General features: G+C 50.2%; 50 protein-coding genes and 1 riboswitch (2 of these 51 cut by a window edge). Of the genes, 30 read left to right on the plus strand and 20 right to left on the minus strand.

Going from position 1 to position 57,671, the window contains the following annotated elements; all coding sequences use genetic code 11:
- Nucleotides 1-173: the 3' portion of an STAS-like domain-containing protein gene (locus tag LQZ19_RS03760; RefSeq protein WP_411046314.1), read on the plus strand. 100 nt of this gene lie to the left of the window's left edge; 173 of the gene's 273 nt are visible here — the last part of the coding sequence; its start codon lies beyond the left edge, outside the window; it ends in the stop codon at nt 171-173.
- Nucleotides 174-205: 32 nt separating this feature from the next.
- Here the strand turns inward: LQZ19_RS03760 and LQZ19_RS03765 are convergent, their stop codons facing one another.
- Entirely contained in the window at nt 206-2,287 is a 2,082-nt protein-coding gene (locus tag LQZ19_RS03765) for a hypothetical protein (RefSeq protein ID WP_411046315.1), read from the minus strand.
- A 2-nt stretch (nt 2,288-2,289) separates the two neighbouring features.
- Complete coding sequence (locus LQZ19_RS03770; protein WP_411046316.1) at nt 2,290-3,354, minus strand: DUF2804 domain-containing protein; 1,065 nt, start codon at nt 3,352-3,354, stop codon at nt 2,290-2,292.
- A gap of 185 nt (nt 3,355-3,539) precedes the next feature.
- Between LQZ19_RS03770 and LQZ19_RS03775 the strand changes: the two genes are divergently transcribed.
- The 9 genes from LQZ19_RS03775 to LQZ19_RS03815 are packed head-to-tail and all read left to right on the plus strand — an operon-like array spanning nt 3,540 to nt 11,849.
- The gene (locus LQZ19_RS03775; RefSeq protein ID WP_411046317.1) at nt 3,540-5,867 is read left to right on the plus strand and encodes an anaerobic ribonucleoside triphosphate reductase; all 2,328 of its coding nucleotides are present in this window, start codon (nt 3,540-3,542) and stop codon (nt 5,865-5,867) included.
- The gene (locus LQZ19_RS03780; RefSeq protein WP_411046318.1) at nt 5,842-6,399 is read left to right on the plus strand and encodes a 4Fe-4S single cluster domain-containing protein; all 558 of its coding nucleotides are present in this window, start codon (nt 5,842-5,844) and stop codon (nt 6,397-6,399) included. Before LQZ19_RS03775 ends, LQZ19_RS03780 begins: the two co-directional genes overlap by 26 nt.
- Before the next feature lie 7 nt (nt 6,400-6,406).
- Complete coding sequence (locus tag LQZ19_RS03785) at nt 6,407-7,549, plus strand: class I mannose-6-phosphate isomerase (RefSeq protein WP_411046319.1); 1,143 nt, start codon at nt 6,407-6,409, stop codon at nt 7,547-7,549.
- Nucleotides 7,550-7,588: 39 nt separating this feature from the next.
- On the plus strand, nt 7,589-8,227 hold the full coding sequence (hxlA, locus tag LQZ19_RS03790) for a 3-hexulose-6-phosphate synthase (protein ID WP_411046320.1): 639 nt from the start codon (nt 7,589-7,591) through the stop codon (nt 8,225-8,227).
- 11 nt (nt 8,228-8,238) lie between these two features.
- The gene (gene hxlB, locus LQZ19_RS03795) at nt 8,239-8,799 is read left to right on the plus strand and encodes a 6-phospho-3-hexuloisomerase (protein WP_411046321.1); all 561 of its coding nucleotides are present in this window, start codon (nt 8,239-8,241) and stop codon (nt 8,797-8,799) included.
- A gap of 9 nt (nt 8,800-8,808) precedes the next feature.
- Nucleotides 8,809-9,744: a carbohydrate kinase family protein gene (locus tag LQZ19_RS03800; RefSeq protein WP_411046322.1), complete on the plus strand. Its 936-nt coding sequence runs from the start codon at nt 8,809-8,811 to the stop codon at nt 9,742-9,744.
- Nucleotides 9,745-9,754: 10 nt separating this feature from the next.
- A complete protein-coding gene (locus LQZ19_RS03805; RefSeq protein ID WP_411046323.1) occupies nt 9,755-10,441 on the plus strand; it encodes a D-lyxose/D-mannose family sugar isomerase in 687 nt (228 codons plus the stop codon).
- A gap of 29 nt (nt 10,442-10,470) precedes the next feature.
- A complete protein-coding gene (locus LQZ19_RS03810) occupies nt 10,471-11,022 on the plus strand; it encodes an epoxyqueuosine reductase QueH (RefSeq protein ID WP_411046324.1) in 552 nt (183 codons plus the stop codon).
- On the plus strand, nt 11,019-11,849 hold the full coding sequence (locus tag LQZ19_RS03815) for a Sir2 family NAD-dependent protein deacetylase (RefSeq protein ID WP_411046325.1): 831 nt from the start codon (nt 11,019-11,021) through the stop codon (nt 11,847-11,849). The genes LQZ19_RS03810 and LQZ19_RS03815 overlap by 4 nt, the downstream gene beginning before the upstream one ends.
- Here the strand turns inward: LQZ19_RS03815 and LQZ19_RS03820 are convergent.
- From LQZ19_RS03820 to LQZ19_RS03830, 3 genes are all read right to left on the minus strand, one after another.
- A complete protein-coding gene (locus tag LQZ19_RS03820; protein ID WP_411046326.1) occupies nt 11,839-12,096 on the minus strand; it encodes a type II toxin-antitoxin system VapC family toxin in 258 nt (85 codons plus the stop codon). The two genes, LQZ19_RS03815 and LQZ19_RS03820, sit on opposite strands and share 11 nt — an antisense overlap.
- Nucleotides 12,093-12,326, minus strand: a complete 234-nt coding sequence (locus tag LQZ19_RS03825; RefSeq protein ID WP_411046327.1) for a type II toxin-antitoxin system Phd/YefM family antitoxin — start codon at nt 12,324-12,326, stop codon at nt 12,093-12,095. The genes LQZ19_RS03820 and LQZ19_RS03825 overlap by 4 nt, the downstream gene beginning before the upstream one ends.
- Nucleotides 12,327-12,388: 62 nt before the next feature.
- Nucleotides 12,389-14,008 carry an ATP-binding protein gene (locus LQZ19_RS03830; RefSeq protein ID WP_411046328.1) on the minus strand — a complete coding sequence of 540 codons (1,620 nt, stop codon included), beginning with the start codon at nt 14,006-14,008 and terminating at the stop codon, nt 12,389-12,391.
- 71 nt (nt 14,009-14,079) lie between these two features.
- Nucleotides 14,080-14,276, plus strand: a riboswitch (cobalamin riboswitch).
- A 139-nt stretch (nt 14,277-14,415) separates the two neighbouring features.
- Between LQZ19_RS03830 and LQZ19_RS03835 the strand changes: the two genes are divergently transcribed.
- From LQZ19_RS03835 to LQZ19_RS03910, 16 genes are all read left to right on the plus strand, one after another.
- Entirely contained in the window at nt 14,416-16,188 is a 1,773-nt protein-coding gene (locus LQZ19_RS03835) for a fibronectin type III domain-containing protein (RefSeq protein WP_411046329.1), read from the plus strand.
- Between the two features lie 31 nt (nt 16,189-16,219).
- Nucleotides 16,220-17,767, plus strand: coding sequence for an SUMF1/EgtB/PvdO family nonheme iron enzyme (locus LQZ19_RS03840; RefSeq protein ID WP_411046330.1), 1,548 nt, complete (start codon nt 16,220-16,222; stop codon nt 17,765-17,767).
- Nucleotides 17,764-18,291, plus strand: a complete 528-nt coding sequence (locus LQZ19_RS03845; RefSeq protein ID WP_411046331.1) for a hypothetical protein — start codon at nt 17,764-17,766, stop codon at nt 18,289-18,291. Before LQZ19_RS03840 ends, LQZ19_RS03845 begins: the two co-directional genes overlap by 4 nt.
- A complete protein-coding gene (locus LQZ19_RS03850) occupies nt 18,278-20,275 on the plus strand; it encodes a TonB-dependent receptor plug domain-containing protein (RefSeq protein WP_411046332.1) in 1,998 nt (665 codons plus the stop codon). The genes LQZ19_RS03845 and LQZ19_RS03850 overlap by 14 nt, the downstream gene beginning before the upstream one ends.
- Complete coding sequence (locus tag LQZ19_RS03855; protein ID WP_411046333.1) at nt 20,268-21,173, plus strand: ABC transporter substrate-binding protein; 906 nt, start codon at nt 20,268-20,270, stop codon at nt 21,171-21,173. Before LQZ19_RS03850 ends, LQZ19_RS03855 begins: the two co-directional genes overlap by 8 nt.
- On the plus strand, nt 21,160-22,173 hold the full coding sequence (locus LQZ19_RS03860) for a FecCD family ABC transporter permease (RefSeq protein WP_411046334.1): 1,014 nt from the start codon (nt 21,160-21,162) through the stop codon (nt 22,171-22,173). The genes LQZ19_RS03855 and LQZ19_RS03860 overlap by 14 nt, the downstream gene beginning before the upstream one ends.
- Nucleotides 22,174-22,182: 9 nt before the next feature.
- The gene (locus LQZ19_RS03865) at nt 22,183-22,959 is read left to right on the plus strand and encodes an ABC transporter ATP-binding protein (RefSeq protein ID WP_411046335.1); all 777 of its coding nucleotides are present in this window, start codon (nt 22,183-22,185) and stop codon (nt 22,957-22,959) included.
- On the plus strand, nt 22,956-23,462 hold the full coding sequence (locus LQZ19_RS03870; RefSeq protein WP_411046336.1) for a bifunctional adenosylcobinamide kinase/adenosylcobinamide-phosphate guanylyltransferase: 507 nt from the start codon (nt 22,956-22,958) through the stop codon (nt 23,460-23,462). The genes LQZ19_RS03865 and LQZ19_RS03870 overlap by 4 nt, the downstream gene beginning before the upstream one ends.
- The gene (gene cbiR / locus LQZ19_RS03875) at nt 23,459-24,223 is read left to right on the plus strand and encodes a cobamide remodeling phosphodiesterase CbiR (protein ID WP_411046337.1); all 765 of its coding nucleotides are present in this window, start codon (nt 23,459-23,461) and stop codon (nt 24,221-24,223) included. The genes LQZ19_RS03870 and cbiR overlap by 4 nt, the downstream gene beginning before the upstream one ends.
- Nucleotides 24,210-25,256 carry a nicotinate-nucleotide--dimethylbenzimidazole phosphoribosyltransferase gene (gene cobT, locus LQZ19_RS03880; protein WP_411046338.1) on the plus strand — a complete coding sequence of 349 codons (1,047 nt, stop codon included), beginning with the start codon at nt 24,210-24,212 and terminating at the stop codon, nt 25,254-25,256. The genes cbiR and cobT overlap by 14 nt, the downstream gene beginning before the upstream one ends.
- Entirely contained in the window at nt 25,256-26,071 is an 816-nt protein-coding gene (locus LQZ19_RS03885) for an adenosylcobinamide-GDP ribazoletransferase (protein WP_411046339.1), read from the plus strand. Before cobT ends, LQZ19_RS03885 begins: the two co-directional genes overlap by 1 nt.
- A 73-nt stretch (nt 26,072-26,144) precedes the next feature.
- On the plus strand, nt 26,145-27,236 hold the full coding sequence (locus LQZ19_RS03890; protein WP_411046340.1) for a hypothetical protein: 1,092 nt from the start codon (nt 26,145-26,147) through the stop codon (nt 27,234-27,236).
- A 215-nt stretch (nt 27,237-27,451) separates the two neighbouring features.
- Nucleotides 27,452-28,141, plus strand: a complete 690-nt coding sequence (locus LQZ19_RS03895; protein WP_411046341.1) for a TetR/AcrR family transcriptional regulator — start codon at nt 27,452-27,454, stop codon at nt 28,139-28,141.
- A 3-nt stretch (nt 28,142-28,144) separates the two neighbouring features.
- Nucleotides 28,145-30,808 (plus strand): efflux RND transporter permease subunit, encoded by a 2,664-nt coding sequence (locus LQZ19_RS03900; protein ID WP_411046342.1) that lies wholly within the window; start codon nt 28,145-28,147, stop codon nt 30,806-30,808.
- Nucleotides 30,809-30,832: 24 nt separating this feature from the next.
- A complete protein-coding gene (locus LQZ19_RS03905) occupies nt 30,833-31,627 on the plus strand; it encodes an outer membrane lipoprotein-sorting protein (RefSeq protein WP_411046343.1) in 795 nt (264 codons plus the stop codon).
- Entirely contained in the window at nt 31,627-33,105 is a 1,479-nt protein-coding gene (locus tag LQZ19_RS03910) for a hypothetical protein (RefSeq protein ID WP_411046344.1), read from the plus strand. Before LQZ19_RS03905 ends, LQZ19_RS03910 begins: the two co-directional genes overlap by 1 nt.
- Nucleotides 33,106-33,109: 4 nt before the next feature.
- Here the strand turns inward: LQZ19_RS03910 and LQZ19_RS03915 are convergent, their stop codons facing one another.
- The 15 genes from LQZ19_RS03915 to groL all read right to left on the minus strand — a co-directional run bounded on the left by LQZ19_RS03915 (nt 33,110) and on the right by groL (nt 52,675).
- Nucleotides 33,110-34,240 carry a DUF362 domain-containing protein gene (locus LQZ19_RS03915; RefSeq protein ID WP_411046345.1) on the minus strand — a complete coding sequence of 377 codons (1,131 nt, stop codon included), beginning with the start codon at nt 34,238-34,240 and terminating at the stop codon, nt 33,110-33,112.
- 104 nt (nt 34,241-34,344) lie between these two features.
- On the minus strand, nt 34,345-35,130 hold the full coding sequence (locus LQZ19_RS03920) for an alpha/beta hydrolase (protein WP_411046346.1): 786 nt from the start codon (nt 35,128-35,130) through the stop codon (nt 34,345-34,347).
- Nucleotides 35,131-35,139: 9 nt separating this feature from the next.
- Nucleotides 35,140-36,861: a glutamine--tRNA ligase/YqeY domain fusion protein gene (locus tag LQZ19_RS03925; RefSeq protein ID WP_411046347.1), complete on the minus strand. Its 1,722-nt coding sequence runs from the start codon at nt 36,859-36,861 to the stop codon at nt 35,140-35,142.
- Between the two features lie 73 nt (nt 36,862-36,934).
- The gene (locus tag LQZ19_RS03930; RefSeq protein WP_411046348.1) at nt 36,935-37,552 is read right to left on the minus strand and encodes a hypothetical protein; all 618 of its coding nucleotides are present in this window, start codon (nt 37,550-37,552) and stop codon (nt 36,935-36,937) included.
- A gap of 33 nt (nt 37,553-37,585) precedes the next feature.
- Nucleotides 37,586-38,773 (minus strand): D-alanine--D-alanine ligase family protein, encoded by a 1,188-nt coding sequence (locus LQZ19_RS03935; RefSeq protein WP_411046349.1) that lies wholly within the window; start codon nt 38,771-38,773, stop codon nt 37,586-37,588.
- A 17-nt stretch (nt 38,774-38,790) separates the two neighbouring features.
- Nucleotides 38,791-40,269, minus strand: coding sequence for a Mur ligase family protein (locus LQZ19_RS03940; protein WP_411046350.1), 1,479 nt, complete (start codon nt 40,267-40,269; stop codon nt 38,791-38,793).
- Between the two features lie 74 nt (nt 40,270-40,343).
- Nucleotides 40,344-41,117, minus strand: a complete 774-nt coding sequence (locus LQZ19_RS03945; RefSeq protein ID WP_411046351.1) for an alpha/beta fold hydrolase — start codon at nt 41,115-41,117, stop codon at nt 40,344-40,346.
- A gap of 56 nt (nt 41,118-41,173) precedes the next feature.
- Nucleotides 41,174-42,520 (minus strand): APC family permease, encoded by a 1,347-nt coding sequence (locus LQZ19_RS03950; RefSeq protein WP_411046352.1) that lies wholly within the window; start codon nt 42,518-42,520, stop codon nt 41,174-41,176.
- A 51-nt stretch (nt 42,521-42,571) separates the two neighbouring features.
- On the minus strand, nt 42,572-44,539 hold the full coding sequence (locus LQZ19_RS03955; RefSeq protein ID WP_411046353.1) for an oxidoreductase: 1,968 nt from the start codon (nt 44,537-44,539) through the stop codon (nt 42,572-42,574).
- Nucleotides 44,540-44,715: 176 nt separating this feature from the next.
- Nucleotides 44,716-45,906: an amidohydrolase gene (locus tag LQZ19_RS03960; protein WP_411046354.1), complete on the minus strand. Its 1,191-nt coding sequence runs from the start codon at nt 45,904-45,906 to the stop codon at nt 44,716-44,718.
- Nucleotides 45,907-46,078: 172 nt separating this feature from the next.
- Nucleotides 46,079-47,302 carry an NAD(P)/FAD-dependent oxidoreductase gene (locus tag LQZ19_RS03965; protein ID WP_411046355.1) on the minus strand — a complete coding sequence of 408 codons (1,224 nt, stop codon included), beginning with the start codon at nt 47,300-47,302 and terminating at the stop codon, nt 46,079-46,081.
- Nucleotides 47,299-47,751 (minus strand): 4Fe-4S dicluster domain-containing protein, encoded by a 453-nt coding sequence (locus LQZ19_RS03970; RefSeq protein WP_411046356.1) that lies wholly within the window; start codon nt 47,749-47,751, stop codon nt 47,299-47,301. The genes LQZ19_RS03965 and LQZ19_RS03970 overlap by 4 nt, the downstream gene beginning before the upstream one ends.
- An 11-nt stretch (nt 47,752-47,762) precedes the next feature.
- The gene (cooS, locus tag LQZ19_RS03975; protein ID WP_411046357.1) at nt 47,763-49,649 is read right to left on the minus strand and encodes an anaerobic carbon-monoxide dehydrogenase catalytic subunit; all 1,887 of its coding nucleotides are present in this window, start codon (nt 49,647-49,649) and stop codon (nt 47,763-47,765) included.
- A 271-nt stretch (nt 49,650-49,920) separates the two neighbouring features.
- The gene (locus LQZ19_RS03980) at nt 49,921-50,877 is read right to left on the minus strand and encodes a Fic family protein (RefSeq protein ID WP_411046358.1); all 957 of its coding nucleotides are present in this window, start codon (nt 50,875-50,877) and stop codon (nt 49,921-49,923) included.
- 154 nt (nt 50,878-51,031) lie between these two features.
- Nucleotides 51,032-52,675, minus strand: a complete 1,644-nt coding sequence (gene groL / locus LQZ19_RS03985; protein WP_411046359.1) for a chaperonin GroEL — start codon at nt 52,673-52,675, stop codon at nt 51,032-51,034.
- A 305-nt stretch (nt 52,676-52,980) separates the two neighbouring features.
- Here groL and LQZ19_RS03990 point away from each other — a divergent pair, with 305 nt between their 5' ends.
- The 4 genes from LQZ19_RS03990 to LQZ19_RS04005 all read left to right on the plus strand — a co-directional run.
- The gene (locus LQZ19_RS03990) at nt 52,981-54,018 is read left to right on the plus strand and encodes an NAD(P)-dependent alcohol dehydrogenase (RefSeq protein WP_411046360.1); all 1,038 of its coding nucleotides are present in this window, start codon (nt 52,981-52,983) and stop codon (nt 54,016-54,018) included.
- A gap of 80 nt (nt 54,019-54,098) precedes the next feature.
- The gene (locus tag LQZ19_RS03995) at nt 54,099-55,763 is read left to right on the plus strand and encodes a ribulokinase (RefSeq protein ID WP_411046361.1); all 1,665 of its coding nucleotides are present in this window, start codon (nt 54,099-54,101) and stop codon (nt 55,761-55,763) included.
- A 103-nt stretch (nt 55,764-55,866) separates the two neighbouring features.
- Nucleotides 55,867-56,787, plus strand: a complete 921-nt coding sequence (locus LQZ19_RS04000; RefSeq protein ID WP_411046362.1) for a MurR/RpiR family transcriptional regulator — start codon at nt 55,867-55,869, stop codon at nt 56,785-56,787.
- A gap of 164 nt (nt 56,788-56,951) precedes the next feature.
- Nucleotides 56,952-57,671: the 5' portion of a sugar ABC transporter substrate-binding protein gene (locus LQZ19_RS04005; protein ID WP_411046363.1), read on the plus strand. 243 nt of this gene lie beyond the right edge of the window; 720 of the gene's 963 nt are visible here — the first part of the coding sequence; it begins with the start codon at nt 56,952-56,954; its stop codon lies off the right edge, out of view.

Below are 57,671 nucleotides of genomic sequence, written 5' to 3' on the forward strand. Positions count from 1 at the left end.
CATCCAAGGATGATATTATTCTTGATTTTAGCGAAATAAAAGTATTAACCCCTTCATGGGTAGATGAATTTATTTCCGGTATTAAATCAGAATATAAAAATTCAATACAATATATAAATACAGAAAATCCATCTGTAAAGGCGTCACTAAAAACTGTTTTATCAGAGCAATAAAGAAGGGCGACTACCGCGGGTCCCCCCTCAACTCAATCTTCCCCGCCTTGTTTAAGGGACTGCTTAAATAGGGTCTCCGTATCTATTTTCTCGTCAATCCCAAAAACCGGGATAATTCCGTTGTCGTTCACGCTGCGAAACAGAGCCCCGATCTGTTCACCGGTGTAAGCCCAGCTGCTGTCATTGTTTACCAGATTATCCAACACCACGGTTACCGCCAAAGTATAGAACAGTAAACTGGCGTTGGTTTTTTTCTTACCCAGCAGGGTGTCCAGCCGGATGGATACCGGATTGGGAACCTGGAAAACATAGGGCTCCCAGGGATTTTCAATCCCATCACAATGGGTGTTATCCGTAAGACCTGCCTTAATACCCTGTTCTATCCCCGCCGCTACACCGGTAAGGTGCTTCCGAAGACGCCGGATTTCCGGGTAGAGGGCGATAACTTCCTTTTTTTGGAAAGGCGGAGGGGCGCTTGCTTCAAACCGGTAATAGGGAAGGAAATAGAGCCGCTTGGTCCAGTGGAGTTCATTGAGCAGTCGTTTTGCGTAGGGGGATGTCTTTGACTCAGCGGGGCTGTCCAGGATACGGCAGTATTCCGCCAGCCGGGGGAGGTACTCTTTCCCAAAGGCTTCATCAATATAGAAGTGCCAGTCGGTCATAATAGTAGTCATGGTTTCCCTGATATCTTCTACAGAACCATCGGAATTAGTAATCGTACTGAAGTTTACATACCGGAGTCCAAAGAGAAGTTCCTCCAGGATACGGGTCAGGATCACAACCTGCTGGAGGGGGTCCGATGGAGGGATAAGGACGTAGTTCTTTTTTAGGTCGAAGATATCCGAAAAGTAGGGGAAGAAATCGGGGAACTCGGACATTTTCTCCCAGCCTGCCTTGGGAAACAAGGTTTCCAGGGTGTCCATGCCCCGATCCAGGGCCTTCCGTTCAGCTTCCCGGATAACCCGCTTTTCCTTTTCCTCTTCGGTGATCTTCGTGTCGTCCTTTTCCTCATCTTCCTTTTCGCTGTCCCCCTCGTTCTCCTTTAACCCGGTGACCATCTCTTCGGTAATCGTCTCTTCCTTAATGATGTCCTGGGGAGTAAGACGGTTCTCTTCGGTTACTTCAAGGAAGGCCATAAACCGGTTACGCCGTTCGGTAAAGAAGGCATTGTAGGTTAAAAATTTATTTGACAGCAGTTTGAGGAGCAGGGGGTACAGAAGAAACCGTATATCCCGCCGTATCATGTCGAATGCAGCCAGGGCGGAACGGATTTGCTCCTGTTGCTTATTTTGTGCCTCCGTGGGGTTTTCAATAAAGAGTATTTTGTATAGCAGCCGATAAGCTTCTTTGATATGGCTATCCAGATCCAGCTGTTCCGTAAGAAAGAGGGGCTTATATATGATCTTGAGGATCCCTATAAAATCCGCAACCCGGGCGCCACGGGGATTGGCCTGGAGCCTGGCCAGATCTCCGGCGATTTTTTCAATATTCCATTGGCGGAAAATATCAACGATTCCATAGGCAGAGGTGGATATCCGTTTGAACCGCTCGTTCCGCAGGATATTATTCCGGGGCAGCAAGGTCCGGGTAACGGTTACCAGAAGCTCAATGTGCTTGTAGTATTCGTTCATCCGTTTGTTTACAAAGGCGGCGCTTACCCCATCCGGCGGTCTGCTGAAGAGACTCAGCATAGACTGAAGAACCTGTATGGGATTTTTTATATCGAATTCCGCTGAACCGCAGAGGCGATCCATTTTTACCCGCTCCCAGTAGCTTTGTCTGATCGGTATGGTGGGATCGTCCGCAGGATTTGGCTTCCTTGGAGTTTTTTGCTTGGCCTCATCTCCGATATCCGTATCCCCCGGAAGGGGCGCTTCTGGTCTCCGTCTGGGCTGATTCCTGCCGGTTCCACTACCGGGCTTGCCCTTTACATGAACGTCTACGGTTTCATGCCTAGTCTTGGGGGGCGGCGGCGGGGTTGGTGACTTTTCAACCCCCACCTCTCCTCCCAGAAGCCCAACTAGTCGTTTGGCCTCCGCCGGATCGAAGGAACCTAAATTACCCCGTACCCGGTCTAATTCACCGGGTTCATAGATTGCCTTTTGTTTTGCCATGTTTATACCCGAAGATAGAGTTTTTCGCCCGAACCCCAAAGATTACGGACCGGGATTTGTTCACCCGCTGCATTAACCAGCATACCATTATAATATCCCAAAGGGGTATGATATTCCCATTTTGTAAGAAATAAATTGAAGGAACTGCGTATTTGTTCCTGGGGGGTAAAGGTAAGATCCACCATCCCCTCCACATCCTGGATTACCCAATCGGATCCAACTCCCTTGGGCATGGTTATCCGTACCGGCGGCAGGGGAGTCATCCGTCCCGTCTCCTCGAAGGCGCCTTCTTGCCAAAGAACATTCTCATTATTCTTAAAGGTCTCCCTGGTTTGATTTTCGGCGATACTGAAGCCAAATCGGAGTTTTTCCGTATCCCCAAAGGCGTTACACCAGGTTGAGTGCATCCTGTAGGGAAAATAACCCTTATAATCCCGGAAAACCCCCATCGTTTTTTCCGGATCCAGGGAAATATGCCGTCCCCCAAAAACCATATCTCCCCGGACCGCCGCGAATGTCTTGTAGGCGTACATACAGCGCTGGTCTGAAAAAGGCAGGTTCACCACCAGGGGAGATGCCTTCAGGGAATTCAGGCAGTATTCCAGATGAGCCGTAAGGGAGGGCCGCTTGCGGGTTGCCTCAATATCCAGATCTATCTTGATGGTATTGGCATCAAGCCAACTATGCATACGGAAGAAAAACCCGTAAGAACCGCTGTAAACCGAAGAATTCGAAAGACTCCGGGGAAGATGCCATCCGCTGAAGGGAATAACCTTATTAAACCGCAGCCGCTCCCCGCTTTCCTTATCGTAGAGGACCACCTGGGCAACACGGTAATACTTTATATTTGCCAGAAAGGCTTCCAAATATATATGATCATCCTGGACGGCGAAGGATTCCCATTCCTTTACCCGCAAATCCCGTAATCCCCGGGGCAGGGGAAACGAAAAGGGACGCCGGATTTCCAGCAGATCCACTTCATTGAAGGCCTCTTTCCAGGTCCCCAGAATGGGTGCGCCGTTTTCAATTGGAGTCCCCCGGGAGGCAAGAATTTCCCTTGTATACATTTCCTTCTAATATACGGTATTTTTCCAATAATATGTAGATTTACTTGATTTTTCTTTATATCCCCGTTGACGCACTACAGATAGAGTAATATCATACGAAATAACGCTATATACTGTGTATGTTTCAGTCGAAATATTATATAATATAAAATAAAAAGATTTGGGGATTTTTTGAGGGAGGAGTAATGCCTACGAGGATTTTAAAACGGGACGGAAGGGAGGCCCCGTTTAATATTGAAAAAATAACGAATGCTATTTACAAGGCAGGGATGGCTACCGGTACTATGGAATGGGAAGATGCCATGGCGCTTTCTGAACGGGCCGTTAGTCGGCTTGAAGCGGCCTATAAAGGCAGGATCCCCGCGGTGGAGGAGATCCAGGATACGGTTGAACAGGTGATGATCGAGAGCGGCCTGGGTACGGCGGCTAAGAAATTCATCCTTTATCGGGCGGAACGGACCCGGATCCGGGAAATGAACACCCGGCTGATGCGCACCTACGAGGAATTGACTGTTAAGGATGCGAAGGACAACGATTTAAAGCGGGAAAATGCCAACATTGATGGCGATACCGCCATGGGGCACATGCTCAAATACGGTTCCGAGGGAGCTAAGCAGTTCAACGAGCTGTTTATCCTCAATCCCCTCCACGCCAAGGCCCACCATGAAGGGGATATCCACATCCACGACCTGGATTTTCTTACCCTTACCACCACCTGCTGCCAGATTGATATCAATAAGCTTTTTACCGGCGGTTTTGGGACAGGCCATGGGGCCATCCGGGAACCAAACGATATACGCAGCTACTCGGCACTGGCCTGTATCGCCATCCAGTCCAACCAAAACGACCAGCACGGGGGACAGAGTATCCCCAACTTTGACCGGGGACTTGCCCCGGGGGTGGCAAAGACCTACGTTAAAATGTATCGCCAGAACCTGCTTAAGGCCCTGGAGCTCCTGGCCTTTGCCCATGTGGAGGAACTGGAAGCGGTACTGAAGGCGGAACTTTTTGGCGGTTCCCTGCGGCCTAAGCTGAGCGGTTCCGAAGAGTACTGTAAGGCGGAGGCGCTTATCCTGGCCCGGCGCCTGGATGCCGACACCATCAAACGGGCCCAAGACTTTGCCCTGTCATCGGCCCTGAAAGAAACTGAGCGTAACACCTACCAGGCGATGGAAGCCTTTATCCACAATCTCAACACCATGCACAGCCGGGCGGGAGCCCAGATACCTTTTTCTTCTATCAATTACGGAACCGATATTTCCCCCGAAGGCCGGATGATCGTCCGGAACATACTCCTGGCCACCGAAGCCGGGTTGGGGGATGGGGAAACCCCGATTTTTCCGATCCAGATTTTTCGGGTTAAGGAGGGGATCAACTACAATAAGGGTGATCCTAACTACGACCTCTTTAAGCTTGCCTGTAAGGTCAGCTCCAAGCGGCTTTTCCCCAACTTTTCTTTCCAGGACGCTCCCTACAATCTCCAGTACTACCACCCGGAACGGCCGGAGACGGAGATTGCCTACATGGGCTGCCGTACCAGGGTGATGGGGAATATCTACGATCCCGATCAGGAAGTAACCTACGGCCGGGGCAACCTGAGCTTTACCTCGATAAACCTACCCCGGCTTGCCCTGCGGGCTAACGGCAACCTTGATCTATTCTTTGACGAACTGGATAAAAAAACCGATCTGGTGATAGCTCAGCTCATAGAGCGTTTTGAGATCCAGGCCCGGAAGAGGGTGAAGAATTTCCCCTTCCTCATGGGCCAGGGGATATGGCTCGATTCGGATAAGCTGGACTGGGAGGATGAAATCCGGGAGGTTCTCAAACACGGGACCCTAACCCTGGGCTTTATCGGCCTGGCGGAATGCCTTAAGGCGCTGATTGGGAAACACCACGGGGAATCGGCGGAAGCCCAAGCCCTGGGTTTGCGGATCATCAGCAAACTTCGCAGCCGTATGGACGAAGCATCTCTGGAAAAGAAGCTCAATTTTTCTCTCATCGCCACCCCGGCGGAGGGCCTTTCCGGCCGCTTCGTCAAACTGGACCGGCAGATCTTCGGCGTCATTCCGGGGGTCACCGATAAGGACTACTACACCAACAGTTTCCATGTGCCGGTGTACTACCCCATTGCTGCCCTAAAGAAGATAGACATTGAAGCCCCCTACCATGCCCTGACCAATGCGGGACACATCAGCTACATCGAACTGGACGGGGACGCCTCCAAGAACCCCGAGGCTTTTGAGAAGATAGTCCGGGCCATGAAAGAGGCGGGCATCGGTTACGGCAGCCTGAACCACCCCCTGGACCGGGACCCGGTCTGCGGTTTCCGGGGCATCATAGGCGAGACCTGCCCCAAGTGCGGCCGTACCGAGGGGGATGTGCCCTTTGAGCGGATCAGGCGTATCACCGGTTATCTGGTGGGAACCCTGGACCGGTTTAACAACGCTAAGCGGGCGGAAGAAAAGGACAGGGTAAAGCATTTCCATGTTAACCATAACGCAGCCTCGTAACGAGGTTTTAGACCAAATCGCCGTCCGGGAAGAGACCCTTACCATAGGCGGCATGGAAACCGAGTCCATCGTAGATGGTCCGGGCTTCCGTTATACAGTGTTCGTCCAGGGCTGCAATTTCCGCTGCCCCGGCTGCCATAATGCCTATCTGCAAACTTTTGCCGGCGGCTGCAGTATTACTGTGGGGGAGATTTTGGACGCTGTCCGGGACAATCCCCTCCTGGACGGCCTTACCCTTTCCGGCGGTGACCCCTTTACCCAAGCCCGGGTCTGCGCTGTCCTGGCGGAGGAAGTCCATGCCCTGGGCCTTTCGGTGATGACCTATACGGGCTATACCTTCGAGGACCTGTGGTTCGCTGACAACCCTGACTGGCGGCGGCTCATTATGACCACCGACATTCTGGTGGATGGTCCCTTTATCCGGGAACAGCGCAATATCGATCTCCGCTTCCGGGGTTCCTCCAACCAGCGGCTCATTGATGTGCGGCGGACCTTCGCTGCGGGGAAGATCATTGTGCTGGGGGAGGAGTGAGACTGTTATGACTGAAATTTTCAACCAGCCTTGGAAGCTGATCCCCAATAAAATCCGCGGCGCGGGGGGTAGGGAAATTGATAAACTGCGGGGGGTGAATCCTCCTGTGGATACGCTGGATGGCTCAGAGGCCTGGATTGGTTCGGTTACCCGAGCTGCGGAAGCCCCCGCGGAAGATCCCCACCATGGATGTTCAGAGGTAGTACTGCCCGATGGCCGGAGGATGTTTCTTTTTGAAGCCATTGCCATTAATCCAGAAGCCACCCTTGGCAAAAAACATTTTTCCAGGCATGGAACTAATCTGGGAATGCTGATTAAGTATCTGGACGCACAGGAACAGTATATGCTCCAGGCCCATCCTACTCGGGAATTCGCAAAAAAAATGTGGAACAGCGATTTTGGTAAAGAGGAAAGCTGGTACATGATCGGTGGACGGGAAGACACCAAGGAGCCGCCCTATATCCTGTTGGGATTCAAAAAAGGAATTACCCGGGCAAAATGGGAAGAACTGTACAACAAAGAGGATCTGAATGGGCTGGAGCAGCTCTGTCATAAAATCCCTGTTAAAGCAGGGGAAACCTATTTTGTCGGGGGAGGTACTCCCCATGCTCTGGGAGAGGGTTGTTTTTGCATTGAGGTGCAGGAACCCAGTGATATTACCGTAATGCCCATTCACCAGCAAGAATTAAAACGAATCTTTACTGCTAAACTGCCCGATGGCGCCGATATATCATCCAGCCTTATTGCTCCATTTTTGGTTGACAGTAAAGCGGTCTATGACGAAAAAACCTTAGGTGCTTTTGTTTATGAAGGCTATAGTTATGAAGAGAATCTCCGGCGCCGGCGTATTCTGCCTAAAATAATCCGCGAAGGCCCCTGGGGTAAGGAATATTTCCTTATTGGGCCGGAACAGACGGATTATTTTTCTTTTACCCAGGCGGATGTGCAGGGCAAAGTGGGTGTCCGTATTACCGGTTTTCCCCAGGTAGGAATCGTGCTGGCAGGTGAAGGGGCGATCCTCTTTGATGGCGGTAAAATGTCGGTGAAGAAGGGGGATGAAGTTTTTCTTCCCTATAACATTCCCGGAGCTGCCATAGATGGAAACCTATCGCTTGTATTCTGTCATCCCGAAGGCGTATCCGAAAAATAATCCGGAACCTGTGTTTAAAAAAGCATAACATTGGAGGAAATGATGGAATTGTTATTAGCATTGGATTTTATCACATTGCCGGATGCCAAACGTTTGCTCCATAGGGTGATCGATTGTATCAACATTGTTGAAATAGGAACACCTTTTATCGTACAGGACGGCGTTCATGCGGTTCGGGAAATTCGTAACGAATTTCCTAATATAAAAATATTTGCAGATATTAAAATCATGGACGCCGGTAGTGAAGAGACCGAAATGGCTATCAAGGCAGGGGCGGATATAGTATCCGTTCTGGGCGCCGCAGATGATGCCACAATAAAGGGTGCAGTTACTACCGCACATAAATATGGCAAAAAAATCCTTGTGGATATGATCGCTTGTTCTGATATCGCTTGCCGCGCAACGCACATTGATACGATAGGGGTGGACTATATCTGCGTACATACCGCATTTGATATACAAAATACCGGTATTAATCCGCTGAAAGAACTTATCATCGTAAACGGTGTTGTTAAAAACGCCCAAACCGCAGTTGCCGGCGGTGTAAACATTGCGACCCTGCCGGAAATTATACAGGCTCATCCCGCCATCATAATTGTTGGCGGCGCCATTACAACAGCTGCGGACAAATATTTTGCTGCAAAGCAGATGTACGATTTAGTACACAAAAACGAATAAGGAAAGGCACGATGAACAATACCGAATATGCGGTTGCGATAGCTAAAGAATTAGAGCGAACTGTTTTACAAATTGATGCTGAAAGCGGAGAAAGATTGACCGACGTGATTTTATCCTCAAAAAGGATTTTTGCCGCCGGAGCGGGACGAAGCGGGTTTATGGTCAAAGCTTTTGTTATGCGGCTTATGCACATGGGTTTTGAATCCTATATGGTTGGTGAAACTATAACGCCTAATATAGGGGTAGGCGATATTTTGGTTATTGGTTCCGGTTCGGGAGAAACAGGAAGTCTGGTATCCATGGCACAAAAGGCAAAAAAGATAGGCAGTACCATCGCGTTAGTGAGCATTTTTGCTGAATCCACTATCGGTAAACTTGCAGATGTGATTGTAAAAATACCGGCGCCGACACCAAAGATAAATACTGATACGGGGTTTAAATCAATTCAGCCTATGGGTTCTTTGTTTGAACAAAGCCTTTTACTTACACTTGATGCGGTTATTCTGCGGCTTATGGAAAAACGCGGGGGAGATTCAGATACCATGTTTAGCCGGCATGCCAATCTGGAATAGGTAAAAGGTATGGATTTATTCAGTATTGGAGAGATGGTCATTGATTTTATTCCGGGAACAGAACCGGGGAGTTATATTCGGAATGCGGGAGGCGCTCCGGCGAATGTTGCTATAGCAGTTGCCCGGAATGGTCTCTCCGCCGGTTTCTGCGGCAGGGTGGGGGATGACGATTTCGGACTTTTTTTGACTGCAACTTTACGGGAGAATAACGTTAAAATTCTCTGTAATGAATTGACCAATAAAGCAATTACTACGATGGCATTTGTAACACTTGATAAAAACGGAGAGCGTTCATTTACCTTTGCCCGTAAACCCGGTGCGGATATGTTTTTGGAGCAATCGGATATCCTTATCATGGATATTGAGAACAGTACCATTATTCATGCCGGTTCTTGTTCACTGTCAAAAGAGCCGATAGCCAGTACCGTCCCGTTTGTACTGAAACAAGGGCATAACAAGGGGAAACTTATCAGTTTCGATGTAAATTATCGGAACCTTATATGGGACAACAATATACAGAACGCAGAGGCTAAACTTTTTGAAATTCTTCCTTATGTAGATTTGCTAAAAATTTCTGAAGAAGAAGCGGCGATGGTTGGCGGGGAATCTAACATATCCTGCCTGATGCGGGATTATCATATTACCCTGGTAGTAGAGACTTTGGGCGCCAAGGGGGCTAAATGTTTTTGGAATTCAGATTGTTTGTTTTCACCGCCCTGGGGTGACATTGTCGTTGATACCACCGGAGCGGGAGATGCTTTTTGGGGTGGCTTTCTTTCAAAGTTGATTTTGGACGGAGTCGATAAACCGGAAAAGTTGAATAAAACTATTATTTCTGATGCAATGCGATTTGGTAATGTTGCAGGCGGACTTTGTGTTCAGAAAAAAGGAGCTGTCAGTTCACTCCCGGTGAGGAAAGATATAGAACGCTATTTAAGTATGTAGGAGGAATGATATGAAACGTTCAGAGATAAACCAAAAATTAAGAGAAGCAGCTGCATTTGTCGAAAAATTAGGATTTAAACTCCCGCCATTTACGGCATGGAGTCCCGAAGAATGGCAGCATAAGGGTCATGAATATGATGAAATTCGTGACAATATGTTAGGTTGGGATGTAACCGATTATGGCGAAGGACACTTTGATACTTTAGGATTAATCCTCGTAACTATCCGGAATGGCAATCAAAAACTACCCAAAAAATATCCAAAACAATACGCGGAAAAAATTTTTATTCTAGGAGCTAATCAATTATCGCCAATGCACTTTCATTGGGTAAAGATGGAGGACATTATTAATCGGGGTGGGGGGAACCTGTTGGTACAATTATACAATAAAACGGCAGATAATAAATTGGCCGATACGGATGTATTAGTCAAAACAGACGGATATAGCCGTTATATGAAGGCCGGTTCAAAAATACGATTAACGCCCGGAGAAAGTGTATCATTTGAAAAAGAAGTTTACCATGAACTTACGATCGAGCCCGGTACCGGATCTGTTTTGGCCGGAGAAGTAAGTCTGTGTAATGACGATAATACGGATAATTTTTTCTTAAAACCTTTCGGTCGATTTCCTAAAATAGAAGAAGACGAACCGGCTTTTAGGCTTTTATGTAATGAGTATCCTACGGCAAAAGATTAAGAATAGAAGTTATAATGGTCCATACCCCCATGAAGCTTCTCCTCCATACCTGCTGCGCCCCCTGCTCCGTCCAATGCGTGGAGGCCCTCCGTGCCGAAGACATACGCCCGGACCTGTTCTGGTACAACCCCAACATCCACCCCTATACGGAGTACCAGGCCCGCCGGGATACCCTGGTTCAGTTTGCCGCCGACTCGGAACTGCAGCTCCTCATGGAAGATGATTACGGCCTGCGTTCTTTTATAGCCGGCCTTAATGGGAGCTTTGGGGAAAGCGGCGACGGCTCTCGTTGCGCTTATTGTTACCGTCTCAGGCTGGACAAAACCGCAGCCTATGCGGCAGCCCATGGCTACGATTGTTTTTCCACAACCCTGCTTATCAGCCCCTATCAAAAACACGATCTCATTCGGGAAGTCGCTGAAGGGATGGCGGAGAAGTACGGTGTGCAGTTTTTTTACCGGGATTTCCGCCCCGGTTTCCGGGAAGGCCAGAAGCAGGCCCGGGAGCGGGGTTTCTATATGCAGAAATACTGCGGGTGTATTTTCAGTGAGGAGGAACGGTATCTGGGGAAACGGGAATGATGAAGGATGAAATAGCCGAACTGTTTGCCCTGATTACCGAAGCCCGTCACTGCGTGGCCCTGACCGGCGCAGGAATAAGTACCCTTTCCGGTATCCCTGATTTCCGGGGCAAGAACGGCCTGTATACCGCGGGATTGCCCCGGGAATTTATTGACAAGTACCCCCCGGAAGTTCTTGCACTATATCTGTCTGGACTGTCCATGGAAAAAGTTTTCGATATTGATGAATTTGAAAGGGACCCCGCTTATTTTTATACAAATGCCGGCCCCATGGTTTATACGGTTCATGAGAAGGAACCTTCCATCGTGCACACCTGCCTAGCCGAACTGGAACGACGGGGCCGTCTTAAAGCGGTGATAACCCAGAACATCGACATGCTCCACCAGAAGGCGCTGAGCCAAAGGGTAATCGAAGTGCACGGTTCCCCCCGTATGCACTACTGCCTCCGTTGCGCCGGTATCCGGGTGGACTATGCGGAAGTTGCCGCCCTAGTAAAGGCCGGGCAACTGCCCCGCTGCCCCAAGTGCGACAGGGTCCTGAAGCCGTCTATCACTTTTTACGGTGAAAGCCTTCCAATGGAAGCGCGTCGGGAAGCGGAAGGGGAAGCCCAGGAGGCGGACCTGATGCTTATCCTGGGGTCCAGCCTTACGGTACTGCCCGCCGCCGCCATTCCCCGGACTACCCTGCAGCGTGGCGGCAAGCTGGTTATCGTCAATGATATGAGGACCCCCTTGGATGATGATGCGGTCCTGCGCCTCTGGGATCTGGAAGAGGTGTTTGAAGGGCTGAATGAATTACTGGTATTTCCGGCGAAGCTTAAAAAATAGTTTTAATGCCGGCCTTTTTGCAGGCCGCGCTAAGGTTATGGTCATTGCCTTTTATAGCATCAAGATTGGTAATACGGTTTTTCCGGATTGCTTTTTTCATTACATTTGCTATTTCGTACCAAAATAATTGCGGCACATAGATGTTATCGGATTCTGAAATTTTATTAAATTCAGTTTCAACCGCATCGGAATTGTCTTCGGCAAGTATTAGCGGAATAATGAAGGAGCAGTCTAAAATATAATTCACGGTCTGCCTTCTTCTATCGCTTCGCGGATATCAAAGGATTCACCGGCAGTCCTTTTTCGGATTTCCCCTAATTCCCGGGTTACTTCCCGACGCGGTTTTTTATCTTCTGAAAAGGGGATTAGCTTTGCAATGGGAATCCCGCGTTTGGTGATGACATAGTCCTTCCCTTTTTGAATTTCATCAAGCATTTCGGATAAATGGGTTTTGGCGTCAAATGTTCCAATGGTCATATAGGCTCCTATAAACTAGTATAATAAACTAGTTAGTTTATGTCAAAACCCGGTGTTTTCGGCTAACACCCCACCACGGTGATTTCTTCATCCTGTATCCATTTAAGCCGCTCGCTCCAGGGGAGTTTTCCGGAACGGCGGTCGAAGATCACCAGATAACAGTCCGCCGCCCCGCCATCGCTGGAACGGAGGGCACGCTTCCCCGGTGTGGGAGCAAAGTTGTCACGGTACCGGAGGATCTGCTTCTTTCCTTCGGCCTGTACCATCTCAAAGGTTCTGTTTTGCCGGAGCAATTTGACTTCTATAATATCCCAGGAGCCGTTAAACTCCACCGCCAGATCCATCCTGCCCCGGCCTGCGGCATATTCCCGTTCAATTCGGCCATGCCCATTGGTAACCCGCTGGAGGAAGGCCATGAGGAGCAGGTGGGGGAAGGCTTCCGGGTAATCCGCTTGCTGTTCCCATATTTCAGAATTATTCCGCCAAAAATCTTGGAATTCCCGAAGCAAGTTTTCCATATCCAAGGTTCCATCACTTTTTTGCCATTTCCACTCAGGTTCGGGGATAGCCATTTGAGTGGCAAAGGTTATCTGCCGGGCAATCACTTCCCGGTAGATGGGGTTAGCCACGACAGGGCTGCCTCTTTCAATGGTTACCAAGCCTAAATCCAGACAGAGCCGGAAGGGTTCCCCGGCAGCTAAACGGGTATCCGGCTCGCCGGTTATCAAGGTTTCCATAACACTGCGTATAGCGGGGTCCTCCAGCCGGTAGGCCAGGGCATCCAGGTGGGTTTCCCGGGCCTCAATCATCTGCTTGCGGGCTTCCTGGATATGCTCAATGGTTACCGTCTCGGCGCTGTCCTCGTCCAATATCCGCATGGTAGCCCGTTTGAACAGGGAATTGACTATCCAAGGCTGGCCTTTGGACTGCTCGTAAACATAGTCCAGGGCATCCTGTGTGATCTGCTGGCCGGTTTCTTGTGTGCGCTGGGCAAAGAGGCGATTCACATCGTCCTTTTGAAAATTGGATAGGGTTGCGGAATCTTCTTTGATATTGAAGGGAGAGCCGGGGTTAGGGGCCACACCGTCCTTGGCGGCGGTAATATAGTCCTTCAGGTCCCGCATACCCACCAGGGCAATGGATGCGGGGAATTGCCCCACCCCCCGGATGGCAAAGCCTCCCCGTAGTTGACGAAGAAAGCTGATTAAGGGTTTGCCCTGTAAAACATCAACCTCGTCAAAAAGGACCACCAGCGGTTTGGGAGCGACCAATGCAGACCAGTTCCGTAATATATTGCTCAATATGCTATTGGTATCAATGGTTGATATTTCCGGAACCGGCAAATCCGACGAAGAGGCGTATTCCTGGATAGCTTCACAAATCCCCGGCATTGCCTTTTCTGTCTCAGTAACCCCCTGACAACGCTCCACGCTTACATAGCAGGCAATAGCCCTATCGCTATCACCGTTGTTGCTAGCAACGTTAATATCCCTGGCCCAACTTTGTAGAAAGGTCGTTTTCCCGGTTTGTCGGGGGGCATGAAGCACCCAATAGAGCTGATCCCGGATATACCGGTGTAGTTGGGCGCCGCCGAGACGCTCCTCCGGGGGGAGCATGTAGTGCATCTCGGGCCTGCAGGGGCCGGTGGTATTGAAAAATCGTACGGGTCGTTTGTCCATCATTTACAATAATAGTCGGATTCTATGAAAATGAAAAGAACTGTCCGTTAACTTGACAAATACCCGACTCAAACCGTATACTTTGCATGTATATTTCAAAGGAAGAGGGGCCGGATCGTAAGTGATTCGGAGAATCCCCCGCTAACCCGTAACTGTGATTGGGAAGATCCATCATAGACGGTCACTGGGCATAGACTAAAGAGTCCGCCTGGGAAGACCGATGGAGAACAGCCCATAAGCCAGGAAACTTTGATATACAACAATTTTTCGGGCTTCGAGGATAGAGCCATGAGAAAAATGCCGAATTACTAATCCGGCATTTCTTCTGCAGGGGACGGCGAACCAAAGGTTCAGCGGATTAAAGTCCGTTTCCGCTCCCAGGCTCCTTTTCTTCGGAAAGGAGTAAACCCATGTTTAAAAGAAGGTCTTTCTTCTCGGGAGCGGCGTTGTTTGTCTCGGCGTTACTCGTCACCGCGTTATTTTTTACCGGATGCCCCGGAAGCAGTCCGGGTCCCCGGGCGCCGCAGGAACCGGCCGCGCCAGGATTAACAGCCCAGGATACCCAGATTAAGGTAGATTGGGCCGAGGTGGTCGAGGCGGAACAATACCTAGTGTATTATGCCTCCGCCGGCGACGGCGATACTCCGCCCACAACTGCCGCCACAACTATCAATGCGCCGGCTCTTACCCATACCATAACCGGTCTTACAAACGGTAACGCCTATAATGTGTGGCTTAAGGCAAAGAATGCCGCCGGAACTTCGGGCTTTAGTCCCAAGGCAACTGCAACGCCGGTAGCGTCGGTTGTTCCCCCTGCTGCTCCGGCGGCTCCCACGGTAACTCCCGCAAATCAATCCCTTGAGGTTTCCTGGATCGCCGTTGCCAATGCGGTGAGCTATGAGGTGTATTATGCCCCCGCAAGTGATGGCGAGACTCCGCCTGCTACTGCTACAACTATCAATGCGCCGGCCCTTACCCATACCATAACCGGTCTTACTAACGGTACTACGTACAATGTGTGGCTTAAGGCCTTGAATTCCGCCGGTGGTTCGGGCTTTAGTCCCAAGGCCAGCGGGACGGCAGCTCTGCCCGCCCCGACGAATGTCGAGGTATTTGCTGGGGATAAAATACTGGCGGTAACTTGGACTGCCGTTGCCGGAGCTACAAGTTACGATGTGTATTATGATAGCACTACTACTCAGCCTGGTACTGCCGACCAAACCGTAACCAATACATTTGCAGACATTACACTTACCGCCAATGGTACCTATAATGTGTGGGTCAAGGCGAAGGTTGATTCCATCACTTCGGTCGCTAGTCCTATGGCGAGCGGGACGGCGGCTGTTCTGACTATTCCCCCAAATATTCTTGCGTACCATCAATCGGAACTTACAAGTTATTCCTATAATTTTACCGCCGATGGCTTTGAAATAGATAATGCCACAAAAACCTATTACCAGTATGACGACAGCGCCCTGTCAGTAAGTTTTGCGGGAACCATCGTTAAGGTTATTGAGGATAACAGTACCGATGGAAGGATCATAATAAAAATTACCGATGCCGGTTCCTGGTTTAAGACGGTGGGTCATTACTATGCGGTGGCCTATAAAAACGCGTCTTCCTTTGCGGTGAAACAGAGTTCTGCATCCAGCGCTGACTATACGGACCCCATAAACAACGGCCTTCCGACATTGGCAGAAGCAATCAACGAGTATACTGTGGAAAAGGAATATTTCGGTTACTATGGCGACTATTATTTTCATGCCGCATCGGCTACCACTCTGGGAGATTTGAAAGGGAAGTGGTACTATGAGGATTATGATATGTATGTAGTTATCGATGGCACTTCCTATATCGAATTCATGGACGGGGAGGACTATGACGGTGTGTACGATAAGGGCGCGGATGATGATGATATGCTGAGCTTAAAGGGTGATATTGTGGATCATACCTCAACCGGCAATGCTTCGGGGATTTTGTATATCAAGAGCCTTGCAAGTGATCTAGTCACACTTGAGAAATACTTTGCTGTTGCATGGGCTGAGTGGGAGGGTAATGCTATCACATTCATGAACCCTTCGGATCCATACGACACACTGGAAGCTGCAAAAGCGGCAAAAAACAATCCGGCAAACAATGTTCAATTTGATTCTGATGGATTTTTTGACTATATAAAACAATAGCTTTTAAAGAGTATGAGGTAAAAGAGGAATCATGAAGTACCGATTTACAAAGTTTTGTTCAGCAGTCTCGTATGGTATGGTATGGTTCCTCTTTGCCCTACTCTTCATCGCTTGCCCCGGCCCCACAGACCCGGAGCCGGGTCCTCTTCCTCCCCCCGTAGCGCCGGCTGCGCCCTCGGTTACTGCGGGGAACCAGTGGCTCACCCTGAACTGGGAGGCGGTCCTCGAAGCCGATGCCTACGAGGTTTATCTTAGTGAAACGGCATCGGTTCCGGGTACTCCTCTGCAATCGGTAACGGTTCCGGCGGCAACTCTTACCGGTTTAGTTAATGGCACGCTCTATAATATCTGGGTCAGGACAAAAAACAGCAACGGTACAAGTGGCTTTAGCCCTATGGTTTCGGGGACCCCGAATTTAGCCGGCCCCTGTCCTTCCTTAGTCAGGGGGGATGGGACCATCTCGGTAAGCTGGGCCGTAGAAAGCGGGGTAGATTCATATATCCTGTATAGCAGTACTTCAAATAACCCCGCCGCCGCCGTTCAACACGGTTCGTTTACCGGAAGCGGAACGGTCGTCAGCGGTTTGTCTAACGGTACAACCTATTATTTTTGGCTTAAAGCGGTATCCGGGGGAAACACCAGCGTCTTCAGCGAAGGATCCTGGGAAAAACCCGAGGCGCCCCCCGCAGTCCCGGCAAATTTCTCCTATATCCCTGGCGGAACCGTATCAGGCAGCGGCTTCTATGCATTCACCGTTACGGTTCCCAATAATCCTGCCTATAATAACCCGGGGGCAGTATCGCTGCGAAGAGGCGTCTTTGTAGAGGGCCGTACCGTTTCTTTCGATTCTTTTTTCATGGCAAAATACGAAACCACCCAGGAACTATGGTATACCGTTCAGCAATGGGCGCTAGGAAACGGTTATTCTTTTCAAAATACTAAAGGCAACCCTGCGGAGTCTAACAAAAATAAACCGGTGGTAAACATCAGTTGGCGTGATGCTATCGTCTGGTGCAATGCCTACAGCGAAATGACCGGCAAGCAGCCGGTGTACTGGGATGGCGGTAGTGTTCTCAAGGATTCCCGAACTACCAATGGGACAGCCTGTGACAATGCGGTAATGGATTTGACCAAAAACGGTTACCGCCTCCCTACCGAGGTTGAACGGGAATTTGCCGCCCGGGGAGGGAATCCGGGGGCAGCGGATTGGATGTATCTGTATGCGGGCAGCAACAATATTGAAGATGTAGCATGGTGGCACGGAAACGCCGCCTTTGAAACGAAGACGGTAGGAACAAAAACAGCGAACCGGCTTGGTATTTACGATCTCTCCGGTAATGTTCAGGAATGGGGCTGGGACTGGATGTTTTACACCGTGGATGTCACCGCCGATACTCCTCCAACCGGGGCGGCACATAATCAAATAGTAAACGGCAAAAATGGCGGAAATCAAAAACCCTTTAATGGCGGCGGCGTTGGTTCCAACTCCACCTTATCCTGTGTAAGCTACCGCTGGGGGTCCGAGCCGGATTACAAGGATGGCTATGTCGGTTTCAGGGTAGTCTGCAAGGCGGAATGATGAAATTGTCAGGATCAGTAAAATTATTCCCCCTTCTCTTTGCAGCTTTCCTGGCGCTATCCGGCTGTGATATCTACGGAACAGTCGGCGGTAGTGATATTAATATTCCCGGAGGGCTGCCCTTTCAGCTTCAGGGGGAATGGGTTTATTTTTCCTACGGTAATCCCTCGGATTCTTACACGATTACCGATACTGAGATAATCTACCATGATGAAGCCGGCGACGGGACATTCGGGTATGCCGGGACAATTCGGTTTATTTCAAATTTCGATAGATCCTCCGGGGTAATCATCATTGAGTATACCATCCGCCCGGCCTATGACGGATATAACGGGAATGATTTTTTTGCAATTTATTACCGGAATTTGACCGCCAATACGATGCAGATGGCTAATAGCACCATTCTTCCCGACAATAACTGCCCGGATGTAAAAACCCTGGATGAAGCGGTTGGGAAATTTACCCGTATGCAGATGGGAAAATATGTAAATTGGAGTATTGTGCAGCCCTATGAAAAACAGTAACGGTGCGTTATTCCTTGCCATCCTTTTAGGGTGTTTCTCACTTTTCCCCCTCTATGCCCAAGACTCGTCCCTTGAGGAAGATTTTTTCGATGAAGATTTCCCTGTCATGGAAGACGAGGGGCTTACTATTGTGGGAACCCCGGAGACCACCCAACAGATGAAGACCCTCGCCAGGGAGGACATAGAAAAGGCCAATGCGGCGGATCTGCCCACCCTGTTAGAGGATCTGCTGGGAATGGGCGTAACCCGGTACGGCGCCTACGGAAGCGGCGCCGATGTAAACATGCGGGGTTTTGATACGGAACGGCTCGCCGTGCTTGTAGACGGCGTCCCGGTCAATTCCATCCGCTCCGGCGAATTTGATTTTAATACGGTGGACATTAATTCCATAGAACGGATAGAGGTTACTTACGGCGGCTCCGATACAAAATACAATGTCTCCGGCGCACTGGGCGGAGTTATCAATATTATTACGGTAAAAAAACAAAAACCCGGATGGAATATTAGCGGAGGTATTTCCAATACCTCTGTTTTACCGGGACGTTACAATGGACAATACGGCGGCGTTGTGGATCCCCAATGGAAGGATCTCGCGGATACCCAGAATATACATATTGCCGGCGGATACGGAGCGGAAAAATATTCCCTGCGGGGAAATCTTTTTGGTAATCTTGCGGGAAACCACTTCCTGTATCAGGATAATTACGGGTACGCCAGGCATAAACAGGGAAATGAAGTTTGGGATACCGGCGCATCAGCATCCTATATACGGGATCTGGCGGATCTTTCAAAATTAATCCTCTCCGGCGATGTTTATTATGGAGATAAGAATATCCCCGCATCGGGATATACCTCGGAGCACGCCAAGGAGATTGATTTTTCAACCCGGCAAAAGATTCTGTTGGATATGCCCCGGATATTTCGGGATGATCTTACCATGGAAACAAGCCTTGGGCACAATTGGGGGACCCTGGACTATGATCCCGGTACGGAATCTTCCTTCCACGATGAACATGTTATTAGCGCAACAAACCGCTGGAACTGGTATCCCTTTGAAGCGCTTGTCCTGCGGCTGGGCGGCGATTATAGTTTCATATACATTGATTCCACCAACGACGGCACACACCTTGACCATAGGGGCGGCCTCTATCTTGCCGGAGAATATCAACTCAACCGGGTTTTTCTAATCGCCACATCTATTAAAGGCGCAACTAACGGTAAACAGATAGTGCCGGTTCCTAAAATCGGTTTTTCCTGGAAGGCTGCGGATTTTTTTACCTTGAAGAATAATTATTTCCGTAGTTTTAAATTCCCCGACTTTGACGATCTGTACTGGGTTCAGGCAGGGTTCATGGGAAATCCGGATCTGAAACCGGAAGACGGTATTGGCGCCGATTTGACTGCGGAATTCCGTTTAAAGGATTGGTTCAGCCTGGACAGTACCCTTTACGGAGAATGGACTGAGGAGTCCATCCACTGGTCCAATGCTGCAGGTTCCTGGCGGCCGGAGAACATCGGTGTGGGAGCTTTCCTGGGGTGGGATACCGGTGTGAAACTGAACATTCCGGTATCCTTGGGGCCTATTGAAAAGATCGGCATATCCCTTTCATATCAATTGCAAATAAGCCGGCTCCTGAACGGGGATTTGAAATTCTCCGATGGGATACGGATTCCGTATATGCCCATGCACATCGTCAGCATTTCTCTGGATATACCCTGGAAAACAGGGAATGTACTTATTTCCGGTCGTTTTGAAGACGCCCGTTTTGCGGAAGTTAAGAATATTATCAAACTGGACCCCTATTTTTTACTTAATATGACTATAAATCAAAGGTTGAATAATACTATTACTATTTTTACGTCCTTGCGAAATATACTTAATACCCACTATGAATCCTTTGCAGATTACCCTATGCCGGGCATCTCCGTAACCCTGGGTATGCGTGTAAATTTTGAATCGAACCGGGAGAAACCTCATGACTAAGCATCTTTGCCTTGGCTTTTTAGCAGTATTATTACTATCAGGCTGTGGCCAAAAAACCGCCCGGCTCCTGATAGACCGGGGCGGGAATACCGTATCCATCTCCGCTCAGATCAACAAGATCATATCCACCGCTCCTTCCAGTACGGAAATAATCGCGGACCTGGGTTTGGCGGATAAACTGGTTGCCATAGATAAGTATTCCCTGGATGTGGAGGGGGTTAATCAGGATCTTCCCCAGATAGATTTTTTCTTCCCCGATGCGGAGGCTATAATCGGTATCAGCCCTGATATCATAATTTCCAATGGGCATAATAATCTGGGTGCCGGGGATGATCCCTTTAAGCTGATCCGGGAGGCGGGTATCCCCGTGGTGTATATGCCGCTAAGTCCCGATATAGAGGGTATATGTCAGGATATTGAATTTATGGCGGATATGCTGAATGTGCAGGATAGGGGGAAAGAGCTGGTACGGTCTTTTAAAGCGCAGGTTGAGGAAATAGCTGCCATAGGGAGAACCATAGAAAACAAAAAAGCGGTTTATTTTGAAATATCCCCGGCGCCGGATCTCGTGTCCATCGGGCATAATACGTATTTGCATGAAATGATGACCATCATCGGGGCGGTTAATATATTTGCTGATCAGATAGGGGTGATCTTTCCCAGTGCGGAGGCTATACTGGACCGGAATCCCGATGTTATAATTACCAATATTCAGGAACGGTATAATCCTGTAGAGGAAATAAAAAACCGGGAAGGGTTTGTGCATATCACCGCGGTAAAGAACAATGCGGTTTACCGGGTGGATAACAACTCTTCATCAAGGCCCTCGGCGCGTATACTGTTGGCGTTAAAACAGATGGCAAAGGCGGTGTATCCGGATAGGTATGAAGAATTCTAGAAAGATACTCATCGGTTCCGTCCTCGCCCTTGTAATAGTATGCGCCGGAGCTTCCTTCGGGAGTTCTAATATCCGCATATACGATACCCTGCGGATCATTGCCGAAAAAATTCTGCCCCTATCTTTTACGGAGGGCATCGATCCCCGGGATGTATCCATAGTCTGGCTTTTGCGCCTGCCCCGGGTTCTGCTCGCCTTTATTGTAGGCGGTTCCCTGGCCATGAGCGGCGCCGTGGTCCAGTCGATCCTGAAAAACCAGTTGGCCTCTCCCTTCATACTGGGCGTTTCCTCCGGCGCGTCTTTGGGAGCTGCCCTGGTTATGCTCACCGGGTTTGCGATACCCCTGGTGGGCGGGTTAACCATGCCGGTGGCGGGGTTCCTTTTCGGTCTGTTTACGGTTTATATCGTTATCTCCTTTTCCGCAAAATTGGATAAGACCATGTCGAACAATACTATCATTCTCTTTGGTATGGTTTTTACTTTGTTTGTAAACGCCCTGCTCACTACCCTCATGGCCCTGTACCGGGAAGAATTAAAAAGTCTCATAACCTGGCAGATGGGAAGTTTCTCCCTCAAAGGCTGGTCCTATGTCCGGGTTATGCTTCCCTTCTTCATAATTGGAACCCTTGGCATTATCCGCTACACTAAGGAAATGGATATCCTCACCTTTGGGGATGATCAGGCAAAGTCCGTTGGAGTGGAAACAGAAAAAGTGCGGAGATGGCTGTTTGTATTTTCCACCATACTCACCGGAGCGGCGGTTTCCTTAAGCGGAACCATCGGCTTTGTAGACCTTATCGCCCCCCACATGGCGCGGAAAATTGTGGGGTCAAACCATCGCCATGTGATACCCATGTCTTTTATTTTAGGCGGTTCCCTGATGGTGGCAACCGACCTCATTGCCAGGACCATTATTTCCCCGTCGGAATTACCCGTGGGCGCCATAACGGCGCTCATCGGCGCTCCCTTCTTTGCCTGGGTGTATTTTAGGAAAAGGTAGGCGCCGAGTATGCTGGAAATAAAAAATCTGAACAGCGGATACGATGGGGTCGATGTTATACACGATATCAACCTAAGGGTGGAGAACGGGGAATTTCTCTGCATCCTGGGTCCTAACGGCTGCGGTAAGAGTACCCTGTTAAAATCTATTGCCCGTATCCTTGCGTACCGGGGGAACATCATTGTTGATAAGCGCGAACTGTCCTCTTTCAACAGAAAGAGCCTTGCAAAAAAAATAGCCCTCATGGGGCAGAGTTCGGAAATTTATTTTCCCTACAGTGTTTATGATACGGTCTCCCTGGGGCGTTACGCCCATACGGAAGGTTTTCTGAAAAGCCTTTCTGTGGAGGATAAGGACATAATTGCGGATATTCTTGTCCGGCTAGGAATTTTTGGCGAGAAGGACCGGATGATAAATGAGCTTTCCGGCGGTCAGCTGCAGCGGGTGTTTTTAGCCCGGACCCTGGCGCAGAATCCTGATATCATCCTGTTGGATGAGCCAACCAATCACCTGGATCTGAAGCATCAGGTAGAATTACTGCAATATCTCTTACGCTGGGCAAAGGATAATAATAAAACGGTCATCGGAGTTTTGCACGATCTGAACCTGGTCCACTATTATGGGGACAATGCCGCAATTATGCATAATGGAAGACTGGTGTCCTACGGCCGCCCGAAACAGGTTTTGAACGGAGAAACCTTAAACGCTATTTATGATATGGATATCCGCAAGTTCATGCTGGAATCCTTGGAAAACTGGCGTAACACTCCGACGGGGGAAGCATGATCATACTTATCACCGGGGGAATTAAATCGGGGAAGTCCCGGCGAGCTCTGGACATAGCCGTACAGGAATGGCAGGTGTCGCCGGAGTCGCCGGTTTCCTTTATTGCCACCGCGGAAGCCCTGGACGATGAGATGAAACTCCGTATAAAGCGCCACCGGGCAGAGCGGGTGAACCTTGGGTTTACCACCATCGAAGAACCCCTGGAACTGGATAAGGCGATTGCCGCCGCGGGACAACGGGCGCTGGTGGACTGCTTAGCTCTGTGGGTAAACAACATCATATACTATAAGCGGGAGGACGATTTTCCCCGGCTCCTGGAATCTTCGATTAGTGAAATGAAGGATTGTATCGTTGTTACCAACGAGACGGGGCTGGGGAATGTTCCCTTTGATGAAACCACCCGGCGTTACAATCTGCTCCTGGCGGAGGCCAACCGAAGGATCGCCGCCGCTGCGGATCGGGTGGAGCTCATGGTTTCCGGTATACCCCTGAGGGTAAAATGATGGAACCACCCATGGCAGGTATCTTCCCCAAGGCCCGGCTTTTGGTTCCTTCCTGGGTTATCCCCGGTACCTATCTGGAAAATTTACGATTCCTGGAAGGCAAGAGTGAAATTCAGGGTGTAGAATTACTGTTTTTTATATACGACGATGAAATTCGGGATCAGCTGGATGCCGAATGGGAGGGGATAAAACAATTTGCAGACCGCTTTGTTTTTACCGCCCATCTGCCGGACCCTCTTTTACCGGAACACGAGGAACTGGTGAACAGGCTTAATCCCATGGTACGTAGTTTTATTGTTCACCCAGGCCCACCGGAAGACGCCCCGGCCCAGGGAGCCCTGGTCAATGGCTGGGCGAAAAAATATCCGCCTGAAGCCGGAGCGGAGGGCTCACCCTATCGTTTCCTTGCGGAGAACACCAACGCCGGAAGACTTGAAGCACTGCTGCCCTATTTGGAATATTTGGGGATATGTATGGACACGGGGCATCTGCTCATGGACGGGAAAAGCCCGGCGGAATTTTTTAAGGACCATTCGGATCGTATCGGGGAGATACACCTCCACGGCGTTGATCGGGAAAAGGCAGCCATTGACGGACGCTTAGCGGATCACCGGCCGGTTCGGGCGGAGGAAAAATGGTTTGGGGAGTTGTTCCCCCTTCTCAAGCAGTTTACCGGGAACATAAACGCGGAAGTTTTTTCCTGGGAAGAAGCGGCTGCCGGGATAAACTCAATTAGGAAGTATACATATGGAAAACATTAAAGCTGCGATTGAAGCGCATTTGGACGATCTTACCAAACCCCGGGGTAGCCTGGGGAAGCTGGAGACCTATTGCGTTAAGATGGCGGAGATACAGGGACGGGTTCCCCCCAAGCTTGAAAAAAAGGGAATCTACGTATTTGCGGGGGATCATGGCATTGCCGCAGAAGGGGTGTCCCTGTACCCCCAGGAGGTTTCCCGGCAGATGGTGCTCAATATCCTTGCGGGGGGAGCGGGGATAAACGCCCTGGCGGGGGGAACCGGATGGGATGTCACCCTGGTGGACGCAGGGGTGATCGGGGAAGATTTTCCTCCGGACAATGAAATAAAGCCGGTGTGTTCCTTTGTACGTGCGCGGATTGGCAGCGGCTGCAGAAATAGTTTTAAGGAAGATGCCCTTGCCCCGGAGGAAACCGAAAGGGCCCTGGCCCGGGGGAAAGCCCTGGCCCAGGATGCGGCGGACCGGGGGCTGGATATGACCGCCATCGGAGACCTGGGTATTGGAAACACCAGTACTGCGGCGGCCATGCTTGTTGCCGCGGGTTTTAATATCGACGACATGGTAGACCGGGGAACCGGTATTGACGATGCAATGTTGAAGCATAAGCTGCAGGTCATACAGGGCGCCGTGAAAAGCAGAAATCCTCCCAAGGATGGGAGATCTATACTTCAAAAGCTCGGTTCCTTCGATTTTGCCATGATGGCCGGTTTCATCCTGGGGCTTGAGGGCAAGGGTATTGCCTGTGTCCTCGATGGATTCCCCGTAAGCGCCGCGGCTTATATGGCGTATATGATAAACCCCAAGGTTCGTGACTGGCTTTTTGCGGGGCATCTTTCCAAGGTCGCCGGCCACAAGCCGCTGCTGGAACATATGGGACTGGACCCCATCGTGAACCTTGATATGCGTCTGGGGGAAGGTACCGGCGCGGTCATAGGCGGGCATATCGTTGAGCTGGGAGTCCGGGCAGCCCGTGAGATGGCGTCCTTCTCCCAGGGCCGTGTTTCGGACAGCGAAAAGGCGGAAAAAAAATACTGATGTTCGACCGTTTCCTTTCAACCTTCAGTGTGGTTTCCCGTATCCCGGTTAAGCTCAAGTTTACCTTTGATCCTTCCCGGATGGATTTCTATCTTCCCGTTACGGGAATTTGCCCAGCCCTGGTAGGATTTCTGTTATTTGGAGGATTATCCTTCCTCTGGGACAATCCCCTGCTTACCGGTATCATTGTTCTTATAACCCAGTATCTTTGTTTTAATCTTTTCCATCTGGACGGGCTCATGGATACTGCGGATGCTTTTTTAGGAACCGTGGACCGGGAAAAGCGGCAGGCCATCTTAAAGGATTCCCGCACCGGCGTGTACGGGTTCTTTGCGGGATTTTCTGTACTCTCCTTGAAAATTGCCCTCCTCTCCGCCCTTTCGCCGTTTATCTTCCGGTATCCCGCAGTAATACTGGCCTATCCCCTCTGCGGCAGATTCGCAGCATCCCTGATCCCCTGCATGACTAAACCGGCAACCCCCGGCGGTCTTGGTGCGCTGACCAGGGACTCAAAGCCTATCCATTGTGTCTTGGGCATCATCACCGCTTTGATACTCTGGATACTCCTTGTCTGGGGCCTGCTAAATCTGGCCGGGTTATTTATCCCCTTGAGTTTCGATACAGGTTTTTTAGACGCTGATGCTTTTCTGTCGTTTCTCCCGATGATATTCATTGGCCCCCTTACGGCGTTGTTTTATGCGCGGCTTTACGGAAAATCCCTGGGAGGTTATACCGGAGATGCCCTTGGCGCGGCGGTGGAAACCGGGGAAATTCTGTATTTGCTGGCGGCTTATATCATTCTGGGATGTTTGTAGACTTGATCAGCATTTGGAAACATGACATAATTTTATGAATTGTTACGAAAACCGATTTTTAAAGGAGTATAAAATGAAGAAAGCACTATCTCTAGGCTTATTAATTCTATTGCTAGGTTCTATTTCGCTTTTTGCGGATGATGCCAAGGTAATGCCCGCCCGTTTGGGCCGGTTTTATCTAGCCCCCACCTATGCCTTCGGCCCCGGTGTATACGATTGGACAAACCCAAGTACTGGCAAGAAGGAAAGTGGTTATCACAGCTACGATGATGATGAGGGTGCTCTGAAGTCGGCCTTCAACCTCGGTTTCGCTCTGGAGTACGGGATTATTGACTGGATAACCGGTGCAATTCAGTGGGCGCCGGGCGTGACCATAGCCTCCGATGTGGATGCTGCGGTTGGTACATCCGATGTCAATGCTAATGGCTTGGCGGATATTTTTGTAGGGGGCAAGATACAGATTATTGGTGAAAATGCGCCGGTAAAATCTTCTCAGCTCCGCTTTGCCGTAGGGCCGGGGGTTAAGATTCCTTTGCCTGGACCGGACTTTAAGGAGCAGGCTAAAAACGCTACCAAGGGGGATGATGTAACCGCCTCCAATGGGGATTACCATGTCCTCGGCGCCGGCGCCCGGCTTTATTTTGACTATCTTATCAACAAGAATTTCTTTATCGATCTATACAGTGAGTTTTTGTTCTATCCTATAAAGCAAGACTTGGAAGAGAGCGGTTTTAAAGAATACAAGACGTTGGAGGGATATAAGGCAAGTTTTGCAAATGCCGATGCAGAGGTTAGTTACGGGTATGATTTAACCTTTGAACTGGAACCAGCCTTCACTACCACCATCTCCCCGGCCAAGCCGATTATCTTTACCGCCGGGCTTCCAATAAATTATAAATATACCCCCGGGAAAAGTTATTCCGTTTCGGGTATCCCAGTACCAGCATATGCAACTGCCTTTGAGAAAGCTTTAGATGCCATTGGTGGAGACCCCACGCAAATACTTACCCTAAAGCCCAATGTTTCATTCTTCTTTCTTTCCTGGCCGCTGCCCACGGAATTTAAGCTGTCATATTCCGTGCCGGTTTGGGGAGAGAACCTGATGGCCAAACATTCCATTACCCTGCAGGTCAAAGCTTATTTCAGGGTCGGGTCTGCAAAGTAAAACCGGCATACTAAGCTAATAAACGGCGTTTTCAGATAAAAATTCTGGAAACGCCTTTTTTATCCCATTTTCCCTTTTTCACCTCCTGCGCCTTAGCGGTTAAAATTTTTTGCCGGAAATGCTTGACATTTTTTCCCCAATGGCTTATTAATGTTTGTAGTGGCATACAAACCGATGGAAATATACTGACCGTCGGTCATCAAAAAGGGGATTCCGTGGGGATATTTGAACGGAAGGGGCGGGAAAAGGCCGAACGCCGTAGTTTAATCATGGGCTGCGCCAAGAAGCTTATCCTTGAATATGGGGTGGAAAAGGTAAGCATGGAGGACATAGCCAAGCAGGCCGAGCTGAGTAAGGGCACGCTGTACCTCTATTTTTCCGGCAAGGACGAGCTCTTTAGCGAAATCTGCGAAGAGTCGGCAGCCAGGTTCAGCGAATACGTGCAGTCCCGGCTGGAGGGGGGTATCTCGGGTCTGGAGGCGCTCAAGCGGTACTGGTTAAGTTACCTGGAGATGTATGGGGAATCGGAGGACCTTTTCATCCTCTTTAATATGCGGCAGTTTTTGGCTCCCGCGGATTCTTTTATTTCCCTTGAGGAGAATGCCGGGACCGCTTCCTATGTGTTTTATCACCTGATAAAAAAAATGATCGAACAGGGGATAAGCGAAGGGACCTTTGAAAAGGATATCGAAAGCGGCCTGGTGGTAAAGACCATCATTGCGCTTTTTTCCCAGGCGGTGGAAAACGCCGCCAAGCTGCCCAGGGCGGCCCGGAAATCCGCTCTTATTATTGATGAGTTAAAAACGGTTTTTCAAATTATGCTCCGGGGAATAGCCCGGGTAGAAATCGATCGTTCTTGTCTGGTCCTGCCGGACTTGAGTACGTTTAATAAAAATAAGGATTAGGAAATGAAATTTTTACCAAAATTGTTTAAACACCCCTGGCTTATCGTTGTGGTTATCGGAATCATTACGGTTTTTTTTGCATTCCAGCTCCCTCGGGCGGCGCTGGATAACAACAATATGCGCTTTGTCCCCGAAAACGACGAGGCCCGGGTAACTTCCCAGTATATTGACGATACTTTTGGCAGTTCGTCTTTTGTACTGGTGGGGCTGGAGCGGAACTACGGTACCGTGTTTGACGGAAAATTTATCCAACGTATCCGGGACTATATCGACAAAATAGAAAAGAATGTTGAGATTATCGGAACCATTAATTCTATGGTTTCATCGGATTACATCGCCGGGGAAGGGGACGCCATTGTGGTGGAAAAACTGATTCCCGGTGATTTTTCCGGAACCCCGGAAGAGACGGCGGAACTCAAGCGGCGGCTCCTCTCCTGGGATATGTACCGCCGGGCCCTGATCTCCGACGATTTTACCGCCACCCAGATTCTGGTTACCCTGGACATTAGCAGCGAGGATGCGGGAAAACCTGAGGTGGTGGACAGTTTTATTCAAATCCGGGACATAGCCCTGGACATGTTTGACGGCATGGCGGATGTCTATGTCACGGGGATTCCGGTGATCAGCGCCACCATCAACGAGGCGGTCCGGGCGGATCTGGTACTGATGATACCCCTGGTGATTGTGGTGGTACTCCTGGTGCTTTTCTTTTCCTTCCGCCGTATCACCGCAGTGGTTCTGCCTCTGCTCACGGTACTCATCGCCGTGATCTGGTCCATGGGGGCAATGCCCCTTTTTGGGGTACAGCTTTCGGTGATCTCCACGGTGCTGCCGGTGATCCTGGTGGCGGTGGGCAGCGCCTACGGCATCCACGTGGTAACCCATTACATAGATGAAATGGGGCTTAAGACTGAAATTACCAAAGAGGAGCACCGGGAACTGGTCTTTGCCCTGCTGCGGAAGATAGGCAAGGCGGTATTTCTGGCGGCGTTAACTACCTTTGCGGGGTTCGGCTCTTTCATTTTTACATCGGTGCTCCCCATTCGGGAGTTCGGCTGCTTTTCCGCCTTCGGCGTCCTCGCCTCCTTTATTGTGGCGCTTACCCTGATCCCTGCGCTGTTCCTTATCCGTGGTCCAAAGCCCATGAGGGCCCTGGTCAATCCAAGGCTGGGAGATGCGCCGGAACTGGCGGACCCATTAAGCAATGCTATCGCCGATGCCTTTACGGGCATTGCGCAGAGAAAACGCTCTGTCATGATAATAACTTCCCTAATAGTACTGCTCTCGCTTTATGGCGTGTCCAAGGTGATTATCGATAATATTTTTGTGGAGTACTTTAAAAACACCACCGACATATCCCGGTCGGACCGGTTTATCCGGGAGAAATTCGGCGGCTCTAAGGTGGTAAGCATCGTCATGGAAGCGGATAACGCAGAAACGCTGCTGAGCCCTGCCAGCCTGTCCGCCATGGATAGCCTGAACGAGTATCTGCAAACCAGGGTAGCCCTGGTGGGTAAGGCCATGGGTTTTACGGACCTGATCAAGCGGGTCAACCAGGTCTTTAACGCCGATGAAAGTCCCGACGGTATTAAGCCCCGTACTGCGGCTCCGGTGGATGCCGGGGACGGCTTTGGTTTTGGCGCAGCCGCAGGAAACGACGACGATTTTGGTTTCGGGTTTGGCGAAAGCCGTGGTGATGAGGTTGATGACAATGCCTGGACAGCCGCAGCTTCGGAGGCAAATGACCGGGTCTACACCATGGGTGAAGTTCTGGCCCTGCTGGAAGGGGCCGCAAGTTCCGGCCTTAACCGGTCTCTGGACGCCAACGATCTTATTTGGGAACTGCAAAAGCAGCTTAATTATAACGGGGCCTCCTATTACGAAATCCCGCTTATCCCCGAACGGTACGGGAAAACCCGGCCCGAAGAACTCCAACAGTTGGTGTCCAATTATCTCATCCTCCTTTCGGGTAACCTCGATTCCTACGCCAACGATGCCCTGGAACCGACGGCGATTAAAACCACCATACAGCTCCGCGCCATGGGGGAAGAGGATACGGGCCGGGTAATCCGGGAGATTAGACAATATGTCAGCGCCAATTTTCCCAAGGACATTAAGGTTACCGTGGGAGGGAGCGCCCTGGTGGAGGCTTCCCTTAACCGGCTGGTGGTCCAGTCCCAGCTTATATCGGTGGTAACATCACTTTTTCTGGTGCTCCTCATCATTGCGGTATCCAATCGTTCTTTGGCGGCGGGGCTTATCGGCATAGTTCCCCTGACCATTTCCATCCTGATTAACTTTGCGGTGATGGGCTTTTTGGGAATCAAACTCAATATCGGTACCTCCATGGTGGCCAGCGTGTCCGTGGGCATAGGGATAGATTATACCATCCACTACATCGAAGCCTATAAACGGGAATACCGGGCAAGCGGCGGCAAGGGTGATTATTTACGGCGGACCTTTGCCTCCTCCGGCAAGGCGATTATGATAAACGCCGTTTCGGTTGGCCTGGGCTTTGCGGTGCTCCTCCTCTCCCAGTTCGTCATGCTGGAAGATTTGGGGCTCCTTATCGCCCTGACCATGGGTACCAGCGCCTTTGTGAGCCTTACGGTTATCCCCGTATTGCTGCTTGTCTTTAAACCAAAATTTGTACAGGGGAATCTTTAATAAAGTTTCAAGGAGTTATACAAAATGAACAGAAGAACTAAAATCATTTTTACAGTGATGTTGCTCGGAACCGCAGCCGCGGTTTTCGCCCAAACCGGCGATGCCGCCGCCATTGTGGACAAATCCCGGAACCGCATCAGCGCAACGACCATTTCCACCAGGTCCCGGATGGTGGTAAGCGCCAAGGACGGTTCCACCAGTAACCGTATCATCGACCAGTATTCCAAGGATGGTTCCAAGGGAGAAAACCGGGTGGTGGTGGAATTTAAACATTCCAGCAACCCTTCCAATATCATTAATACCCGGTTCCTTACTATTGAAAACACCGGGGGTAACGATGATCAGTGGATCTTTCTCCCTTCTCTGGCCAAGGTGCGGCGTATCGCCGCCTCGGAAGGTTCCGGAAGCTTTGTGGGAACCGATCTTTCCTATAGCGATATTTCTTCTGCAAATCGCAGTCCCGACCTTGATATCCATCGGATTTTGCGGGAGGAAGAATACCGGGATAAGCCCTGCTATGTGATCGAGTCCACCCCCAAAGACAGTTCCTACCAGTATTCTAAAATGATTCAGTGGATAGACAAGGCTAATTCGGTGAATTATAAGATTGAGCTTTACGATAAAAGGGGGACCCATGTTAAGACCTTGGAAATTCTGGAACTCAAGGATGTTCAGGGAAGACTCAGCCCCATGGTCACCAAAATGAGCACCCTGACCGAGGGAAGTTCCACCACGGTTAATGTGGATCGCCTGGAATACGACAGCGCTATCCCCGAATCGGTTTTTACCCCAAGATATCTGGAGACCGGGAGGCCCTAATGAAACGTTTCCTTTTTTCGCTTTTGGTTTTAAGCCTTGTTCTCCTTCCGGGGAAGTGGTATCTCCGCTCTGACGACGATTTTGGTTTTGGCGGTGATACCGGTTCCGATGAGGGTTTTGGCTTTGGCGGTGGGGCATCCTCTGCGCCTTCTCCTGTCCTTTCCGGTGTGAAGATAGGTGGTGAAGTATCGGCGGAACTCCTGGGCTTTACCGATGATTTTGAAACGGCGGATAAAATAAAGCAGGGCCAATTGGGGGATGTTTTTTCAGGAATCCTTAATTTTTCTGCCTCCGGTTCTGCTGCGGATGCGGTGATCAACCTGAACCTGGTCCCGTCCGCTTCTCCATTGACCATAGATGAAGCCTATGTGCGGGCTTACTTTGGTCCGGTGAACATTGAGGGTGGCATCAGGAAGCTTACCTGGGGTAGGGCCGATAGCTTCGGCCCCCTGGATGTGGTTAATCCCCTGGATTATTCCGACCTTACCGAAATATTCGACCCCGTACACGTAAAAATTGGGCGGCCCCTGGTACATGTTTCGTGGGGTATCGGTAATTTCTCTAAACTGGAAGGGGTCTTTGTCCCCGGTTTTCAGGGCCATCGTTTTGCCATGGAAGGACGTTGGGCTCCGTCGCAGATTACCGGATTGGTTCCTTCCCTGGCTGCGGGATTGAAGGCAACTTTGAGTCAAAACCCATTGATCACACCATCCCAACTCGCCGGCATGTCGGGTTCCCTTGATGCTTGGCAACAGGGTGTTGATCCGGAAGATTACTATCAGACAGACACATCCTCTTTGCAGTACGCCCAGGCTGGCCTCCGGTTTACCACCACCATAGGTTCATCGGATTTTGGGGTGCAGTATTACTACGGCAGGCTTCCGCGTCCCGCCATGGATATAAGGCTTGACAGATATTTCGCCAGCTATGATCCCGAGGATATTTTATCTATTGGTTATAACGACTACCATCAGATCGGCATTGATTTTGCCCGGGTTATCGCGGGCTTTAATGTCCGGGCCGAGGCGGCGGCCAATATTACTGAAGATCTTGATGGAGACCGGGGTGATATTTACAATCCCTCCGTGGCTTGGTCCCTGGGCTTTGACCGGGATATCGGGGGGGTCATTGTGAACCTGCAAGTTACCGAGAGTATACTCCTCTTCCAGGATCAGATAGGGAAGGACCCCAAGATCATTGATACTGAGGATGGAAAGGATGTGACCGCCACCAGGCTTACCCTGATCCTTTCCAAAAAGCTTTTTCGGGATAAACTTGAACTCAAGGCCGTAGGGCTTTGGGACATTGAGGATGAGGCTTGCCTCATTATGCCAACCATAGCCTGGACTAACAACGATGTATCCGTTGAATTAAGCGGCGGCATTTTTGGCGGTATTTTTGGTTTCTCTGATGATGGTGAACTGGGTCAGTACCGCGATAACCATTTTGTTAAAGCGGTACTGACGTACAGTTTCTAAAGAACTATTTTACAGTGATCAGCTCGTAAGTCCCGCTGCCCAGGCCGATTTTTTCTGCATGGGCAATCTGGACCCGCCAGTCCGTGGTGGGATGGATATCCTTAAGGTGATCCTCGTTTCCGTTGCTGTCCTTATGCGTATGTTCCCGTTCAGAAAGAATACTGGTGGGAATCGCCGGAGCGGAGTTGACCGCATCAATACAGGCGTGGTCCAGGGCAACGGGGTCAAAGCTGGCGAAGATCCCGATATCCGGGACAATCGCAGCATCGCTTTCCCCGTGGCAATCGCAGTAGGGTGACACCTGGTTTACCACACTGATGTGGAAATTGGGCCGCCCGTGCAGTACCGCCTGGGTGAATTCGGCGATCTTGCTGTTGAGGGTATCGTTACTGGTACCGCTTTCGTTTGAAATGGCATGGAAATTACAGACCCCGATACAGCGTCCGCAGCCAACGCAGAGATTATGATCGATCCGGGCCTTTTTGTTGCTGTCAAAAGTAATGGCGTTCTGATTACAGTATTTAGTACAGGTCTTACAGCCGGTACACGCATTCTGGTCAACCTCGGGCTTGCCATCGTTGTGCATGAGCATCTTGCCCGCCCGGCTTCCGCTTCCCATACCGATATTTTTCAGAGCCCCGCCGAAACCGGCGCCCTCGTGCCCCTTAAAGTGATTCAGGGAGACAACAATATCCGCATCCATAATTGCCCGGCCTATCTTGGCGGTCTTACAGTAGATCCCTCCGGGGATTGGAACTTCCACATCATCGGTACCCTTGAGCCCGTCGGCAATGATGTTCTGTACCCCCGTGGATAAGGGCGAATAACCGTTCTCAAAGGCTGCGTCCATGTGGACCAGGGCATTGTTGCGCCGTCCCACATAGAGGGTATTGCAATCTGTCAGGAAAGGCTTGCCCCCAAGAGTTTTGATTTTGTCCGCTACCACCTTGGCAAAATTGGGTCTGAGGAAGGCCAAATTTCCCGGTTCTCCAAAGTGGATCTTAATAGCCACATACTTCTGATTAAAATCAATTTGCTCAATACCGGCCTTTTGGATCAATCTATCCAATTTGTTCAGCAAACTGTCTCCGACTTTACAACGCATATCGGCAAAGTACACCTTTGATGTTCCCATTCCGATACCCCCTTTCCATGGTTTATGAAATTTATTATCCCGCTATAATACAGGGTTCCGACGGAACCCAAAACCTACCGGACATGCTAAACATGTCCGGTAGGTCATGTATGCCACACTTGGAGTGATTTTTTTAAGGCGTCGTTAAAGAACTGCCAGTCGTGGGCCCCTTCCCACTCTTCATAGGTATAATCTAAATTCAATTTTTCTATCTGTTCCTTAAAGCGTAAATTCTCCTTCCGGAGATTATCCTCAATACCGCAGGCTGCATATATCTTAGGACGGACGGGGTTGGAAGCAAGCTTCTCTGCAAGCTTGATGATTTCGTCACCATCGGTATAGGCCAGTTCGTCCCCAAAGGCGGTTTGGAAATCCCGCAGTATGGCTTCCGCCTCCGGGCCTCCGGTCTTTATCCAGTAGTCGGCATTTTTCCGCAACCCGTTAAGGTGTTCATCAATAAACAAACAGGCCGAGGAGATGGCCCCGCAGAATCCGTACTGATCGGGCTTGGTAAGCGCGCATTTCAGGGCGCCGTAGCCCCCCATGGAACAACCGATTACTGCGGTATCCTCCCGCTTGGCAGATATGTTAAATACCTTTTTGCTTATTTTTGGAAGCTCCTCGCTGACATAGGTAAAATAATTATACCCATGCTTCATATCCGCATAGAAGCTTCTCCCCACCGTAGGCAGAACGAACAGTACATTGTATTCTCTGGCAAAAATCTGCAACAAGGTACTATCAATCCAGGAATTTTGGTCATTGTGAAGGCCGTGGAGGAGGTAGCATACCCTATAGGCGCCTTTTTCCTGGTACTGGTCGGGGGCTAGAACGCTTATCCCCGTATAGAGATGTAAAACTTCCGAATAAACATTTCCGCGTAGTATCATTGTTTTCTCCTATTGGGCTGTTTTCCGCCCGATTTTTGCCCAGGTATCCCGCAGCCCCACAGTTTTGTTGAAAACCGGCGCTCCGCTTTCGGATACATCAGGGTCCTTCGCAAAATATCCCAGCCGTTCAAACTGGAACCGATCCCCGGGAACCGCCTTTGCCAGGCTTTTTTCGCCATAGGCATGGGAAATAAGCTCCAGGGAATTGGGGTTGAGGTTATCCAGAAAGGTCTTTCCCGGCGCCGCTTCCATGGGCCGCTCCACAGCGAAGAGGTGGTCATAGATCCGCACCTCAATGGGAATGGCGTCCGCAGCAGAAAGCCAGTGGATGGTCCCCTTAACCTTGCGGTTATCCGGGGCATTGCCTCCCTTGGTTTCCGGGTCGTAGGTGCAGCGCACTGCGGTGATATTCCCCGCAGCATCCTTGTCAAAGCCCGTACAGGTAACGATATACCCGTAGCGCAGCCGTACCGAATTGCCCGGAAAGAGCCGGAAATACTTGGGAGGCGGAACCTCCGCAAAATCGTCCTGTTCTATCCAGAGCTCCCGGGTAAAGTACAATTTCCGGGTCCCCGCTTCGGGATCCTCGGGGTTGTTCACCGCCTCAAGCTCTTCGGCCCCAGCTTCCCAGTTTTCGATAATGAGCTTTAGCGGCTTGAGCACCGCCATCACCCGGGGGGATCGCTTGTTCAGATCCTCCCTAAGGCAATATTCCAAAAAGGCAATATCTACCATACTGTCGGTCTTGGCAATCCCGATTTGGGAGACAAAGCTCCGGATGGCCTCCGGAGTATAGCCCCGCCGGCGAAGTCCCGCGATGGTGGGCATCCGGGGATCGTCCCAACCGGAGACATGGTTCTCCTGGACCAGTTTCAGGAGCCACCGCTTGGACAGTACCGTATGGGTCATATTGAGCCGGGCAAACTCGATCTGGCGGCTGGGGAATACCTCCGCTTCATTGATAAACCATTCGTAGAGGGGCCGGTGGATTTCATATTCCAGGGAGCACAAGGAATGGGTAATCCCCTCCTTGGCGTCCGAAAGGGGATGCTGGAAATCGTACATGGGGTAGATGCACCACGTGTTCCCGGTACGGTAATGGGTTTCCCGGCGTATCCGGTACATCACCGGGTCCCGCAGGAGCAGGTTGGGGTGGGCCATGTCGATCTTTGCCCGCAAGGTCCGGGCGCCGTCGGAAAATTCCCCCGCCCGCATTCGGCTAAGAAGGTCGAGGTTTTCCTCCACCGAACGATCCCGGTAAGGGCTATTTCGGCCCGGGGGTGTTTGACGACTTTCAGTCGTCTTGGTGATATTGTTTTTATCCTCCGCCGCAGTACCCCGGTATTCGCTCATCTCTTCGTCGGTAAGGTCGTCCACATAGGCATGACCCTTCTTGACGATCTTCACCGCAAGGTCGTAGAGGTATTCATAATAGTCTGATGCGTAATATTCCCGGTCTTCCCAGTCGTAGCCCATCCAGGAAACATCCCGCTTGATGGCCTCCACGTAAGAGATATCCTCTTTTTCAGGGTTGGTATCGTCAAAACGGAGGTTACATTTTCCTTTGAACCGTTCCGCCATGGAAAAGTCGATATAGAAGGCCTTACAATGCCCGATATGGAGCCAGCCGTTGGGCTCCGGGGGAAATCGGGTATGGACATAGTCAAACCGGCCTTTTTGCAGGTCCTCTTTAATGAAATCGCTGATGAAGTCCGCAGACTCTTCCGCCATAGTGAAAAACTCCTCATGAAGAATGTGAACATAGGTAGGATAGTATAAAAACGATTTTATAACAATAAGTGGCCTAAAAATTTGTAAGGTAGCAGATACCCAACAGCAAAACCGCCCAAAGGCTTTCATTACAGGGGGTTCTGGCCACCGGCCCGCCGCCGGCTTCTTTTCCCTGGTTTCCGTCACATGCCGGTTTGAGGCATCCAATCCGCCCCCCGTACCACCAGAAAAGTCCCATTTGGGTATCGATCCTGAAGGCATACTCGGCAAAATCGTCCTTCTGGCTCTGGGCGCCGAAAAGCAGGTGCGCCAGCTCTTCCAGGATGACGCTAAACTCCTTCAGGGCCTTCCGGTAATCTCCCCGCTCAATTTCGGCAATAAACCCGGGAATCCGGTCCTGAAGCTTCTCTTTCCGGGCTTCATCGACCTTATCAACCCAGGTTTTTTGAATTAAAAGGTCCAGATTATTCTGAAAATGCCCTAAAAACTGCTCCAGATCCCTGCCTGAACGCTGGGTATCAAGCAGCCGCTTATAATCGGTCCCAATCCCCAGAATTTCCGCATAATTCTCCGCAGCTTTCACCGTAGGTCCTTGTACCGCCGGATTGGGCCCGAACGGAAATAGCTCTTCCGCGATCTTCCGGTATTCCTGAGGTATGGCTTCATAGGCATGGGGGGAACAACTGTACATATATACTAACCATGCTGATTAATGCGGAATATGTCAAGCCAAGCTCTTTGTCCCTTTTGTACCGGTTGAGGTAAAATTGACCAGGATATTTGTATCGATATAGTAGGATATGCCCGCATTCTCACGTTCCCTTTTGAAAGTAAGATTGATTAACCTGGTTAGAAGCTCCGTATACGATATTCCTATGGGTTCCCAAAGATAAAACGATAATGAACCGGGGATGGTGTTTATTTCATTTATAAATATTTTATTGCTTTGCAAATCTATAAAAAAGTCTATTCTGGCTACCCCATTACAGCTTAGGGCCTGAAATGTCTTTATAGCTAAATTCCGGATTTCTTCCCGTGTTTCCGGGGTAATATCCGCAGGGAGCCGCCTTTTAGCGCCGCTCATTCCCTTTGCGCCGTTTTTACCGCCGGAAATATATTTATCGTTATAGCTTAATATATCGTCGGTATTTATCGGTTCTTCACATTCCGAAGCAATCGCTAAATCCTGATCCCCCAACACGGCGCAGTTAATCTCCTTAAGATTAGTTACGGCCCGCTCAACCAGGGCAATATTGGCATACTGAAAGGTATACTCAAAAGCGTCCTTTAGTTCGTCCCTGTTAAGGGCCTTCTTTATACCTATACTCGATCCCAAATTAGAGGGTTTTACAATCAGGGGATATGATATGGAACTTTCAATTTTGCCAATAATAGTATCTATATCCTTGAAATATGCAGCCGAAAAAACACGGATGCAATCCAATACCGGGATATCATTATATTTCAGGATCGCCTTTTGGGTATATTTCTCCATGCCCGCTGCGGATGCTGCGACATCACATCCAACGAATGGAACAGAAAGGGTTTTTAAAAAGCCCTGCAATGCCCCGTCTTCAACATTTGTTCCGTGAACAATCGGAAAAACAATATCAACGGAGGCATACATGCGTTTACCAAATCCCTTGGCCGGATATTTCATTAAAAGGAATTTACCATCGTCGTTAATAAATATTACCCGGTGGCTTTTTTTCAACAGCCCCGGAATGTTCCGGTATTCTTCTATCTTACCGATAGAATCGCCGACATACAGGGCTCCTTCTTTTGTCATATATAGGGGAATTATTTCATACTTGGTTTTATCAAACCCATTGATTGCCTGTATCGCGGAAATAATAGAAACCTCATGTTCTACACTCTTGCCGCCGAACAGAACGCCAACCCTTATTAACATGATAATTGCCCTCCAAATTAATAGTTGTCTGGGAGATCGTTTTCCAGCAAAACCACTTTTTGAAATTCCTTGCTGTTTATACTTTCTATTTTTCCAAAAGCCTCTTCTATGGTCTCCGCAATAAATACTTTTTCTTCCGGATAATTTCCGGATTTGAGCCCTTCTAAAATACTGCCCGTTTGTTTTGCTCCGACCAGAATAACATAGTCACAGATTTCTGCGGCCTTTACTCCGAATTCGCGGTTACAGCTGTCCTGTAAATTTCCAAGTTCAACCATACCGGGGGTTACCAGGATCTTAAATCCCGTAAAGGTATTCAGCACATCAAGGGCCATTTTTGCGCCGTTAATGTTTGAATTAAAAGCGTCGTCAATAATAGCCATCCCCCGCCGGTTTAGCAGTTGCAGCCTGTGGGGAACGCTTTCGAGCCGGCGGACACTCATTGCGATGTTATCGGCATCTACTCCAAGATAATCCGCGGCCGCGATGGAACCCAGGATGTTTTCCACATTATGAACGCCGATGAGCTTTGTCTCAAAATGATATTCCCTGCCGCCGCTTAATATTACATCAAAGGCGGACCCATTATTTGATACATGAATATTCTTTGCTTCATAAGCGCATCCCCGCGGGGATATGGCATAGGATATCCTTTTCTTGTTTGTAGCGGCATTCCTAATAAGGTCATTTTCGTGGTTCAGAAAAATTACGCCGTCATCCGGAAGGGCGTCGGCCAATTCAAATTTTGTTTTAATAATATTTTCTATGGACTTAAATGTTTCCAGGTGCTGCGGCCCAATTGAGGTGATGATACCGTATTTTGGGTTTACAATATCACATATTTCCTTAATTTCCCCGGTATACTTTGCCCCCATTTCACAGATAAATATTTCATGGAAAGGCTTAAGATTAGTACGTATGGTTTTAACAACCCCCATGGGGGTATTATAACTTTCGGGAGTCATGAGTACATTATACTTAGAAGATAAAATTTTATTCAAAAAATATTTCGTACTTGTTTTCCCATAACTTCCGGTAATACCGATGACAATTAACCTGTCAATGCCCTTTAAAATTTTTTTGGCGTCCTTAATGTACCCGCGGTTTATACCCTTTTCGATGGGCGTGTTAATGATATTTGAAAGCAAGACCATAAGGGGCGTACAGAGGACCCCCAAGGCTAAAACAATAACCCGATAAGGAGATTGCAGGGAACAGGAAAGCAGGATCGGGATAGTTAGTATCAGAATATTTGTTGACACCATTCTCTTGACACGGTTGGTATAAACCAGGGGTTTCTTTGCCTTCCGGGGCCTGTTGAAGAAGCTTTGTACCAAAAAAAGAAGGGAAGATAAAATTACTGCGGTATAAAAATTCAGGAAGGCAACGCCAATAATAGGCAAAATCAGTATGTGCCGCATTATATAAGCCCTGCTAAAATTTGCCCTAAGCCATTTAAGGTGGGTCCATGATGAATAAGAATTCAGCTGAAACATATGGTAATCATAAAGGACCGTATTGGCATAACAATAAGTAAAAGACAGCATTACTAAGCAGATTAAAAATACTATCATGCGGTCCTCTTAATGTTCAGAAAAGAATCAAGTACCCTTAAAAAGGTAAAACCCTGATCCAGGAAAGAATAATGACCGGCGTTTTTAAGCGTCACAAGCCCGGCGTCCGGAATGAGCCGTTCCATTATTTTTCCATCCCCCAGAGGGGTTTCGTAATCCTGTTCGCCCCATATTATCAGGGTAGAATAGGGTATTTTGGAAAGACAGGGGGTTAAATCCTCGTTAACCACTTTTACGAAACATTCGCGCATCCTCGGCGTGGCGTTCAGATAGTCGGGGGAACCGTGTTTTTGCCGCCATTTTTCCAAAAGCTCCGGGTAGCGCCGCCGGATGAATTCGACGGAGATAAAATGCTTTATGCCCTTGTAGAAGAATAATTTGATAGTTTGTTTTACGGTTCTTTTAGGACGTATACCCGCGCTGTCCACAAGAACGATTTTGTCAATCGAAACAGGCAGGTTTTTTCTTGCCGCAAGCTTGATACTGATCCTTCCGCCGAAGGAGTGGCCAATCAGTATCACCCGGTCAATTTTAAGTTCCCCCATAAAGGTAAGGACAAAATCAGCATAATCATCCACGGACCAGGCCGCCGGGGGTTCGGCGCTTTGTCCAAACCCGGGTAAATCCAGGGCAAAAACACGGTAATATGCGGAAAGGCTGTCCAGAAAGTATTTAAAGGATAAAAAATCAGACCCCCACCCGTGCAGGAAAAGCACCGCCTCACCCTGACCGGCGCTGAAATAATTGACCTCAATTCCGTTTACATACATATAATATGCGGTGATTATACTTCTTTGAGGTCAACGGTGTCAAGAAACGGGGGCGATTACGTTTCTTCGTAGCTTATTTCCATGTTAACCTTACCGGATTTTTCACGTAAAAACGCGTATAACAGCGCCAAAACCAGTAAAACAACATTGCCGATGACTTCTTTCCAGCCGATTATTCCGATCAGCAGGAAGTTTTGTGCGATCGTTGAAAGTCCACCCACCACACTCCAAAAGATGACCATCTTATCGGACATGTTGAAACGGGATTTCGCCCATATCTCCGGGATTTTTTTGCGCATATTAATGGTAGAAAAGCAAACCAGCGCAAAACACACATTGGTGAGGATGACCGCCATGTCCGCAATCGCGGAGACATTGACGCCGAAAAAAATAGGAATTAGGCATTCAAGATAGAGCAATGTGAGAATTGTGACCGGAGCTTTATATTTTTTGCCAATTTTTGCAACGATAGGCGGGAACCACCCATCAACAGCTGCTTGCAGAATCGGCTTTGTAACCCATCCAAACGAAGCATTAAGCGTTGTGGTCAGCGCAAATATTGCGCCGCCGACAATGAAGAATACATAAACCGGTCTGGGGAATATTTCAGACGCGACCACGGACAGAGGCTTAAACGCGACTTCGGAAATAGGAAGAACGCCGGACGCGACCGTGGCGATAAGACCATAAAATGTCGCAATAATCAATGTGGCCACAACGATGATGAACGGGATGTCCTTTGTTGGATTCTTCGCTTCGGCGCCTAAGTGGATGATGACGTTAGCGCCTCCGACCGCCCATGTGAACAGTGCCCCCGCTGCGAAAAGTCCATGCCAGCCATCGGTAATAAAGTCGGGACCTACGAAGTAACCGGGCTGCACTTTGGGCAAACCGTAGCAGATAAATACTGTGAGGCCGACGCACATGCATAACATCATAATGTTTTGCAGCTTAGCGGTACCCTGAATGCCAAATAAGTTTGTTACGTAAAAGATAGTCAACACGAGAAATGCAAGCAGCGTTTTATTGAGATTTACACCAACCAGCAGGGCAATCATGTAATCCGCAGCAGACAGGGCGTACATGGCAAGCGCCATCCATGATATTATATGTACGATGACATAAAATCCGGCTACGGTCTTATTCATCAAAAAGCCAAGCTGTGTGTAAAATCCGCCGCGCAGCCTGACAGTTCCGCTGACCAGTATCATAGGAACGGTCATCAGGAGTACGAATATCGCCGCGATAATCATGGATATGTTCGCTGATTTGCCCGTCATTCCAATCCCCACACCCAGGAGAGCGAAAATACCGGAACCGATAGTCTGGCCGACCGCAATGGAAAGCAGGTCCTTTTTGCCAAGAACCCGTTTAAGTTCTTTCGTTGAAGTGATTTCCGACATAGTGATACTCCTTTTTCAAAATTGCAAATACAATTTTGATGCAAATGTGGTCTATATGATGACAGCTGCGTTGTAACCGGTGCGAATCGCCTGTTGGATCGTACGGGGACGCAGGCAGTCGCCGATCACCGCAAAATTCGGGGCGGTATAGCGTAACGCTTCCACCACCCCGGAACGGGACCGGAGTCCGGCAGCCACCAACACGGTATCCGCTTCGAGGAACAGTTCCTTCCCGTTACTGTCCGCGGCGAAAACACCTTCCGCGGTGATTTTGGTGCAACGGGTATTCAGATAGCTATGCACACCCGCCTTCTCCATTTCGTTCAGGGTGGCGCGCAGGTGCAGGTACCAGGCGTCCGGCGCAAGTTTGGGGCCCATCTCGAGAACATGAACCTCCTTGCCGCACTGGGCGTGGTACAAGCCCTCCTCACAGCCTACCAGACCGCCGCCTACAATTACTACCTTTTGACCAACGTTCTCCAGCCCGAAGTCCCGGGCGGCAAAAAACACGTTGGGGCCTTCAATACCGGGGATATTCGGGACGATGGGTTCGGCGCCCACTGCCGCAATAAGCACATCAGGGTGGAGCAACGCTGTCAGTTCCGGTGTCACCTCGGTTTCCATCAGTACCTTAATGGCATTTCTATATACACGGCGGATCAGCGATTCCTTGTAGCGCTTCATAAAATGTTTGAACGGAATCCCGTCCGCAGAGACCAGCATACCGCCCAGACGATTGCTTTTCTCACAGAGTATAACCTCGTGGCCCCGCTCGGCCGCCGTCACCGCCGCCTCCATACCGGCGGGGCCTCCCCCTGCTATCAAAATCTTTTTTCGTTGTTCCGGCTTTTGCAGGGTCTGGGTCTCCAGTTCGAAGCCCACGGTGGGGTTTACCGAACATCGCATCACCCGCACCGCAAATGGTACATGGGGGACAAAGGATAGGCTCAGGCACATATTGCAGCGCAGACAGGGCGTAATTTCATCGGCGCGGCCGGTACGAATTTTTTCGGGAAGGAATTCATCCGCCATCAGCGAGCGCGCCATGTAGACAATGTCGGCCTTACCGTTGGCAACAATCTCCTCCATCAACTCCGGATCACCCAGGCTGCCCACGGTGGCCACCGGCGTTTTGACCGCCTTTTTTACCGCCTCGGCGAAGGGAACATTGACACCCTCCGGCTCATAGGCGGAGGGGAACATACGCGTTGAGGTATCCGGCACATGGAATGATCCGACGGAGATGTGCAGTAGATCCACCTTGCCATCCAACAGTTTGGCGTAGGCGATAGAATCCTCCGGTGTGACACCGCCCTCGTACAGGTCGGAGCCGCTCATACGGATTTCCACGGCGACGCCGGGGGCATGGGCGCGGATCGCCGCCACCGTCATCAGGGTGATGCGGGCCCGGTTCTCCAGGCTGCCGCCGTATTGGTCCGTGCGCTGGTTGGTAGATTTTGCAAGGAATTGGGTGAATATCCAGCCATGGCCCGCATGCAGCGTAACCATCTCCACACCGCCGCACTTCGCCATGAAGGCAGCCTTTCCGAACTGCTCCGCAACCTCCTGGATTTGCGCCTCGGTCATTGCCTCTACCATCTCGCCGTAGATTCCCATGTGGGCGCTGGGACCGATGGGCCCTTCCTTGCAGTATTCGGGCCTGGCGCGGCAGCCTGCGTGAACCAGTTCAATAGCCGGGATAGCGCCGTATTGCTTAACCGCATCGGTACAATCTATCAACGAAGGCAGACACTCCACATCGTCCAGGGGCGTAATCCGGCCGTGGGCCTTGCCGCGAATATGGTCCACCATCGCCTCACCCAAGTTGACCACCGCGACGCCGCTCTTGGCTTTCCGGCGGAACACCGCGATATTGGCGGGGGTGAAATACCCTTCCGGGGTCAGATCGGAAACCCCGGTAGGCGCCGCCCCTATCCGGTTTTTCAAGGTAAGGTTCCCCACCTTGATGGGGCTGAACAAATGCGCATAGCTGCGTATACTCGATTGCGACCGGCTCATTTTACTTCCTCCATAACAATTATGTCTTTTCAGTATCCAGAATTGGTATAGTCATTTAGTTTGAATTTCCTTATTCAATGGATCGTTGCTGTGGATGAAGGAGCGCGCCCAGGGATGCTGGCTGAAAAAGGCCGATGTATAGAAATGCAGTACGGACATATCCGGCTCCTTAACTTTTATACGCCAAGCTTTAGATCCCGGCATTTAACGAATTCATTATGAACCTTCCCGCGAAAAGCTTCATCATTCAGAATCTTTAAGGCGAGAGTAACCAGAGCTTCCGCGCCCCGGGTCATGGCCTCGTGGGCTGCGGGCTTCAAGGTCGCGGCGGCCAATTCTACCGTATGGAGCGCGAAGGGTTCCTTGGTGATAGCTATTAACGGCTGGATTGCCGGACAGCGGTAACTGACGTTGCCCATATCGGTGGACCCCAGGGGCGGTGTAACCTCCGAAACAGTTTCTCCCAGGCCCCTTAGGATTGCGGCCATTTCGTCCTCCAGGGAGCGTATCCTGACCATATCGGCAAAATCCGAAGACCCATGATGCCAGCTCACCTCGCAGTCCAGGGCCATGGCCGCAGCCTTCGCACACTTTACAAACATATCATCTACGATTTTTAATTTTGCCATGGAAGCGGTACGAAATTCGACTCGTATCTTTGCATAGGACGGAATTATATTGGGCGCCTTTCCCCCATCCGTAATAATCCCATTGAAGCGAATATCCGGGGTAAAGCACTCCCGGCGGGCGTCAACCAAATCGAGAAACTTCCGTGCCGCCGCCAGTGCGGACCGTCCTTCCCAGGGCGCCGCCGCCGCATGGGCGCTGCGGCCTGTAAATTCTATGTCGTAGCAGCGGAGACTCAGGGCGTCCATATCCGGCTGGGAAACTCCGCCTCCCACACTGTGCATCATCATCGCCACCGCCATATCGTCAAAAACGCCTTTATCGGACATCCCGACCTTCGCCCCGTCCACCTCTTCGCCGGGGGTACCAATTACGTAGATCTTTCCCTTGAAGCAGTCCTTAAGCTCCAGCAGGGCCAATCCGGTCAGCACAGACAGGGAGCCGTGCAGGTTGTGACCACACCCATGCCCAATATCCGGCAATGCGTCGTATTCGACCATGATGGCGACATTTGGTCCCTCCCCGTTATCAAAAAGGGCGCGGAAAGCCGTGGCATATCCCAGATAAGGATATTCGACTTGATAACCGGACTTTTTTAGCAGCTCCACGATCTTTTTACTGGATTCAAACTCCTGGTCCGACAATTCCGGATGGGCGGCAAGATCGTCGCTTAAGGCTTTCGTCTCGGGAAAATGCTTTTTTACGGCATCTTTCACAAGGCTCGTAATTTCCTGACCCATAATGATGCTCCTCTACAACAAAGGTAATATAAACGAGTAATTTCAACCGGTCAAGCAGAATTGAATATTTATATGAAGATGATGCTCTCACCAAAACTGAACCGGAGTTAAAATAAACAAAAAAACGGACGGGACTTCCCAGCCCCGCCCGTAATGCTCTGCGTAACGTTATCTACACAACCCACTTATACTCGCCGTTGTTCTCCACCCCAAAGAAGTCCGCGTAGCTTAGCTTCCAGGGCGATTTTCCCAGCTTGTCGATCCGTATCTTGTTCTTGATCAGATGCTGCCAGAAGCCGCTGCCGCCTATCTCCCCCTGAAGGATAACCCCCGCCACCGCGCCGTCACGAAGAATAAGCTTCCGGTAGTTACCCCGGTCTTCCTTAACAAGGACCTCATCCCCCTCCTGGGGATTTATTGCCCCAACTGATAAAGTGAGAAGGTCGAAGAAGTTGACCGTATTTTTGATGGAGAACCGGTCATCGTAGGCCCATTTGGTACCGGTCATGTTGTAGGCGGCGTACTCGCCCTGCTTCTGGGCGTTGGGCCAGATGCCAGAAAGACCTGCGGCGTCCCCGGCGGCGTAGATGCCCGGAACGCTGGCGGCAAGATAATCGTCTACCACCACCGCCCGTTCAGTCTTGACGCCGCTTCCTTCGAGGAAAGCTATGGCGGGACGCACTCCAACGGCCATGACCACCATGTCGCAGGGAACGCTGTCCCCGCCCTCAAGTTCAACCGCAGTAATACTGCCATTACCATCGTCCTTGGTACCCACTACTTTCCGGGCCAGGAGGAATTTCACCCCCTTCTCCTCAAACTTCTTTTGATAGGCTTCGGCGGCGTGGGCATCCACGTTGATGGCAAGCGCCGTGGGGGCCATTTCTATGAACGTAATCTTTTTACCCAGTTCCAGCAGGGCATACCCTGCGTCCAGTCCCACCAAACCTGCGCCGATGATGGCGATCCTGTCCGCCTTCTTTGCATAATCCGCTATTGCCCGGGCGTCGGAAAGGTGACGGAGCCCGAAGGCGTTTTTTGCGGTCCGCAGTTCCCCGATGGGTGGGGTCACGCTGTTTGAACCGGTGGCGATGAGGATAGTGTCCCCGGAGGCAATTTTTTCGTCCCCCGCATAGACCGTTTTACTGTCCGCATCAAGGCGGGTCAGGGTTTTCCCCTTTATCCAGGTAACATTTTTACGTTCTAAAAGATCATCGTTAATAAAGTTGATACTCTTCGCATCCCGCTCACCGGAGATGAACTTGTGGAGCATACACCGGGAGTAGACTTCCTCATCCTGGGAAACGATGATAATTTCATCCTTGGGCTTTTCCTTCAGAATCCTGTGGGCGGCGCTGATGCCCGCGGCGCCGGCCCCTAATATCAGATGTTTCATGCGCTTACCTCCTCAACATGGATGGCCTTCTTGGGGCAGACCCGTACGCAGTTCGGCCCCTCCGTATCATCCTTACAGAAATCGCACTTGAGGATCTTCTTATGGGTGACCTTGTCGGGCTTAACATTCCCGTAGGGACAGCTCATGACACACATAAAACAGGTTCCGCAGCGGCTTTCGTCGTATTGTACGTGACCGCTCACCGGATCCTTGCAGAGGGCCCCGGACATACAGGCGCCCACACAGTCCGGTACAGAACAGTGGCGGCAGAATATCGGAAAATACCCGCCCTTACCGTTTGCAACGATGGTGTGCCGGGCCTCGTTTTTAGGATCAAGCAGGTCAAGATCATAGACGGTCCCCGGGGTTGCCCGGTGGGCCAACATGCAGGCGACCGTACAGTTTTTACAGCCGTCGCATTTTTCCTGATCGATAATAATTCGTTTCATGCTCCGCCCCCTTAAATCTTTAAGGCCCTGCGTTTTTCCTGAATGATCTTCTCAAGCAGGTCCGCAGATTCTTTGGCGTCCGCATTGATGATTACCTGGCCGCCGGTGAGGGACTTCATGTCCTCTGTCAGTACCTGGGTAGCAACTTTACTGCCGGTGATGAAGGGCGGCAGTCCCAGGTGGAGGGGCAGGCCCAGGGCGAGGCCGAAGCAGCCGTCCGCCAGGGCCTGTTCTTCCAGCCACTGGGCTGCGGAAAGGACCAGGGGAAGCTGGGGTATATCAATACCGATAGTTTCCGCAAGTTCGGTGGCCACAATCTCAAGCCGGCCTATGGCAAGGCAGGGACCAAAGTTGAGCACCGGCGGGATGCCGAGCTTTTTACAAACCGCCTTGAGTTTCGGGCCCGCAAGTTCCGCCGCTTCCGGCACCATGAGACCGCAGTTTTCGATGCCCCCGGAGGAACAGCCCGCGGTAAGAACGATAATGTCCCGGGCGATCAGTTCCTTTACCAGGGCAACGGTCAGCACATCGTGACCGCCGGCAACCAGGCTGGAGCAGCCCACCACACCGGCAACACCTTTTATGTCGCCGGAAACGATCAGGTCAACCAACGGCTTCCAGTTGCCGCCGAGGAATTTCTTGAGGGATACTTCGCTTACCCCGGTAAGGTTATTCTCGTAACCGTGTTCCGGGAGCAGGTTCAGTTTTACCTTTGGCCGCCGCTCCTTGTAGGAAGCGATAATCGCATCAATGATCTCTTCGCTGTGCTTACCCCGTTCGGCGAATACAAACTGTTTGAGTTCCGCGTTGGCCTTTTTTGCAACATCGTCGATGCAGATCTGCTTGATACTCAGGGTATCGCACACCGTTTCAATCCCCGGCAGGGTACAGTTAAATTCTGAAAGCACCGCGTCGATAGCGCCGGTGGCGAGGATAGCCTCGGAGGTGTAGTTGTTCCCCGCGTGGCCGTCGAAGATCTCCGTGTAGTGGGCGCCCCGGAGCTGCAGGTCCTGGCCTACGCAGGTACAGCCCACAAGTTTAAAGCCCTTGGCCCCAACGGCCTTCGCCTTGGCAACCACATCCGGGGCGATGAGCCGTTCCTGGAGATGCACAAACATGGTGTGCTGGTGACCGGTAATCATAATATTGATGTAATCCGGATCGATAACCCGGAGGCCCACCGGGGCCATGCGGATCTCCGGTTCGCCGAGAAGCACATCGTTTAATAAGTTAGTAAGGGTGAGCCCGTAGATGCCCGTGGAGATGCCCAGGCGCAGGCAGTCGAGCAACATATTTACCGGATCGGAGTTCAGGTTGGTGGAGCACTTGACCACCCCCTTAAAGACCTCAGACTTGGCGCCCCCGGGGAGTATCCCCAGTTCCTTCCATACTTTGAACCGGGGCGGGTAGGCCATTTTTTCCACCAGGTCCATCTTTACGTATTCCGGCTTATAGAGATCCTCCAGAACCGCGTTAGCAACGTTGAGGGCCTTCTCGTGGTCATCCTTACCGCTGACGCCGAAGGTTTTGCAGAGCCGTTCCAGGGTGCCTAATCCCTTGAGCTTCCCCTTTTCCAAAGCGGTATTTTTCAGATTAAGGGCGGTATTTTCCACCACATGGATATAACAGCCGGACCCCGCGGCCACCGCCCGCAGCAGGTTCCGGGTTACCATAACATCCGCAGTGGCCCCGCAGATGCCCCGGGGGGATTCCGGCGTTATCCGGCAAGGACCGTTGGCGCAGAGCCTGCAGCACACCCCCTGCAGGCCGAAACCGCATTTGGTTTCCTGGCTTTCCACCCGGTGGTGGGAAGTCTCCATCGGCAGCTTGGCGATAAAACCTTCCAGGGGTTTATCCGCGCTGGCACAGGTTGAGCACCCGTAACAACTCTCATTCATAGCACACTCTCCTCAAAATGGTTTAATAAAAATCAATATGCCCCGCCGCGAACGGGGTACCATAAAATTTCAGCCAGACTTTTTTCCTATAATTTGGTGATAACCATTACTAATTATAAGTATAATGATACCAGATAAAAATTGGCAAGATAGATTCTTATTTTATCGATAAATTTTAATCGAATTCGAGCCAATGACAGATTTGAGGAAAATGTCATTGGTCGAGACGGTAATGCCGGTTACAAAAACATCGCCATATAGGGCTTAGGAATCATTTTTTCCTATATCTCGTCATCCGTCTATTTCCTTCGGCCTCTATAACCCCATCTTGCAATAATTGCTTTAAGTCTCTGCTTGCGGTGGCGGTGGAAATGCCTTTGTTTGTTTTCATATATTCCTTACGGTCAAACCAGTCATCCAAAAGTGAAAGGGCATGTTCTGTACGCTCCCTGTAGCCGATTCTAGGGATTTTTGATTCTTCAATGGTATTACGTAATGCGCTGTTAATCGCTTTCAGGATAAATTCTATAAATAGCGTTGATGAGCCGGATTTATCCGCAATGGACAATACCTTGTAATATTCCCTTTGATGGTTTCGAATAGTTTCTTCTATTGGGATGTATTCAAATATGGGGTTTACATTCATCAGAAGCATGGTTTGCCAAAAGCGCCCCATTCTTCCGTTGCCGTCTTCAAAGGGATGGATAAATTCCATTTCATAATGGAACACGCAGCTTTTAATGATATCAATATCCTTATCATTTTTTATATATTCAAAAAGATCCTGCATTAAACCCGGAACCATGCGGAATCCCGGCGCGATATGGGCCAGCTCCTTTCCCTTGAATATTCCAACCTGGGTTTTTCTCCACCGGCCGGGATTCTCAACCAACCCTGCCATAAGGATGTCATGGGTCTTGAGAAAATCTTTTATGGAATGGGGTTTAAATTGATTTAAGTGATCATAGGCTGCTATGGCATTTTGAATTTCCAGAATATCTTTTTTGGGACCCGCAACCCGTTTGTTGTCAATGAGCGCGGAAACATGTTCAATATTCAGTGAATTGCCTTCTATGGCCAGGGATGAATAGATTGTCTTTATGCGGTTTTGCCTTCTCAGCCGGGCCTCGGGTTTTACCAGCAAAAGGCTTTTGCATACACCTAAGGCTTCGGTTATCTGCCCATAGAGTTCGAGAATTTTAGTGGTAATCTCATAGGGTGGCTTCATGATATTATGATAGTATCATTTGATACTATCATCAAGAGCCGCGCTAATATTGGCAAGGGGGATTTTGTGAATGCTATTTTATCCGATCTTATGACAAAAAAAGGCCGCCCTTTCGGACGGCCCTCATCTCCCAGGGTCTTACCCCGGTCTTTTCTTAATAATCCATACCGCCCATACCGCCCATTCCTCCGGGGGGCATCGCGGGGGCTTCCTTCTTCTCGGGAAGGTCCGTGATGGCGCACTCGGTGGTGAGGAGCAGGCTGGCGATGGACGCCGCGTTCTGCAGAGCGGAGCGGGTAACCTTGGCGGGGTCGATGATTCCGGCCTTGACCATGTCTACCCATTCCAGCTTGGCGGCGTCAAAACCAACGCCCTTCTTTTCGGCCTTGGCCCGTTCGGCAATAACCGCGCCGTCCACACCGGCGTTTTCGGCGATCTGGCGGATTGGTTCTTCCAGGGCGCGTTTTACAATCTTGAAACCCACCTTCTCGTCGTCGGTGAGACCTGCGGTGTCCGCCTTGTCCAGGGCAATGGCTGCCTGGATCAGCGCCAATTCGCCGCCGGGAACTATGCCTTCCTCAATGGCTGCACGGGTGGCGCTCAGGGCGTCCTCTACCCGGTGCTTCTTCTCTTTCAGCTCCACCTCGGTGGCGGCGCCTACGTTGATTACCGCCACACCGCCGGCGAGCTTGGCCAGCCGTTCCTGGAGTTTCTCCCGGTCATAGTCGGAGGTGGTGTCTTCGATCTGGGCCTTGATCTGGGCGATCCGGTCCTGAATTTCCTTGGCTTTACCGGCGCCGTTGATCACCGTGGTGTTGTCCTTGTCGATCTTTACGGTCTTAGCTTTGCCAAGCTGAGAAATATCGGTGTTTTCAAGCTTGAGGCCCAGTTCTTCGGAAATAACTTCGCCGCCCGTGAGGATGGCAATGTCTTCCAACATGGCTTTGCGGCGGTCACCGAAGCCGGGAGCCTTGACCGCGCAGGTGCGGAGGGTGCCTCGAAGGCTGTTCACTACCAGGGTGGAAAGGGCTTCGCCGTCCACATCCTCGGAAATGATGAGTAGGGGCTTGCCGCTCTGGGCTACCTTCTCCAACAGGGGAAGGAGGTCTTTCATAGAAGAAATTTTCTTGTCGTGGATGAGAATGTATACATCTTCGTATACGCTGGTCATGGTGTCCCGGTCGGTAACGAAGTAGGCGGAAATATAACCCCGGTCAAACTGCATACCTTCCACAAACTCAATGGTGGTGTCCATGGTCTTGGACTCTTCCACGGTAATGACCCCGTCTTTCCCGACCTTTTCCATGGCATCGGCAATGGTATTGCCGATTTCGCTGTCGTTGTTGGCGGAAACCGAAGCAACGTGGGAAATTTCTTCCTTGTCTTTGATTTCCTTGGAATTTTTCCTGATCTCTTCTACAGCAATCTCAACCGCTTTGTCGATGCCCCGTTTCAGTTCGATGGGGGTCATCCCGGCGGCTACGGACTTGAGCCCTTCCTTTACCAGGGAGTAGGCCAGGACTGTGGCGGTGGTGGTACCGTCGCCGGCCACATCGTTGGTCTTTGTGGCCACTTCTTTGAGGAGCTGAGCTCCCATATTTTCGTAGGGATCCGCAAGCTCCACTTCCTTCGCCACGGAAACGCCGTCCTTAGTGACCGTGGGGGCTCCGAATTTCTTGTCCAGGAGGACATTCCGTCCCTTGGGACCAAGGGTGACCTTAACGGCCTTTGAAATCTGCTCAACCCCGGCAAGCAGTCTGCGCCGGGCTTCTTCGTTGAACAACAACTGTTTCGCCATGATTCTTTTCTCCTCTTTTATTACCGGACAAAAAACCGGTATAATCTGAAATGGATTAATGGTCTACCTAAAGATGAGACCTGTGTTTAAAATACTAAAAATAGGCGTTAACGGCAATAGAAAAAATGGAATTTGGTAAAAAGAGAAGATTTTTAATACCGCAAAGGGATAAAATTTTATAAAAATGACATTTAATGAAAAAGACCGGTAAATAATTTGACAGGCAGGAGAAACGAGAGTAGAATTGGGACGCGAATTATTTTCATAAGTGATGATCGGGGGAGTTTATAAAAATGAATGGAACCATGAAAGTGGCTATAATGACCGGAATTGGCAAAATGGATTTTGTACAAAGACCTATCCCTGTGCAGAAAAGCCATGAAGTGCTGGTGAAGGTAGAATATGTCGGGATTTGCGGCAGCGATTTACATTATTATGAGGCGGGGGGGATAGGGAAAAACAGAGTTAAGCCTCCCTTTGTCCTTGGACACGAATCCGGCGGTGTGGTGGTGGAAGTCGGCGCCGATGTGAAAACCTTGAAGCCCGGGGATCGGGTTGCCCTTGAGCCGGGTATTGGCTGTGGGCATTGTGAATTCTGTACCACCGGCCGGTATCACCTTTGTCCGGATGTCATATTCTTTGCTACCCCTCCGATTGATGGCGTTTTTCAGGAATACGTGGCCCATCCTGCTTCTTTGTGTTTTAAGATTCCCGAAAATATGGACACCATGGAAGCGGCCCTGATTGAACCGTTGGCGGTAGGGTTTCATGCGGCAAACCGGGGAGAGGCCCATATCGGGCAGACCGCGGTGGTTTTCGGTTCCGGTTGTATCGGGCTTGTATCCATGATGGCCCTGCGGGCTGAAGGCGTTTCCCGTGTTTATGTGGTGGATATAATGGAAAAAAGGCTCGAAAAAGCTCTGGAGCTTGGCGCCACAGGGGTTATTAACGCAAAAAAGGAAGATGTTATCGAGGCGGCGCGTAAATTGACGGGCGGCGCCGGTTTTGATTTGGCGGTGGAGACGGCGGGAACGGAAATAACCACGCGGCAGACCATTGAGGTGGCCAAAAAAGGTTCCAATGTCGTGTTGGTGGGGTATTCCGCCACCGGCGAAGTAACTCTGCCCATCAGCCTTGCCCTGGATAAGGAATTAACCTTTAAAACCATCTTCCGGTATCACCACGTGTATCCCATGGCTATAGACGCTGTTTCTTCGGGAAAGGTTAACCTTAAGGGGGTGGTGACCAATGTGTTTGAATTTGACGACATTCAAAATGCCATGGATAGCAGCGTGCATGATAAAGCCAATATTGTTAAAGGCGTAATAAAAATTATCAAATAAGCAGCCTTTTTTCTGCTATTTCCCATGGATATTGAAAGAATCATCACAGGGGCAAAACAGGCAATAGGATTAAAGAAGTAATGGCTAAATATGTTATTGGGCTGGATTTTGGCACTAAATCAGGGCGGGCTCTGCTGGCGGATGCTAAAACCGGTGGGATTATCTCCCTGGCGGTTAAGGATTATGACCATGGGGTAATGGATACTGTTTTGCCCGATGGAACTACCCGCTTGGGGGTTGATTGGGCTTTACAGCATCCTCAGGATTATATTGATGTCCTGGAATATACGATACCGAGCGTTCTCCGCGAATCCGGGCTTGCGGGTTCCGATATTATTGGATTGTCCATTGATTTTACCGCCTGTACCATATTGCCGGTGGATGCATCGGGGACGCCCCTCTGCTTCCGGGAACAATTTATACATCGTCCTCATGCATATGTAAAACTCTGGAAGCATCATGCTGCGGAGTCTCAAGCCCGCCGGATCGACGAGGTTTTCAGGGAAAAGAAAATACTGGATATTCCCCGTTACGGGGGTAAGGTTTCTTCTGAACTGATGTTGCCCAAGGTTTTGCAACTTCTTGAGGAGGATCCGGAAATATATGAAGCTGCGGATCAGATCCTGGAGGCCGCCGATTGGCTAACCCAACTTATGACCGGGAAAAAGCGGCGCTCCGGCAGTACTGCCGCCTATAAGGCCATGTGGGATGAAGGTGAAGGCTACCCCGGGGCGGATATATTAAAGGCCCTGGACCCCCGGCTTGAACGATACCCGGAGGAGAAACTCTCGGAGGCTATTTGTCCTGTGGGTGCAAAAATCGGGGAATTAAACCCGGCTTGGGCAAAACGGCTGGGGCTTATGCCGGGTACAGCGGTGGGGGCCAGCATCATAGACGCCCACGCAGGTATGCCCGGATGCGGGATCACCAAGCCCGGCCAGATGATGCTTATTATCGGTACTTCCAGTGTTCAGGCGGTGTTGAGCGATCACCCCTATTCCGGTAGGGGTATAATGGGCGGGGTAAAGGGCGGCATAATTCCCGGGTACTATGCCCTGGAGACGGGACTTGCCGGGGTGGGGGATAATTTTGAATGGTTTATCGACAATGCCCTGGGCGATGGCTATAAGGCTAAAGCCAAGGAAGCCGGAATGGACATACATCGGTACCTCGGCGATCTGACCCGGGATTATATGCCCGGGGAAAGCGGCCTTTTAGCGCTGGATTGGTGGAACGGGAATAAAACCCCCTTTGTAGATGCCAATCTTTCGGGGGCTATCCTGGGTTATACCGTATATACCAAACCGGAAGAAATTTACCGAGCTTTGATAGAATCCACCGGATTCGGCGCCAGGATTATCATGGAAAATTTCGAAGCCGCGGGGGTGCAGGTGGATGAAATATACGCCTGCGGGGGTATAGCTGAAAAAGATGGTTTCCTGATGCAGATCTTTGCGGATATCAGTAACCGGGAAATAAAGGTATCCGCCTCTAAACAGACCGCAGCTCTGGGGGCTGCTATGTATGCCTCGGTAGCTGCAGGCGCTGCCCGGGGCGGTTATGACCATATCACCGAGGCAGCTTCGGCTATGAGCAGGATTAAAGAACAAACCTACAAACCAAACGCTGCCCATGTGGAAGGGTATGACCGCTTATATGGTATGTTTAAGGAACTTTACGGTTATTTTGGCGAAAAAAGTAACATAATGAAGCAACTTAAAGAATTTCGGACAAATTCTCGTTGAAAATTGCCGATCATGAAAAAAAAATTCATGAAAAGAAATATTAAAAAGGATTTGACGAATGACGAATTCCGGGTTAAAATCGTAAAACTAACTTGGAGAAAAAATGGCAATATCTCAGCATACACCATTGATGATGCTCCGGATTAGAAATCATTATTCTGAATTTAATCCCGCCATGAAGCAAATCGCGGATTATCTTTTAGATTCAGGGAATACCGTGTTTTCTATGGGGATAAAGCAACTGGCCACAGCCAGCGGGGTCAGTGTTGCTTCGGTAACCCGTTTTGTGCGGCTCCTTGGATTCAGTAGTTTTAAGACTTTTCAGATAGCATTTGCCCGGTCGGTAATGCGGGAAGAGGAAAAACCGCTGTCCGACGATACTACCAATAATAAGATTGTTTTTGAGTACGGCGATACATCTCCCCATGATTCGGCGGAGGAGATCGGAAGAAAGGTGTTTCAAAGTAACATCCAGATGCTTTTGGATACCATGAAAACCATAGATTATAAAAAAGTGGAATATGTGACCGACTGTATTCTCAATGCAAGAAATTTAGTATTTCTGGGGGTTGGCCGTTCGTATATTACCGCAGAAAGCGGGCGGATCCGTTTTTACCGCCTGGGGATCAATGCCTTTTCGTATTCCGATGCCCAGGAAATTGTTGTCGCGGCCACCACTTGTACCAAAACGGATGTATTTTTCGGTATCAGCAATTTCGGCCATTCACCGGCGGTGGTGAATAATATATGCCAGGCAAAGATGCGGGGGGCCACCACCATAGGAATTACCAGCGTGGACGGTTCCCCCCTGACCAAGGCGGCGGACACCTCTTTTCTCACCGCATTTAACAACGCCAACATGGAATACCGGACCCACCGGCAGGCCTTTGAACCCGCCTGTGAAAATTTGGCTCAAATAGCGCTCCTGGACTGTATCTATATGAATGTGGCTTTAAGGCAGGATCAGTCCTGTTTTGATATGTTTTACGACACCGTCAAGGTTCTTTCAGGGGGCAGATTGTGACGGAATTCCACAGGCAGGGCGTATTGTCTCCCGGTGGTTCTGTGGATAGACACTTCCCTGTTAGAGGGAGTTACTTTAACTGGTGAGGAGGTAAAGGCTTTTTAATTAAAATGCTTCTTGTGAAGCATGAATTATTTTTTGTTTTATATTTATATGGAGGAATTATGACTATTCGGAAATCTGTAGTATTTTGTTTGATTTTAGTACTGGTCGGCGGATTTGTATTTACCGCATGTAAAAAAAAGAGTGGCCCTAAACAGATTGTGATTGGCTATGCCGCGCCCACATTGAATAACCCCTTCTGGCTTGCCCTTGAACAGGGTGTTAAAGCGGTTCTTGAGCCCCAGGGGATCAAGGTGGTGGATTTCCATGCGGATAACGATCAGTCCATTCAGAATGACAAGATCCGGGATCTGCTCGGTCAGAATATTGATGCGCTGCTCCTTGCACCCAGAGATTCAACCGGCGTCCGCGAAGCTCTCCAGGCCTGCGCGGAGAAAAAAGTGCCGATAGTGATCTTCGATACCCCGCTGATCACCGACCAGGATAAAGCCTTGGTCATTTCCACCGTCGCATCCGACAACTACAACGCTGGTGTGGTCGTCGCCAAAGACATGATGTCCAGGCTCCCCAGGGGTTCCAGCATTGTCATCATGCACTCCCCCGCGGCCGGTTCCTGCATCCCCCGGTATGACGGCTTTGTCGAGACTGCGAATGGGTACTTTAATATCCTCCAGGTGTATGACGGCGAAGGCGCCATTGACAAGACCATGCCCAAGGCCGAAGATGCCCTCCAGTCCTATCCCTCCGGGAAGCTCCAGGCGATCTATTGTATCAACGATCCGTCTGCAGAAGGCGCAGTCAGGGCTATCGAGTCCGCCGGC

It is taken from the genome of Treponema primitia (assembly GCF_046533075.1).
GTDB lineage: Bacteria > Spirochaetota > Spirochaetia > Treponematales > Breznakiellaceae > Termitinema > Termitinema primitia_B.

Excerpts from the sequence above, each read along its gene's own strand:
- LQZ19_RS03765 (WP_411046315.1), bottom strand. The coding sequence starts at position 2,287 with ATGGCAAAACAAAAGGCAATCTATGAACCCGGTGAATTAGACCGGGTA.
- LQZ19_RS03770 (WP_411046316.1), bottom strand. The coding sequence starts at position 3,354 with ATGTATACAAGGGAAATTCTTGCCTCCCGGGGGACTCCAATTGAAAAC.
- LQZ19_RS03775 (WP_411046317.1), top strand. The coding sequence starts at position 3,540 with ATGCCTACGAGGATTTTAAAACGGGACGGAAGGGAGGCCCCGTTTAAT.
- LQZ19_RS03780 (WP_411046318.1), top strand. The coding sequence starts at position 5,842 with ATGTTAACCATAACGCAGCCTCGTAACGAGGTTTTAGACCAAATCGCC.
- LQZ19_RS03785 (WP_411046319.1), top strand. The coding sequence starts at position 6,407 with ATGACTGAAATTTTCAACCAGCCTTGGAAGCTGATCCCCAATAAAATC.
- hxlA (WP_411046320.1), top strand. The coding sequence starts at position 7,589 with ATGATGGAATTGTTATTAGCATTGGATTTTATCACATTGCCGGATGCC.
- hxlB (WP_411046321.1), top strand. The coding sequence starts at position 8,239 with ATGAACAATACCGAATATGCGGTTGCGATAGCTAAAGAATTAGAGCGA.
- LQZ19_RS03800 (WP_411046322.1), top strand. The coding sequence starts at position 8,809 with ATGGATTTATTCAGTATTGGAGAGATGGTCATTGATTTTATTCCGGGA.
- LQZ19_RS03805 (WP_411046323.1), top strand. The coding sequence starts at position 9,755 with ATGAAACGTTCAGAGATAAACCAAAAATTAAGAGAAGCAGCTGCATTT.
- LQZ19_RS03810 (WP_411046324.1), top strand. The coding sequence starts at position 10,471 with ATGAAGCTTCTCCTCCATACCTGCTGCGCCCCCTGCTCCGTCCAATGC.
- LQZ19_RS03815 (WP_411046325.1), top strand. The coding sequence starts at position 11,019 with ATGATGAAGGATGAAATAGCCGAACTGTTTGCCCTGATTACCGAAGCC.
- LQZ19_RS03825 (WP_411046327.1), bottom strand. The coding sequence starts at position 12,326 with ATGACCATTGGAACATTTGACGCCAAAACCCATTTATCCGAAATGCTT.
- LQZ19_RS03830 (WP_411046328.1), bottom strand. The coding sequence starts at position 14,008 with ATGATGGACAAACGACCCGTACGATTTTTCAATACCACCGGCCCCTGC.
- LQZ19_RS03835 (WP_411046329.1), top strand. The coding sequence starts at position 14,416 with ATGTTTAAAAGAAGGTCTTTCTTCTCGGGAGCGGCGTTGTTTGTCTCG.
- LQZ19_RS03840 (WP_411046330.1), top strand. The coding sequence starts at position 16,220 with ATGAAGTACCGATTTACAAAGTTTTGTTCAGCAGTCTCGTATGGTATG.
- LQZ19_RS03845 (WP_411046331.1), top strand. The coding sequence starts at position 17,764 with ATGATGAAATTGTCAGGATCAGTAAAATTATTCCCCCTTCTCTTTGCA.
- LQZ19_RS03850 (WP_411046332.1), top strand. The coding sequence starts at position 18,278 with ATGAAAAACAGTAACGGTGCGTTATTCCTTGCCATCCTTTTAGGGTGT.
- LQZ19_RS03855 (WP_411046333.1), top strand. The coding sequence starts at position 20,268 with ATGACTAAGCATCTTTGCCTTGGCTTTTTAGCAGTATTATTACTATCA.
- LQZ19_RS03860 (WP_411046334.1), top strand. The coding sequence starts at position 21,160 with ATGAAGAATTCTAGAAAGATACTCATCGGTTCCGTCCTCGCCCTTGTA.
- LQZ19_RS03865 (WP_411046335.1), top strand. The coding sequence starts at position 22,183 with ATGCTGGAAATAAAAAATCTGAACAGCGGATACGATGGGGTCGATGTT.
- LQZ19_RS03870 (WP_411046336.1), top strand. The coding sequence starts at position 22,956 with ATGATCATACTTATCACCGGGGGAATTAAATCGGGGAAGTCCCGGCGA.
- cbiR (WP_411046337.1), top strand. The coding sequence starts at position 23,459 with ATGATGGAACCACCCATGGCAGGTATCTTCCCCAAGGCCCGGCTTTTG.
- cobT (WP_411046338.1), top strand. The coding sequence starts at position 24,210 with ATGGAAAACATTAAAGCTGCGATTGAAGCGCATTTGGACGATCTTACC.
- LQZ19_RS03885 (WP_411046339.1), top strand. The coding sequence starts at position 25,256 with ATGTTCGACCGTTTCCTTTCAACCTTCAGTGTGGTTTCCCGTATCCCG.
- LQZ19_RS03890 (WP_411046340.1), top strand. The coding sequence starts at position 26,145 with ATGAAGAAAGCACTATCTCTAGGCTTATTAATTCTATTGCTAGGTTCT.
- LQZ19_RS03900 (WP_411046342.1), top strand. The coding sequence starts at position 28,145 with ATGAAATTTTTACCAAAATTGTTTAAACACCCCTGGCTTATCGTTGTG.
- LQZ19_RS03905 (WP_411046343.1), top strand. The coding sequence starts at position 30,833 with ATGAACAGAAGAACTAAAATCATTTTTACAGTGATGTTGCTCGGAACC.
- LQZ19_RS03910 (WP_411046344.1), top strand. The coding sequence starts at position 31,627 with ATGAAACGTTTCCTTTTTTCGCTTTTGGTTTTAAGCCTTGTTCTCCTT.
- LQZ19_RS03915 (WP_411046345.1), bottom strand. The coding sequence starts at position 34,240 with ATGGGAACATCAAAGGTGTACTTTGCCGATATGCGTTGTAAAGTCGGA.
- LQZ19_RS03920 (WP_411046346.1), bottom strand. The coding sequence starts at position 35,130 with ATGATACTACGCGGAAATGTTTATTCGGAAGTTTTACATCTCTATACG.
- LQZ19_RS03925 (WP_411046347.1), bottom strand. The coding sequence starts at position 36,861 with ATGGCGGAAGAGTCTGCGGACTTCATCAGCGATTTCATTAAAGAGGAC.
- LQZ19_RS03930 (WP_411046348.1), bottom strand. The coding sequence starts at position 37,552 with ATGTACAGTTGTTCCCCCCATGCCTATGAAGCCATACCTCAGGAATAC.
- LQZ19_RS03935 (WP_411046349.1), bottom strand. The coding sequence starts at position 38,773 with ATGTTAATAAGGGTTGGCGTTCTGTTCGGCGGCAAGAGTGTAGAACAT.
- LQZ19_RS03940 (WP_411046350.1), bottom strand. The coding sequence starts at position 40,269 with ATGTTTCAGCTGAATTCTTATTCATCATGGACCCACCTTAAATGGCTT.
- LQZ19_RS03945 (WP_411046351.1), bottom strand. The coding sequence starts at position 41,117 with ATGTATGTAAACGGAATTGAGGTCAATTATTTCAGCGCCGGTCAGGGT.
- LQZ19_RS03950 (WP_411046352.1), bottom strand. The coding sequence starts at position 42,520 with ATGTCGGAAATCACTTCAACGAAAGAACTTAAACGGGTTCTTGGCAAA.
- LQZ19_RS03955 (WP_411046353.1), bottom strand. The coding sequence starts at position 44,539 with ATGAGCCGGTCGCAATCGAGTATACGCAGCTATGCGCATTTGTTCAGC.
- LQZ19_RS03960 (WP_411046354.1), bottom strand. The coding sequence starts at position 45,906 with ATGGGTCAGGAAATTACGAGCCTTGTGAAAGATGCCGTAAAAAAGCAT.
- LQZ19_RS03965 (WP_411046355.1), bottom strand. The coding sequence starts at position 47,302 with ATGAAACATCTGATATTAGGGGCCGGCGCCGCGGGCATCAGCGCCGCC.
- LQZ19_RS03970 (WP_411046356.1), bottom strand. The coding sequence starts at position 47,751 with ATGAAACGAATTATTATCGATCAGGAAAAATGCGACGGCTGTAAAAAC.
- cooS (WP_411046357.1), bottom strand. The coding sequence starts at position 49,649 with ATGAATGAGAGTTGTTACGGGTGCTCAACCTGTGCCAGCGCGGATAAA.
- LQZ19_RS03980 (WP_411046358.1), bottom strand. The coding sequence starts at position 50,877 with ATGAAGCCACCCTATGAGATTACCACTAAAATTCTCGAACTCTATGGG.
- groL (WP_411046359.1), bottom strand. The coding sequence starts at position 52,675 with ATGGCGAAACAGTTGTTGTTCAACGAAGAAGCCCGGCGCAGACTGCTT.
- LQZ19_RS03990 (WP_411046360.1), top strand. The coding sequence starts at position 52,981 with ATGAAAGTGGCTATAATGACCGGAATTGGCAAAATGGATTTTGTACAA.
- LQZ19_RS03995 (WP_411046361.1), top strand. The coding sequence starts at position 54,099 with ATGGCTAAATATGTTATTGGGCTGGATTTTGGCACTAAATCAGGGCGG.
- LQZ19_RS04000 (WP_411046362.1), top strand. The coding sequence starts at position 55,867 with ATGGCAATATCTCAGCATACACCATTGATGATGCTCCGGATTAGAAAT.